This window comes from Desulfosporosinus shakirovi (assembly GCF_020595055.1).
Lineage (GTDB): Bacteria > Bacillota > Desulfitobacteriia > Desulfitobacteriales > Desulfitobacteriaceae > Desulfosporosinus > Desulfosporosinus shakirovi.
On the sequence record NZ_JAJDOO010000016.1, the window covers coordinates 1 to 57671 of the forward strand.

Consider the following 57671-nt stretch of genomic DNA (forward strand, 5'->3'; position numbering starts at 1 on the left):
ACTCTTTCGAGTTTCTCTCATTGGCTGTCCTTGTTGTTTAGTTTTCAAAGACCATGGTGTATTTCACGTCCCTTTAGGACCGGATTAAATTCTAGCATTTCTAGCTTACATTGTCAATACCAATTTATTCCAAACTCCGATTCTTAAAGGCGTACTTGTTTACTCCGCTCTTGGCAGGTATTTTGTCGAGCGAACAAATAATACTATACCATAACTATATAACCCGCCTCAAATATGATTTGAATCCATAATATTATTATTATATCCCAAAACTGTCCATATTCTTACTTATGCTCCGTTTATCTGGATAATAATACTTTTGTTTAAAATATTTCTTAGCAGGTTTCAACATAGTCCCTATTGACAAAAGCTACCCAATTCTTAAATCGGGTAGCTTTAAACACTAATAGGTTATTCAACATCTTCGTCTTGAATATTTTCATCTCTTGGCCGCATCGTTGGGAATAGGATGACGTCACGAATTGAAGCAGAATCCGTTAATAACATTACCAAACGATCTATTCCAATTCCCAGTCCACCAGTAGGCGGGAGCCCGTACTCTAGAGCTTGGACAAAGTCTTCATCCATGATATGAGCCTCATCATCCCCTTTAGCCCGCTCAGCAGCCTGCGCTTCAAAACGTTGTCGCTGATCAATAGGATCATTTAATTCGGAAAAAGCATTGGCAAGTTCACGTCCATATATGAAGGCTTCAAACCGATCCGTATATTCGGGGTGCTCAGCATTACGTTTAGCGAGCGGGGATATTTCTACGGGATGTCCGATTATAAATGTTGGTTGTATCAATTTTGGTTCCACGAACTCTTCGAAAAACTCATTAATAATTTTCCCGCGAGATGAATCCGACTCGACATGCAAACCTTTTTCTTGAGCTGCAAGACGAGCTTGTTCATCCGTTATGATTTCCCTGAAATTTACTCCAGAGTACTCCAAAATACCATCAAGCATTGAAAGTCGCCGCCATGGAGTCTTGAATTGGAGGGGTTGTCCTTGATAAGTAATTTCCAACGTACCATGTATCTTTTGCACAATATGGGCAATCATCTCTTCCGTCAATTCCATTATATCTTCGTAGTTAGCGAACGCTTGATAGAGCTCCATCATAGTAAACTCTGGATTGTGCTTGATTGAAATTCCTTCATTCCTGAAAGTACGGCCAATCTCGAATACTTTTTCAAACCCGCCAACAATTAAACGTTTCATTGGGAGTTCAAGAGCAATCCTCAAATAAAGATCTATGTCAAGCGCATTGTGATGCGTGCTAAATGGACGTGCTGCCGCTCCACCAGGAATTGTATGTAACGTGGGCGTCTCAACTTCAAGGAATTCCCGTTTCTCTAGAAACTCTCTCATAAACCGAATGATTTTACTTCGTGTTATAAATACTCGGCGAACATCAGGATTCATAACTAAGTCTAAATAACGCTTGCGATAACGTGTTTCTACATTGGTTAGACCGTGGAACTTCTCTGGGAGCGGGCGCATTGCCTTGGATAGCAGTAAAACCTCACGTGCATGAATAGATATTTCCCCTCGCTTAGTCCGGAAAACCTTCCCTTTTACCCCAACAATATCTCCAACGTCGAATTTGGTAATTAAATCAAACATAGTCTGACCCAATTCGTCCATTCGGATATAACTCTGAATACGGCCATTAAGGTCTTGAACATGTGCAAAGATAACTTTCCCCTGATCACGCTTGCTCATAATTCGACCAGCAATACTTACTTCTTGGCCTTCTAATTCTTCAAAACGCTCTAAAATGTCAGCAGTTTTATGGGTTCGAATATAGCGATCAGCATAGGGTTCAATATCTGCTTGGCGAAGCATCTCAAGTTTTTCTAAGCGAATTCGCCAGAGGTCGTTGGTATTCTCCATCTTTATTCCTCCATAAATTATTATCTAATTATCAATTTTAACAAACTTAGACTTCAATTAAACAAGGAAAATCAATTTTAACAAATAAAGTGCAGCATCTGTACGTGGCCAAACCAGTCACAGAAACACTGCACTTACAAATACTTAGTTCTAATGTTTTGTAAAATTTTAGTGTACACTCTTACTTGATCTTACTTAATATCTAGAATTTGATAGTGTAAAATACCTGCTGGTACATTTACTTCAACTATAGACCCTTTAGTTTGTCCTAAAACCGCTTTTCCGACAGGGGATTCATTGGAGATTTTGTTGGTACCTGGATCGGCCTCAGCTGATCCAACAATAAAGTACTCTTCTTCCTCAGCAAAGTCCAAGTCTTTCAGGAGCACCTTTGTGCCTACTGCCACGACATCTGTTCCTTCGAGTTCATCAATAATTCGCGCATTCCTAAGCATTTTCTCGAGAGTAATAATCCGACCTTCGATAAAGGCCTGATCATTCTTAGCATCATCATACTCTGAGTTCTCACTAATATCTCCAAAGTCAATGGCCTGCTTAATGCGCCCGGCGACTTCCCGCCGCTTCACAGTTTTAGATAGCTCCAACTCTTCCTCAAGTTTTTTGAGGCCTTCTAATGTTAGAATAACTTCTTTTTCAGCCATATTTTCCTCGCTCCCTTTTCTCATCCTACGCATTGTGCTTCTATAACTTGTCGTAACGCCCACTTTTAAAAAGTTATATGCCTAATTCCTTTTAAGTCTAGGAACTCCTTGAAAGATTCCTCATTTACATTACTCGTTATTATAAGGACCTTGCAAAATATTGTCAAGGATGGGGCTGTTATCTATAACGAGATATGTCATCATATTATTCTTTTTTTCAGCAAAAAATAACACTTCATCCTGTTATTCGGGTTAAGACAGCTCTCATTTCTTCCGGTGATCTCGTTTGCATAATTTCATCCCGGACTTGGGCTGCCTTCCTTATGCCTTTAATATACCACACCGCATGTTTTCTCATTTCATTAAGACCAATTCTTTCACCCTTATAACGCAACACACGCTCGAAATGCTGTAATGCCACCTGTATCCGCTCTTCAATTGACGGTTCAGGCAATAAAATACCATCTTTTAAAAAAGATTGGGTACGCGGAATAAGCCATGGATTGCCCAAGGCACCACGTCCGATCATTACCCCGTCACATTCCGTTTGCTCGATTAATCTACCGGCGTCTTCAGGCTTAGAAACATCCCCATTACCGATAACCGAAATACTTACTGCTTGCTTTACCCTCCGAATCCATCCCCAGTCAGCATGACCCGAATAAAATTGCTCGCGGGTTCTTGCGTGAACTGTTAGCATCTGGACACCTACCGCTTCTAGACTTTTAGCCAGTTCAAGGGCCACAATTTCTTGATCGTTCCAACCAAGGCGGATTTTTACCGTTACTGGTACATTAACAGCTTGTACGACAGCTGAGGCAATAGCTTGCGCACGGGGGAGATCCTTTAGCAGTGCCGACCCTTCACCATTCTTAACAATTTTCTGTGCTGGGCATCCCATGTTAATATCAATAACATTGGCGCTGGATTTCACGGCCAACAGAGCTGCTCGGGCCATTGTCTCAGGATCCGTACCAAACAACTGTACGATTCTCGGTTCCCCTTCTCCGCTCAAATCCAGCATCTTCAAGGTTCTCGAGTTTTGATAAGTTAATGCTTTATCACTTATCATTTCCGTCCAAACATACTCTCCGCCCACTGCACAGACTGTTTCTCGAAATGCTTTATCTGTCACACCAGCTAAAGGTGCCAGAAATACCGGGACTCCAAGTTCATAATGTCCTAACTTCATATTCTTATTCCTCTTAATAACTATTTCCTGTTACGTTCGTAGATTAATAAAAGTCCCTCAAGGGTTAAGAAGGGATCGACAGTTTCAATCATTTCCGATTCTTGAGAGATCATTTTGGCTAATCCACCTGTGGCAATTACTTTGGTCTCTGGTCCTAATTCCCCTTTCATACGTTTAACTATTCCATCCACCTGGCCAGTGAATCCATAATATATCCCGGATTGCATTCCAGCTACCGTATTTTTTGCGATAACTGAAGTGGGCTTAACCATTTCTATGCGAGGTAATTTTGAGGCCCTTTGAAAGAGGGCTTCTGTCGAGATCCCTATTCCTGGAGCAATCGCCCCACCTAAGTATTCTCCGTGTTTTGATACTACGCAAAATGTCGTTGCAGTTCCAAAATCGACAATGACAAGTGGTCCTCCATATTTAGTATATGCAGCTACTGCATTCACAATGCGATCAGCCCCAACCTCTCTGGGATTATCATAAATAATTGGCATCCCTGTTTTAACACCAGGCCCCACAACAAGAGGTTCCACTCCAAAATACTTTCGAGCGAGAGATTCTAACGTAGGCATCACCGGTGGGACTACCGAGGAAATTACAACCGCACTAATTTCTTGAAAGGTCAAGCCGCTTAAATCGAATAAATTTTTAATAACCACCGCATACTCGTCCATAGTACGTGATTTATCTGTTGACACCCTCCAATGATGAGTTAATGTTCTCTCATCGTAGACCCCCAACACAATATTTGTATTACCCACATCAAATAATAGAATCATAATAATGCTCCTTTTGGCCCATTTAAAGTCCTCTTTCCCAGTTTGCTCTCGTCGTGGCTTTAATCTCGCCCAGGTCAAGACTAAAGTCCAAGGCCTTAACCGAATGGGTCAAAGCACCAATTGAAATCAAATCAACCCCAGTCTCAGCCACTTGACGAAGTTGATCTTCCTGAATCCCCCCTGAAGCTTCAACGATTGCCCGGTGGTCAATATAAAGAACTGCTTCCCGCATTTCCTCGATTCCCATATTATCCAGCATAATCACATCAACACCACAAGCTACGGCGTCTTCCACCTGTTCGATCGTTTCACACTCAACTTCTATCTTAACCATGTGCCCGATCTCGGCCCTTACCCTTTGAACAGCTTCTGTTAATCCACCCACTGCAGCAAGATGATTATCTTTTAACATCACTGCATCATAGAGTCCAAATCGGTGGTTATGCCCGCCTCCGACTCTTACCGCATATTTCTGCAAAGCTCGCCATCCTGGGAGAGTTTTTCGTGTATCCACAATACAGGTCGAAAGTCCAGTGACCTGATCAACGGCACGCTTTGTTGCCGTAGCGATTCCTGAGAGGTGTTGTAAAAAATTTAAAGCTGTTCGCTCTCCCTGCAAAATAGTGCTTAAAGGGCCGTCTAGCTCGATTACAACCTCGCCAACCTTGACTTCATCTCCATCTCTCACTAATTTATGGACCTGTATCCGTTGGTCTACACGCTGAAAGACCTGCTCAACAAGTGCCAGACCAGCGACTATCCCATTCTCTTTAGCATACAGTTTTGCCAAACTGGTTAAATCCTCCGGAAAAATCCTTGTGCTCAGATCCCCCGTCCCGATATCTTCCATCAATGCCTGATCAATCAGCTCTTGAAACTGGAACGTAGCGTACATCATTATCCTCCTTATGTTGCAGAGAGTGCTTTTGCCAGGATTCATCAAGCCGCACGGGATAATCTGAACGGAAATGCCCGCCTCGACTTTCTTTACGATCTAAAGCGGCTTTGGCAATAGCTACTCCGACCGTCAACATGTTTACTGTTTCAAGTTCATGCACAGAACCTGTTGACAAGACTTCTCGCTCCCAACCCAGCAATAACCCAACGGCCTCTCTAAGCCCCGTTTCATTTCTCAAAATACCCACTTTGTCCCACATTAAGTCTTGAATATGTGTCCTCAAGCTTTGACCATTTATGGCTTTCTGTGATCGATATATTCCTGTTCCATTAAAACTTCCCTCAGGACTAAGTACGTCCTCCCATGAAGGACGTTTACAAGGACCCTTATCCCCTATCTTTTCTACGATACGCGCTCCAAAAACCAGTCCATCCAACAATGAGTTACTTGCTAACCGATTAGCGCCGTGGACCCCATTACACGCGCATTCTCCAGCCGCATAAAGATGAGGCAGGCTTGATTCCCCATAGGAGTTTGTTGCGATTCCGCCCATCATATAATGAGCTGCCGGTGCAACTGGTAAAGGCATAGTTAATACATCCATCCCATACTTCAAACACGTTTGGTATATGGTAGGGAATCTCTCAAGGATCCTCTTTTCTCCGATAGGTCGAAAATCCAAATAAACTGAACCACGATTCATTTCTTCCCAAATTGCTCGAGCGACAACATCCCGTGCTGCAAGTTCTTTCCCAATAATGTTTTCCATAAAGCGTATCCCAGGCGTATTAATTAAATGTGCACCTTCACCACGCACTGCCTCCGAGATGAGGAAGCGGGGCGCATTAGGGATCAACAAAGCCGTAGGATGAAATTGAACAAATTCCATGTCCATCAAATCTGCGCCTGCACGCAAGGCTACGGCCATTCCATCACCTGTAGCAACACTGGGATTTGTTGTAAAGCTATAGACCTGCCCCAACCCTCCGGTTGCCAGAACTACTGCATTTGCTAAGTGACTTTCCAGCTCCCCTGTTTCTCCATTAAGAACTAAGGCCCCAACAATATGCCCTCTATCATTTTCTAAAAGATCAATCACAAAACGTTCTTCATAGGTGCTGACATTAGGGCTTGACTTTACCTTGGCAACTAAAGCCCGTTCTATTTCCCACCCCGTAGCGTCTCCCAGCGCGTGCAGTATTCTCCTCTGACTATGTGCGCCTTCACGGGTAAGAGCAAGCTCCCCATCATGGTAGTCGAACTGAGCACCCATACCCATTAATTCCTCAACACAGATAAGCCCTTCTTCCACCAGAATCCTTACTGTCAAAGGGTCACAGAGCCCTGCTCCAGCTTTAAGAGTGTCATTTAAGTGCAACGTTGGAGAGTCAGCTTCATCAATGGCTACCGCGATCCCACCTTGGGCATGCTCTGTATTGCTTTCTTCAATTGTTTTCTTAGTAAGAACAGTGACCTTAAATTGTTCACTTGCTTTGATTGCCGTGTATAAACCAGCGATTCCGCTTCCCAATACAAGTACGTCCGAATCAAAGACCTTTACCCCTGTTTTAGACCAAGGGTATAAATATCGTCTCAACACGCCCATCCCCTGCTCTTCTGCTGCTTATAAAGCCAGCATTCGCTCTAGTGCCGCTTTGGCTTTAACTCGTATTTCCTCTTTCACTGTAACACGTGGAGAGAGATTTTTAAGTGCATCTCTTACCTTTTCTATGCTTGTCAATTTCATATTTGGACAAACTAAACGTTCTGAAGCGAGATAGAATTTTTTCTCAGGACAAACTTGGTGGAGTCGATGTAAGATTCCTGACTCCGTCCCCACAATAAATTCTTGGTTTTCAGAGTTTTGAGCGTACTTTATCAATCCTGCTGTAGAGCCAACATAATCCGCTGCTTCGCAAATGTCTTCTCGGCATTCTGGGTGAACTATGACTTTGGCTGAGGGATGCTCATTCTTCGCTTGTTGAATGTCTTCCTTCGACAATCGGTCATGAGTTTTGCAGTAACCAGGCCAGAACTGAAGGGAACGCCCAAGGATTTTGGCAGCGTAACGGCCAAGATTTTCGTCCGGAATAAATAGGATGTTATCTCCTTGCAAGGACTGCACTACTTTCACCGCATTAGAGGAAGTACAGCAGATATCGCTCTCCGCTTTGACTTCTGCAGAGGAATTAACATAACATACCACCTGAACTTCGGGAACCCTCTTTTTATAAGCTCGCAAGCCTTCAGCATCAACCATGTCTGCCATTGGGCAACCCGCCTTTTGATCGGGCAATATTACAACTTTGTTCGGGGACAGAATAGCTGCACTTTCTGCCATAAAGTGGACACCGCAAAAGACAATGACCTCCGCGTCTGTATTTGCAGCTTGTTGACTCAGTTGCAAAGAATCTCCAACGAAATCTGCGACATCCTGAACCTCGGGTCTTTGATAATAGTGGGCTAAAATAACTGCTTTGCGTTCTTTCTTAAGCACTTCAATCTCCGCAGCTAAAGTCTCAAATAAGTCTTGGCTAATGGTATAATTCATAAATTATTATGCCCTCCCTTGAGTAACAAAATCTTTTTTAAAGATTAGGTCTTTCGACTAAATTTGTCAATATTCCCGTCCATGAACTTCTTCTGAAGCAATCTTAGTTTCATGGTTTTTTTCATCGACAAAAACGACTTTAGGGGTATACTGATGAGCCTCTTCATCAGTCAACACAGCATAAGAAATAATAATTACTTGATCGCCAACTTGCACCTGACGAGCTGCCGCGCCATTTAAGCATATCACTCCAGAATTTCTCTCTCCGGGAATAACGTAGGTTTCAAGCCTTGCTCCGTTATTATTGTTAACGACCTGAACCTTTTCATTAATCAATAAATCCGCTGCCTCCATCAATGCGACATCAATGGTAATACTGCCTACATATTGAAGATTCGCTTCTGTTACGACTGCCTTATGAATTTTTGATTTCATCATCGTTCTATACATTCTGCTTAACCTCCACTACTTTATTATCAATTAAACGGGTTGTCCCAAATTTAACTGCTAAAGCTAATAGCACCGGCCGCTTTATTTCTGTTACTTCAGACAAGTCACTGGCATCTCTTACCTCTGCATAGTCAATAATACCCTGACTCTCAAAAGTAATCCTTTCTCGCAGTTGCCTTTCAATTTCCCGAGCTGATCGCTGCCCCGTTTGTATGCTTAACTCTGCGGCAGCAAGACTCTTGGACAAGATTTGGGCTTTTTGCCGTTGTTCTGAGGTTAAAAAAATATTGCGGGAACTCATAGCTAACCCATCTTCTTCCCGAACAATAGAGACAGGGCAAATTTGAATTGGCAGATTAAGATCTCTCACCATACGTTCAATAATCAGATACTGCTGATAATCTTTCTGCCCAAAAAATGCCTTGTCAGGTTGGACAATATTGAACAACTTGTTTACAATAGTAGTGACTCCACGAAAATGTCCAGGACGAGTTGCCCCACAAAGCATCGCATCTAATTGGCCTACCTCAACAAATGTAACCATCGGATGGGGATACATTTCTTCAACCGTCGGATGAAAAAGGGCATCAACCCCGGCCTCTTCCAAGAGCCGGACATCACGTTCTAAGTCTCTGGGGTAACGTGATAAATCTTCATTGGGGCCAAATTGCAATGGATTAACAAAAATGCTCACTATCAGGAAAGCATCCTTTTGTTGGGCTTGCGCAATTAATGATAAATGTCCACGATGTAAGAAACCCATCGTAGGCACAAAATTAATTTTTCGTCCCCGTTCTTTTTCCTCAGCTATCATCTTACGCAGTTCATGGATATGTGAAGTTCTTTTCACATCTCACTCCACCTTTCTTATCGAAATTCAACGTCTGAATTTTGTCCACCAAGCAACAATTTCAAAGTCTTTAGCTCCTCTGAAGGGTAGCTTAAGCCTTGAATTGCCCTCTTGTTTTCCCCTAACTCTAAAGCCTTTACTCCCAAGCTTTTATAAATCTCCGTGAGTTTAGACGGCAACTGATCTAAATGCCCTTTAATAACTTGTACATCTCCACGAGCAATTGGTCCGGTTAATGCTTGGGGCAACCCTACTTGCTCTAAATTAGAAAGTGTCCCTTTCATCAACGGTAATAAAGAAGCCAAAGCTTCCTCTCCTTGAATTCCTGCTGCTGCAAAAAGCTCTACAGCTAATGAAGCAAGTACTGCCAAATAATTCGAGGCTACAACAGCGCCAGCATGATAAAGTGTCTTCTCATCAGCTAAAATTCTATGCGGAATTCCACCGAGATCTTTCACTATCTTCTCTCCCAGTACCTCTTCCTCTCCTTCTACTCCAAAGTGAGTTCCAGAAAGAATTGTCAGTGCATTATCCACACTTGCAAAGGACTGTAGAGGGTGTAACGACAAGCAACGCACAGGTAAGTCTTCCTGAACACGCAGAATGGTCGAAGGAAGCGAACCTGAACAGTGAATCCATATTTGCTCGGGAATAATTAGATCTTTTTCAACTAGATTCTCTGCAATCGATCGAATCATGTCATCCTGTGTCGTAATAAGTAAAAAATCAACTACAGGCACAAGCTCCTCTAAAAGAAGATGATCAATATTGAGATAACTGCGAAACCGTTCATATGAGAGTCGACTTCGGGTATGAACCCCTAAACATTCATGACCTGCCTCTGTTAATTGCACTGCTAATGCGGTACCTACTATTCCGGCTCCAATTATTCCAAATTTCATTTCGTGCCTCCTTTCAAACGCAGTTTGATCATGCCATGGTGTTCACAGTAAGAAAATTGATTATCCATTCTCAGTGTGCCGCATTTCGGCATGAAGTCAGATCGGTATAAAAAAAACCTTCACGAGCGTGAAGGATATTTTCTCTCTCCTCCGTCTCAGTCATCAAGATCTAAGCGGTTTATTATTTAAATTTTATGAAAATAAACATTTATCCGTCTATTCAGATATATTTTACAAAAAATAATTAATCTAAATCAGTACAATTCAAGAATGATATTGTCTGATATTAGATTTCCGTTAAACAGGTAAGGGGATAAACCTTACCATCTCCCACTGCTTGATTTATGGATCTGCCCGAGGGCAGGATGAGTTTTGGTGCAATTTCCCTTAATGGAGCAATCACAAAAGCACGTTCTTCCAAGTATGGATGAGGTAACCTTAATTCTTCTGTCTCACTTACTCTATTATCGTAAATTAAAAGGTCTATGTCAATGGTTCTTGAACCCCAATGTACCTTGCGCTCTCTCCCCAGGCTCAGTTCAATTTCTTGGCAAACATGAAGCAGGTCCAAAGGCTCCAGGGTTGTCTCAATCTCTATAACCAGATTCCAAAATAAAGGTTGATCTATCCCCCCCCAGGGTTCTGTTTCATATATGCAGGACATCGCCATTATTCTAATTGATCGGCCTTTCAAAGCCGAAATCGCCTCTCTAAGGTAAAAAGCTCGGTCCCCCATATTACTTCCCAACCCTAGATACACTTTCATCGCTTTCACCTGCCTCGCCAAATCTCCGCCGAAACATCTCTAATAATTCCTGGGATTGGTGCCTGTGGCTTGTGTACCTCTACTCGCACTGATTCACAGGCAAACTGCCCCAGTACCCTTTGGGCAATTTCTTCAGCCAGGCGTTCTATTAATAAATACCTGCCCTCAGTCACGCACGCTTTTATAACTTGGTATACCTCTCCATAATGAATCGTATCCTCAACTCGATCAGAAAAACCTGCCTGTCTCAAGTTGTGGAAAAGATCCATATCTATTAAAAATCTCTGTCCTAAAATATTTTCTTCGGGTAATACCCCATGGTACGAATAGAATTCCAGTCCACGAAGGTGAATCACATCAAGCTCCGACATAATGGACTCCTCTCTGCCCCCTTACAATGGCATCTGCCATATGTATCGCCCTGCTATTTGCCTTAACATCGTGAACACGGATAATATCTGCCCCAGAAACAACCCCCAGAACGCTGGTTGCCAATGTCCCCTCTAAGCGCTCATTCACCGCTAGGTTTAAAGTATTTCCAATCATTGATTTGCGAGAAGCCCCTAATAATACAGGGTGTCCCAGCGTCTTGAATTCTGCCAAACGGGCCATTACCTCAAGATTCTGCTCTGTTGTTTTCCCAAACCCGATTCCTGGATCCAGAATAATCTGGTCTCCTGACAATCCCTGAGTTTCAGCCAATTCGATGCTCTTTTGCAAAAAAGCAAAAATGTCCCCCATAAGATGATGGTAGACAGTTCCATCCTGATTATGCATTACAACGACGGGCACTCGGTAATCCCCAACCACTCTAGCCATATCCGGATCTCTTTGCAATCCCCATACATCATTAATCATATGAGCACCTGCTTCAAGCGCTTTGGCCGCGACGCTCGCCTTATAGGTATCTATTGAGACAGGGACGGCTACTCGCTCTATAAGCGCCTTCAGTATGGGCTCTAAGCGCTTCCATTCTTCTTCAGCACTTACACCCGCATAATTCGGCCGAGTAGACTCTCCGCCAATATCTAAAATATCTGCGCCTTCATCTATCAAACGTTGCGCTTGGGAAATAGCGTCTTCAATACTAGCGTATCTGCCCCCATCAGAGAATGAATCTGGGGTTACATTTAGAATCCCCATGACAAGGGTGCGCTCGCCCAATATGAGTTCTTTTCCTCGACAATTTAGACTGCGGGTCATCGATGGCTCCAAGTTAATAAGTAACTGCTTGAGGGCCTGTCCGATCTTCTTAAGTCCAAATGGTTGGGCTAACACCTTTTTCGCAAGGTGGTCTAGTTGCCGAACTGTACCGAGTAACATAACGTCTGTTGCATCTATGCTATTTGTGATTACATCCCGATGAACTGCAGCATCTCCACCAACAGAGAGCATCTCTTGCTTAAGAATATGGGCTGCACGTAACGGAACTTGCTCTAATTTTATCGCACGGCCAATTCCTTTACCTGCCATGTTTGCGACTCCTGCCGGTTCAGATCCAATCTGGGTCAACGCCATCTTAGCTTCTGACAAGTTATCAATCGCAACCCAACGCATTCCATATATTTGCATTGCGGTCCCTCCTTAATACACAATTTGTTTCATTGCGGGCTTGAACTTGTGACATAAAGTTTGAGCGGAACAATATCGACAATCTCTAGACCAATCATCCGCATTAGCTAATACCTCGCCAAGTAAAGTCAGATTGTCATCATGATGCCGACGATGTTCACGGATTCCTCCCAGGATTATCCCTATATCCTCCGAGCAAAAATTACACGATTTGAGCAAGGGGAGGGCCAAGCGGGCACTTGCCTCAGCGTGATCTTCACCCGTTTGATATTCTACCCATCGTCCGATATCATGCAACAATGCAGCAGCATAAATTGCTTCTTTAGACAGACTTACATCCCCTTTTTCCAGCAGATAAGCATAGGAGATGCGTGCAACACTTAACCCATGTTCAAAGCCATGTTTACAAAATCGTCGTTCCTTTTCAAATTTATCAATTTTCTCTATATAGCAAATATAATCTTCAAGGTCCAATAGCTGGTTGACGCGAGCCATTGAATGTAACATATAGCCACACTCCCAAGATTTCATCTCATTTCTCCCAAAACTTAAGCCCCTGACTCAGCTAAGGGTTTCGCTTCCTTAAACGAATATGACCCTTTGTAGGATGGGATACGCAGAGTTTTCCTTACTATACTTACAGTCATACCTTTATCTTTAAGAGTTTTTCCATCTAGTTGGGAAACATAGTCGAGAAGCGTTTCCTGATCCCCGATGGCACTAAATTCATAAGGGTTTCCCTCTGTACGATTTATAGGCACTTTGTTTACTAGGATGGTCGAACTTCCGCTCAACACAATATCTGTAGAACCAACAATCCGTTGGCCATTGATGCTGATTGCTTCAGCACCAGCCAGTTTTAAGGTATTGATCATTCTTAAAATTTCGTCCGTATAAAGCGGAAACGTTACCTTTTTATTACGGTCGTCGATGCTTACCAAAATTCCTGGTCCTTCTACTTCTTGTGTACCATCAAGCATTTTCAATTGTTTAAGATGTACAAGCAGTTGAGGATCCGTCCCGACTTGGTTACGTGCTAAGTCCAGCTTTTCAGACAGGTCCTTATGCCTTTCCTGAAGCAGAGCATTTTGCTCCTGAGAATTTACCAGCACTGCTTTCATTTGAGACATCCGTTGCTCACTAATTTGTTCGGCAGCCGATACATTCTTTTGAGTTTGAGCCTGAAGGGCAATTAAAAAACCTAGGGCAATCGCTACCATAGTGACCGGTAAAGCTAAGGTTCTTTTCCAACGTTGCATTACGTTCCCTCCTTAATGGGTTCCGCATAATGATAATCTCTCAATCTGCCAGCCGGAGTCTTTACTTCGTCTAAAACCTCAAGTTTGCGAGTTATTCCATACTGTTCTTGATACTCCCCGAGTCTATCCCATCCATAAAAATTAAGGGCAGCAGATAAATTATATGAATCACCGATAGCCCCAATCACATAAGGGGGCATTTGACGAGTGCCATTGATCTGGATAAACGATCCACCACAAAACACTTCTGTATATGTCATCACGCGCTGACCATTGACCGCAATAGCTTCCGCTCCACCATTCCATAGAGCATTCAAAATTTCTTGAATGTATTGTTCATGAATTACAAAATTATTTAAGTTTTCTTCTCCAGTGGCTACGCGAGTGGAGTCATCCAAAGTGATTTGCACACCTGGACCCGTGAGCTCAATTAAGCCCGCATTCATCATGGCTTCTTTTACTTGCTCATTTAGCAATGAGGACGCGCTTTGACCCTGGGCATATTTAATTAATTCTTGCTCTATTTTATCATTTTCAACGGAAAGCTGTTGATTCTCCTGTTCCGTTTTAATCAAACTAGGGATAGCAGTTTCCTGTTGTGTCGCCTGACTGCCCGCAACACCCTGCGCTTTAATCAGCAGGACAAAGAGAAATCCTAGCAAAATTGCAGAAAACCCCAGCAGAGACCGTTCTTTTCTATCCAGATGCATTTGATACACCTCCATAATACCAACTTTAGAAAACTTGACAGGCCATAGATAGACTATAAGTTATACTATCTGACTGGTATTTGAAAAAAGGACACCCCTGCGGGCGTCCCTTATTAAATTTCTTATTTATTCACTCAGCCATTCATCGCCAGCTTTTCGATAGTCAACAAGTTCTTCGGGTTTAAAGTAAAGGGCAATTTCGCGGTCAGCACTGACAACGGAGTCTGAGCCGTGGATAACATTTCTGCTAATATCCATCCCATACATCCCTCGAATAGATCCCGGGTTTGAATTTGCAGGATTTGTTGCGCCCATTAACTCACGAGCCAAAGCAACTACGTTTTTACCTTCCCAGACCATTGCTACAACCGGAGAGGACATAATGTAACCAACCGTCGGCTCAAAGAACCCTTTGCCCCTGTGTTCAGCATAATGTTCTTCCGCCAAGGCACGATCTACTTGAATTAACTTCATACCCGCAAGTTTGAAGCCCTTTTTCTCAAAACGATTAATTACCTCTCCGACTAATCCCCTCTGAACTGCATCCGGCTTGAGCATAATAAATGTACGTTCCATTCGTCCTTCTCTCCTCTACAAATCGAAACTCTTTCTAAACTATTGAATTTTATCCAACTCTTTTTCCATTATTTGGCCAGTCAACTCAGTATCTTGCTTAGTTTTAGTTTCTGTACTATCTAATGGACCTTCAACAGCCTTTTCCAAAGTTACCGTGCCTTCGGCTTGTTTGCCTGCCTCAGGATTAGGATCAAATTTAGCCATCAGTGCTGCGAAATCTTTGACATCAAGGGTTTCTTTCTCCATTAATGCTTCAGCAATGGCATGCAGTTTTTCGATATTTTGCTCAATCAGATCTTGAGCCTTCTGATAGCAACCATCGATAATGCGCCGAGCCTCTTTATCAATCGAATATGCTACAGCATCACTGTAACTGCGATCTCGCGAAATATCTCTGCCCAGGAAGACTTGCTCTTCTTTGTGCCCAAAGGTTAGTGGACCTAACTCTTCGGACATGCCCAGTTCAGTAATCATTTTCCGAATAATTCCCGTGGCCCGCTCTAAGTCATTAGATGCACCTGTACTAATTTCATGAAGTACCACCGCTTCAGAGACGCGTCCACCAAGTAACATAACTACTTGGTCCAGCAGTTGGGATTTAGTCATATAATTACGGTCTTCTTTCGGAAGAAGAAGGGTATAGCCTCCTGCCCGTCCACGCGGGATAATGGAAACCTTGTGTAAGGGATCCGTATGAGTGAGGAGCTCTCCTAACAAAGCGTGACCTGCTTCATGATAGGAAACCAATTTCCTCTCAAATGGACTTATTACGCGACTCTTCTTCTCAGGCCCTGCAATAACTCGCTCTATAGAATCTTCCACCGATTGCTGTTTAATTTGGGTTTCGCTACGGCGAGCAGAAAGAAGTGCAGCTTCATTTAACAGATTTGCTAAGTCCGCCCCAGTAAAGCCTGAGGTTTGACGAGCAATAACCTGAAGGTCAACATCCTCCTTCATCGGCTTACCTTTAGCATGGACTTTAAGGATCTCTTCACGTCCTCTGACATCCGGAACATCGACAATTACTTGCCGGTCAAAACGGCCCGGACGCAAGAGTGCTGGATCAAGTACATCCGCTCTATTTGTAGCCGCAATGATGATAACTCCATCATTGCCATTAAATCCATCCATTTCTACAAGAAGCTGGTTAAGAGTCTGTTCCCGCTCATCATGTCCACCGCCTAAGCCTGCTCCCCGTTGCCGTCCAACAGCATCAATCTCGTCAATAAATACAATGCAAGGAGCATTTTTCTTGGCCTGTTCAAACAAATCCCGAACTCGAGAAGCCCCAACCCCTACGAACATTTCCACAAAGTCTGAGCCACTGATGCTAAAGAATGGCACGCCTGCTTCTCCAGAGACAGCGCGTGCAAGCAAAGTCTTGCCTGTTCCAGGAGGTCCGAACAGCAGTACACCCGTAGGGATCTTGGCCCCTAATTCATGAAACTTCTTCGGCATCTTCAAAAATTCAACTACTTCTTGAAGTTCCTCTTTAACCTCATCAGCACCTGCGACATCTGCAAATGTCACTTTTTTCTTATCTTCCCCAACCAAGCGTGCTTTGCTTTTTCCGAATTGCATGACTCGGTTTCCACCACCCTGGCTTTGTTGCATCATAAAGAAGAACAAACCAACGATGACAATAATAGGCAACATTGTGGTTAGCAGTCCTACCCACCACGGTGTCTTTGGAGGCTGTTCTATGACAAAAGACGGAACGTGTGCAGATAAATCTGTGGTAAGTTGTGGGTCTGAGGCAAGTCCAATCACCTCGTGTTTTTCATCATCCTTCATTGTGACGGAATATTTAGTCGAATTGTTTTCAACAACAGCAACAACACTTTTAACCTGATCCGCTACTACTGCCTTTTTAAAAGCGTTATAATCTAAACCAATCTCTTTACTAACGGGAGGGGTCGACCACTTTATCAGCATTATCGCCATGAGAATTATTAGTATATAAATTGCCGCATTCTTAAAGACCTTCAAATATGGTCCTCCTCTCTAGTTAGGAAGTTGCTTCACCAAGAAGCAATTCTTCATATTATACCATGGGGTATTGCGTTTTACAATGAATTCAAATTAGAACACCCTCTCAGTGGTATGAGAATACAATACATTTTTTCGTCATCATAATCGCCATTATACAGTCCACTTTGGCGAACCCCGGGAATCCATAGAACCTCTGTCCCTATGGCGATCAAAGGCACGCTGTTTCTCTCTTTATCGGCTACTTTTGCTTCCTGAAAAATCTTTTTAAGAGGCTTATGTCCTACACCCTTAAACCACATTTTATCCCCTTCTCGCCTTACACGGCATACCAAGGATTGCTCAGAAGTGCGAGTCAATAGGCCGCGGCTGAAAACCGCTATCTTGTTCTCACATCTATCACTGTAATTTGGCGTAGAACGATTCCATTCTTTAAATAGGCCAATTGCCATTTTTAAGTTGGAAACTTTAGTCCATTGCCCCATGACTAAAGGTATCTCTGAGTTTAATCCCTGCTGTTCGCTTAAAGCATCCATTAACCCGTCGTTTTGTCTGCTATTGATATGCGAAGGGCTAAACCTCAACCCCACTTCTGAGATCCTAACCCTCAAACCTGGCAAATCCTGAACCCAACCGAGCTTACCCTGAGAGGACATAATCTTTGCAACATAGGCAAAACCCAGTCCACGGGGTTCTTGGGTGACCTGCATAGCCGCCTTACGCAACAGACGAGAAAGAATTGCAGCGGGCTCCTTGAAAACGTCAAGGCTTAAGCAGATCGTTCCCTCAAAATCTTTATAGCGATACCGTTTCCAGGCGGCCTCCACCTGCTGGTCAAAATATTCTTCATCCCAACGCAAAAGTTCTCCTGTTCGTCCCAAGGCTTCCTGAATTCGAGAATTGTAGCTCCTCTCCAATTCTGGTAACAACTCTAAGCGAATTCGGTTGCGTACATAAACTGGTTCTTCATTTGAGCGATCAAGAGCATATGGAACTGATTCACTCTCACAATAATGTAATATATCTGCTTTTGTAAAGGTTAACAAAGGGCGAATAATTGAGCCTTTGCTAGGATACATTCCCGCTAAACCCGCTGTCCCGCTTCCTCTAAGCAACCTGAAAAGAATGGTCTCTGCTTGGTCTCCTAGGTGATGAGCCGTGGCTAGAAGCGAGCACCCTTCCTTTGCCATATCTTCTTTCCAGCGAGAGTAGCGCCATTCCCTCGCAGCTTCTTGGAAGGATTGGCCCGTACTTTTAGCGTATTGCTTAGCATCAAAACAATGTATTATACAAGGCACATTCCACTTCTTAGCCATCTGGCGAACTAAGTCTGCTTCTTCATCCGACTCTTTTCGAACCCCGTGATGGACATGGGTTAATACTAGCGAAATTCCTCTCCAACTCTCCTCTTGTACATACCTCCAAAAAATATGACTTAATGCCATTGAGTCGGGTCCTCCGGATACTGCAACCATAACTCTAGATTCAGAAGGAATTAATTGAGGCAATATGAATTTGCGCAATTTCTCGTACATCTTGCGCCCCCTTTCAGATGGGTTGCAGGCGGTCTCCTTAGTTACACTGATGGCTGGCTATGACTCAAACAAAGATATTCTAAATTAGAGCATGCTAATGCATACATTTATGCGTCAATAGTTATATCTTCAACTGAAATAACTCGTTTCAAACCTGCTAACTCAACTAGTTTATCACTTTATCCAAAAACAAACACTCCTTTTTGCTGGTTTAGATTTGGAAGAATTGAAAAGACCCTGATTGCTCAGGGCCTAAACCTTATATTCCGTAATCAAGTTTCAATTCATTTTAGAACAATCCGCTCACTTTACCCGTCTTGGTATCAACGTCAATTCTTCTGTAAGCGGGGTCTGAACTTGTTCCAGGCATCAAACTGATTGTTCCGGCCATTGGGCAAAGGAATTTCGCTCCGCCATATACTAAGATATCACGGATCGGCAATCTCCAGCCTGTTGGCACACCTTTCAGAGTGGGATCATGGGACAAACTCAAATGGGTTTTAACCATCATGGTAGAGAAATCAGCATAATATGGATCTGATTCAAATCTCTTAGCCTTAGCTTCTGCCTCAGGTGACCAATCTACGCCATCTGCCCCGTAAACTTCTTTAGCGATAAGCTCAACGCGTTCACGCAACGGCATTTCCAATGGATATAGGCATTTGAATTGAGATTCTTCTGTGCAAGCATCCATAACAGTATCTGCTAATTCTAAAGCACCATCTCCACCGCTGAGCCAGTGATCAGAATGAGCACAACGGGCTCCTGCAGCCCTGACAATTTTCTTAATCAAGTCAATTTCTGCTTGAGTATCTGTGTAGAAACCGTTAATGCAGACAACTGGAACAATTCCTGACTTTTTAATAATTCCAAGATGGTGAAGCAGGTTAGCGCAACCCTTTTCAACCAGTTCAAGATTTTCTTGGGTGTACTCTTCAGGTAATGGACGCCCAGGTACGACTGCAGGTCCGCCGCCATGCATTTTTAGAGCACGGATAGTTGCTACGAGAACGGAAACATCCGGTTTTAAACCGCCCAAACGAGCTTTAACATTCCAGAACTTTTCAAATCCGATATCTGCTGCGAATCCGCTTTCCGTAACATGATAATCAAACATTTTGAGACCAACCCGATCCGCAATAATCGATGATTGCCCAATAGCAATATTAGCAAATGGACCAGCATGAACCATGACAGGTTGACCTTCAGCTGTGTAACAAATTGTTGGATTAATCGTGTTACGCATCCAAGCAGTCATTGCACCATCGACTTCTAAGTCCTTAGAGGTAACAGGTTGACCGGTTTTACTATAAGCAACGATAATTTTGCCAATCCGTTCCCTGAGATCCGGAAGATCTTTAGCGACAGCCAAAATTGCCATTAACTCTGATCCAACGGCAATCCCGAATTTAGATGTCATTTGGAATCCATCTTTTTTTCCGCCAATACCAATGATAATATTTCTCAGACCTTGAGCTGCATAATCTATTACCCAGCCCATTTCAACATTCTTAGGATCGATGTCCAAGCGTTTCAAGCCACGCTTAGCAAGCTCTTCATCCGTATAATTTGCTTCATGCTGCATCCTAGCATTAAGGGCGACCATGCAAAGATTATGGGCATTCATGATATCATTTATATCCCCGGTGAGTCCTAGGGAAAACTCAGTCATAGGAATCAAGAGAGCATTTCCGCCACCGGCAGCGGTACCCTTAATATTCATCGTTGGGCCACCGGACGGTTGCCGAACTGCGCCACCAACGTTCTTGCCTCTCTTAGCAAGTCCTTCGATGAGACCCAGAGTCGTCGTAGTTTTTCCTTCACCGAGCGGCGTTGGAGTAATAGCGGTTACTTCAATATATTTACCATCGGGTTTATTTCCAAGGCGCTCCATCATTTTCAGGAAGTCTACTTTCGGTGTTTTTCCATATGGGATTATTTCTTCTTTTCTGAGTGACAACGTTTCGATTAATTGTTCCACAGTAGGCATGTTTTTTTCGGCCTCTTCGGCGATTTGCCAGTCCTTAAGTTTGGTTGCATCCCAAGCCATTTTAAATCCGCTCCCTTAATTAAATTTCTACTTTCCCTTAAACTTAGAAATGGAAAGCTTACCCGCACCATTAGTTAAACTATTATTAAAGCGTAGGTCTTATACCTCAACATTACTAATCAAACGTGATTAGTATATCCACAAACGTATTTGTAATATAAAAAATACGCCCGAGGTTAGTATTTCCCAAACTTAACTTTTTGGAATTTTCGGTTTAACAAACTCCCGGTGCTGGGCTTTTTCAGATTTGATTACAATAGTTTGATTCGACACGCATTTCTGATATCCTTCTTCAAACCTAATCTTTTCTGGCAAGTTTCCCCACACCATAAAATTTTTCCGCAATTATTGATTCCAAAAGTTTTTTCGAATGACCAAAACTATTCCATCATCATCTAAAGTCCTTCCACCTAAACGACGGGCTTCCTGTCCAATTAGATCTGCAATTTTTTGAGATTTATCTAAGGGCGTTTTCTCTAAATAGTCTTTGATCCAATCCGTTCCTTCCTTCAAAACATCTTGAACCCCATCCGTTAATAAAACTAAGGCTTCCCCGCTCTGCATTTCCAATTCAATGACAGGAATGTCAATCTGGTTCAAAATTCCGGCAGGAAGGCTTGAAGATTCAATAACTTTCACTCCATCCTGACCAATTAAATAGGAGGGAGAAGCCCCCACTTTAATTAACTTTAAGTTAGTGGACTCTAAATCAAGAATTGCCATATCAATTGTAACGAAACTTTCTTCGGGAGAACGCAATACCAAAATCGAATTCAGGGCTTGGATTGCACCTTCAGGTTTAAACCCTGTTGTCAGGAGTTGCTCAAGGAGGGTTAATGCCGTCGCGCTCATTTTGGCTGCATTTTCCCCAACACCCATACCATCACTTAAAACAAAGGCATGTTCCTTAGTGGAATAAGCAATAGAAGCATAATTATCTCCGCTCATTCCATTTCCGGTTTTCGTAAATGTCGTTATCCCCACATCAAGAAAAAAACGACGACGACGGGCTAAATTTGATGGTTTCACTACTTCCCAGTTATGCTGTGTATGAAGTTCTTTGGCTAGGTTTCCTATGACTTGCGAAACATTTAGAAATTGGCGAGACAATGCTTCTTGATTCAGAAGCAAGCGGCGACGCCATGTTTCTTGGTTCTTCTCTTGCTCAATAATAAACTGCACTCCCAATAGCATCTCTTTTAATCTCCCGCAATGACGTTTCCATTCAATGGGTAAGGCCTGTAACTTTACGTCTGTTTGCTTTTCGACCAATCCAAAAAGTTCGAAGAAAATATGGTATGTTTTATAAAACTCTCGGTTCCAACATACATCCATTGTTGGGCAAGAATGGCATACACGCTCAACCAGAACATTCATTAATTCCGGAACTTCTGGACGCATCTCAAATGATTCTACCTCTGCAGCTTGATAACTTAAGGCTATTTGATCAAAAATCTCTGACAATGCTTTGACTTTGGAAACCGTGGTCTCAACCTCTGGAATTACCTTAGGTTTTAAGAAATCTTTTTCCGGGGTTGCTCCTGGCCATATTAAAAAGAGGAAAAGACCCACTGTAGAGGAAATGAGCTGCGAATATATTGCCTCCTGCCGTAAAAAGACGGTAAGTATCAGCATCACCGAAATAAAAGCGGTCCCGATTCCCAATTTACCTAACCGCCGAAAAGCCCCCGTGCAAAAACCGGCTAATCCGTATATTCCAGCATCTATGAGATTCTGAGTATTTACCGATAATTGAGGCATAAAACCAAGTAATGCTCCTACACCCGCAGCCGTCCCTGCTCCGTAACGTTCTGATACAAATAACGTAAAGAAACTCAATAGGACGATTGGGAAATTGATGCCCATAACCTGAACCCCTTGAAGACCGCTAATTACACCAATAAGGATGAACAGCCAAGCAATCCCTTGTTCATTCTGGAACTCCCCACTCCAAATGGGCTCCTGATGACATAAAGCAAACCAAAAAATAATTGAGCATCCTCCAGAAATTATCCCCTGAAGTACAACTATAAGAAAGGCATATAGATCAGGATTTGCGAAGCTAATAGAAAGAGAAGGAACTAGGACTGTCATCAAAGTCGTTAAGGAAACTAAATAAATCCCCTGATGCTTCTTTTTACGCAAAGAAGGCACAATCACCATTAAAGTGGCTAACATAACCACACCCTGTAAAGTGAAAGATATGTCGTTCAATGAAATCATACCCATTAGAATACCCAGCAAACCAAAAGGAAACCCTTTTTCTCCTCTCAGTATCAAGGCTGCTCCGAACGCCACCCCAAAGGGATGTAACCCAAATATGCTTCCTCTCGCCAACACTCCCCCCAGTATCAACGGAAGAAACGCACTTTCAATTGAAATTCTGCTTCGCAGACCTTGATCCAGTTTTAATGTTGCCCATTCTGCCATAACGTCACCTCTTAACCATTTATTGGAAACATTATAGCGCAAATTATTGGCAAAGCTTGTCTAGTAAAGTCAATAAAGCACAGCAACTTTCGACGTTGTTCACAGTAAATCTCACTAAAATCTTGCTATAACACTATGTGCCTGATAAATATACCAGCATTTTTATTTTTTAAAATAAAAAAACCGCCTTTCCGGCGGTTATGTTCTAGTATCTGCTTGATCCTCTGCCTCCACGTTTAGAGTCTGTGGCCCGACGGAATTCAGTCTGACGTTCATCACTGTCTTTTATAAACTTAGCCAATTTATCCTCAAAGGACACTGTTGGCGGAAGACGGCGTTCACGACTCACATTGCGAACAGGGGGATTTGCTTGTTTAATTGAGAGTCCAATTTTTCCCTTTTCATCAACGTGAATGACCTTAACTTTTACATGATCTTGTTCCTTTAAGTAATCTCGAACGTCCTTGACATAGGCATCAGCGACTTCCGAGATATGTACAAGTCCGGTGATTCTATCCGGTAATTCAATAAATGCCCCAAAGTTCGTGATCCCTGTTACGACACCCTCAACAATACTGCCAACGTCAATGGCCATACGAAGCAAACTCCTCCTTGTGATGATCTATCTATACTTACTCTATATTATATGCAGTACATTTCATGCCTGTCAAGGTTAATAAGACTAATGTGGCGTACTAATTCTTGGGAGAAATGAGAATTTCGCCTTGTTTAACAAGACCTAGCTGTTCTCGGGCTAACTGTTCGATGTAACTTGGTGTATTCAACCGAGTAATCTCATCATTAAGAATCTTTTCCTGTTGAAGTAATTTGGTCTTTTCTTGATTCAATTGAGCTAGTTGATCCTCAACCCGAGTTCGGAGTTTCCATATCTGCCAAGCTGAGCTCCCAACTATCGCCATGAGCACCGCCAAAACAAGAATAGAACTGCGACGAATTCGGACCCTTTGGCGATTTTTTGGGTTACTCTTCAGACGAGCCCTCTTCATCCAATTCCTCTCCTCCTATACCAAGTTCCCCGCCCGGAATGATACAGACAATTTCATATCCTTTACTTCTTGCGCGGGTTAATAGCGTCGCGACCGAACTCTGACTGAGATGAAGCCGTTTTGCGATGTCTTCCAGCGACTTTCCACTTTCTTTGAGAATCACTGCTTGGCGTTCCCGAAAACTAAGTTTTTCCAAGCCTCGAATTTCTAGTTGCACTGTGGCACGCCCTTGCTTAAAAGTTATCCACAAATTGTGGATAGATTGTGGACAGATCACCTACAATCTGTTTACAAACCGTTTACAAACCAACGGGTAATTCCATTATAGCACTCAGTATTAAGGAATCAAGACCTCTGGGAAATTTTAACCATTCGTTCTTGGTGGTAGAAGCCCCTTCCACCAATCTGTGAGCCTTCTTTTAATACGTCTGGCTCGCTTAAGAAGAATAACTTCTCCAATTCTATAAAGAAGCAAACTCAACCAGTGCAATATTGCATAAGGGGGTCTCATTATAATTACCAAACCCCTAATTGGAATCTTGATGCTTCTGTGAATAAGTTTTGCAAGAAAGGATATCAGTCTGTAGAATCCGAAACAAGCACGTAACGTAAAATTACTAAATATTTTCAGATACAGCCCTAAGCCCAGCAGACTTCCCCAAATAATGTAAAAGCGGAAGTCTAGCGCGTTAGCTCTTTCAAAAAAGCAAAAAAGAATTACTATGGAAATTAAAGAGAAAATCACATCCCCTATAAAGGTTAAAATTTGTCCAAAGTCTTGCCAGCGACGAAAAGAGCGGTATAAGTCAAAAACCAAACCGACGGTTGCTCCAGCGAGGATTACCCAAAAGAAAGTCTCGAATTCTGAGATTGTTCTTCCTCCTCTCTTTCTCCATTCTTCAAGCTATGGAGGAATCGTTCGCTTTTCAACGAAACACACGGTTCAAAAATCCTCGACGCGCAACATTGCTAGAACTTCGGTGATAAATCAAAGCACCAACTGACCCTTGAAGATCCACTAAACCTTCCTCAAGATTGAGCAATTTAATGCCTAACTGATCTCCTTTGACACTCAATATCCCAAGTTCTGTTTCCAGAACAATTTCCTTGGGGTCAAAGGACTGAACTTTTAGTATCCCTGTCAATTCAACAAGTTCCCGATTCTGCATGACAAGGCGATGTCCCTTGGCAACTTTATCGACCATGCCCCATCCCCCTAACTCTTTTTCTTCATATAACCCTATTCAGCTGGCCTATACTTTAGACATCTTGGGAGTCAGTTTCTTAGAGCGTACTCAGAGTACGTACCGATTTCAGTTGAAACCCGCTCTCTAAGCTTAGTTCCTCCCTCTGGACAGGGTAATCTTAACAGTTCGTGAGTCAAGGTCACTGAGGCATTGTTTGCGCCTCACGCAATGATACTGGGCTGCAGTGTACATCTAGAGAAAAGCAATTCAGAAAATGTGCACGATCCTCAACTTAATTTTGGTGAAACCCAGGTATATAAAAAAGACAGAGTCTTTCATTTAAGACTCTGTCTTTCGTTCATCTCGAATCAATTCGTAGAGTGTCTGCGCTTCGTTAGCTTTTATACTGTTCGGAGTCGATAGCACTTGGACTTCAATCACACGATTGGCAAACTCCAGAGTGATACGGTCCCCTGGCTTGACATCTGCTGAGGGTTTAGCGACTTTTCCGTTAATTGAAATTTTTTCTCCCACACAAACATCTTTAGCAACCGTTCGACGCTTAATGAGTCGAGATACTTTTAAATATTTATCAATTCGCATACCAACCCCGCCTTAAAATCTCAAATAGTTAAACTTTCACGGATATATAAAGTCAGGTTCCAGAAATGGAACCTGACTTTATCACCAGTCCGAAGACTCATTTTTGTACCGCGTCCTTGAGAGCTTTACCTGCCTTAAAGCCGGGTACCTTAGCCGCAGGAATTTGGATTTCTTCCTTCGTTTGTGGGTTTCTTCCAGTCCGTGCTGCACGATCTTTAACTTCGAATGTCCCAAAACCAACTAGTTGGACTTTTTCACTTTGTGCCAACGATTCCTCGATCACTTCAAAAACAGCTTTTACTGCTTTTTCAGCATCCTTCTTGGACATGTCGGCCTTCTCCGCAACTGCGCTAACTAATTCAGCCTTATTCAAAATGAGTCCCTCCTAAATAACTGATCTACTACGTAAATTATATTTCGCGATAAATAACCAATCTCCTGCTTTTTTTAGATTATATTACACCTTATTGCCACTTTTTTCTTGGGATTTTGCTTTTTCCCAAAAAATATCCATTTCATCAAGGGATAGTTGCCCAAAATCCACATCATTCTTCTCGCTCAATTCAACCATTTTTAGGAAACGTTTCTGAAACTTATGTACAGTGTCCCTCAAAACCCCTTCAGTATCAAGCTTTAAAAATCTAGAGAGATTAACGATGGAGAACAATAAATCACCTAATTCTTCCTGAATCCCAATCCCATCAGTTAAAGCACTCTCCAGCTCTTGTAATTCCTCTTTAACCTTACCCCAAGGACCCTCGATATCGGACCAGTCAAACCCTGCCTTGGCAACTCTGCGTTGAGTTGACGCGGCCCACATGAGTGACGGCAACCCCTTGGGATCATTAAAGAAGTCTCTTCTCTTATCGCTCTCCTTCTCTTTCAGCTTAATTCTATCCCAAGTAAGGATGACATCATCTGCTGTTTCAGCCTGCTCTTCTCCGAAAACATGAGGATGCCTGCGAATCATTTTTTGAATAACCCCGCGCAATACATCTTGGAGTTCAAAAATACTGGCCTCAGTGGCGATCTGAGCATGAAAAACTACTTGCAATAATAAGTCTCCCAACTCTTCACACAAATTATACATATCTTTTTTTTCTATTGCTTCAAGAACTTCATAGCTTTCTTCAATCAGATATTGCTTTAACGTATCATGTGTTTGTTCTCTATCCCATGCACACCCTCCTTCTGCACGCAAGGTCCTCATAACTTTGACCAACTTATAAAAAGAAACAACCTCTGAGTTGGGAGGCAAAACAATCGTTGTTAAATGATCGAAGTCTCCATGGTCCATCTCGTAAAGCGGAAGCTTGTCCACGTGTTCTAATTTAGTGCCTAAAGCCTGGACTACATATACCCATGCATCATCTGGATAGGCATTCATAAGATCTAATTTGACCTCTGAGGCGATTAACTTATTATAAACTTGAGGAATAACAAGCCATCCCCGCCCTGTTAGTTCAACATCTTTGAGGTCATCATAGTTTCGTATTGACACTCCATCGATAGGGTCGAACTTCAAGACTCTGAAAATCTCATCCACAAAGCTCATCGCTGGATGAATCACAACGTTATATTCTGGAGCAAGTCTTTCCGCAATAAGTTGTACAGTCCTTTCTGCAACCATGGGATGACCCGGTACTGTATAGATGACCTCAGCCCTCTTTTTTAATTCTTTACGCAATTGCTCTGTGATCTTTTCATATACCGCCTCAAAGGAAGCTTCTGTAGCATAGATTTCATCAAATGATTCGACACTTACACCCTCAGCCATTAATTCTTGAACGCAAGGATGCTGGGCTGTGCGCGCAAAGATTCTCTTTGCACTGCATATACGTCGATAATTTCCAAGGGTTAGCTGGTCTATGCCGGCAGGACCTAACCCAATTACATGAAGACACGCAGACATTTAGGTATCACCTCCTAAAATAGTTTACCACAAACTGCCTAACGGGTATAGAAAGGAAGAGTGGCTGAGACATGCGGGTCTGATCGGTACAAAGAAAACTCGACAAGCGCCAAGGTCTTAAGGGCAGGAGACGTCTTAAATGTACGTATGCGCTGGCCATGACTCAAACAGGACATTCGAGATTAGAGTACTGCCGTCGATGGCAAGGCGGCCCGACGATCGAGTATAAAAAATAAAGCGGCAGGACCGCTTTATTATGTATTGTTTTGCTAACATTTATTGTTCCATCTGCTTTGCTAAGAAACCTGCAGCAGTTTCAACTAACTTGACCTCCAATTCACCCATCTTCATATTTAAATCTTTGGACATTAGGATCACTGCACCTATTGGATCTCCTTGTGAAATAATCGGTGCAACAACTTCACTGGTAACCTTACAATCTTCATCCTCATTTTCAGGGCAACTTTTACAGGAGGTATGTTCTCCTGCAACGCCTATTTGAATAGTTTTTCTTTCTTCCATAGCTTGTTCAATAGCTGGTCCTATCGCTTTATTTAGATACTCTTTCTTTGACGCACCCGCGACTGCAATGATCGTATCTCTGTCTGCGATACAAGTAATATGCCCAGTAGCTTCGAATAAAGAATCAGCATATTCCTTAGCAAACTCTCCCAATTCACGGATAGGAGAATATTTCTTTAATATTACTTCCCCTTCCCGATCTACGAAAATCTCTAACGGATCTCCTTCTCGAATACGAAGAGTCCGACGAATTTCTTTTGGAATAACGACACGACCGAGGTCATCAATTCTTCTTACTATACCTGTTGCTTTCATAGACGTACATTCCTCCTTTTGTCGTTCCCGAAAACATATTTCGTCTTGTCCTTTTGTGAGCTAAATTCAATGATAGTATATATCTAGAGATTGCCAATTATTCATTATTTTCCAAGGTAAAATATAAGAGGGCATTTTCTAAATACCCTCTTACGCTCGTTTTATTAACTTTCTGGCTTATATCCTTGAGAATACTCTATTTTTGCATTTTTACGAAGGTCATCAAAATATGTCTGAAACTTGGTGTCTTTTGCCTGATTTAATGCGTCTTGCCCCACTTGATCTTTCACCTTCGCGAAGTCTGGTGATGATGCCTGTGTGTGAGCTTCAACCTTGATAACATGATAACCAAATTCTGTTTTTACTGGAGCTGTCGAAAAGGTACCCACTTCTTGAGCAAAGGCTGCAGTTTCAAATTCAGGAACCATTTTCCCTTTAGTAAACGTTCCCAGATCTCCGCCAGACTCGTTTGCCCCGGGCTCAATGGACTTTTCTTTCGCAAGTTGTTCGAAATTAACTCCCGTGCTAAGTTGCGCAATAATTGCCTTAGCTTCATCTTCAGTTTTAACCAAAATATGCCGTGCTTTTACACTTTCGGGCTGACTGTAATACGAAATATTCTGTTCATAAAAATTCTTTATATCATCATCGCTCACCTTGTTGTCACTGGTGACCTTCTCGTATACTGCCAAAAAATTCCTTAATTCAGGTTCTGTCATACCCTGCTGTACCAGTGTATCTTGAAATGTTGTTTCATCACCCATATTCTTTTTAATAATATCTTCTTGCTCTTTTACTTTGGCATCCTCTGGATCAAGTCCAAGCTTCTTAACCTCTTGAGCAATCAGTTCCCCTTCTATCATACGATCTAATAATTGGTTTTTAATTTGAGGCAATGCTTGCTTTCCTTGATCAGTGTCAAATTTCATACCTTGTTTTTCATAAGTTTTTTGTGCTTCAGTAACGCGGGCATCATAATCTTTTACTAAGATTGAACTTTCGTTAACTTTAACAGCCCATTTACCGCCAACCAGCGAAGAGCACCCCGTGGTCACAAACATCAACGCCAGGACTCCGTAAATTAACCCCACGCGGGACTTTTTCAATATAGACACACCCTTTCAATTAGACATGGGAATAGTATATCAAGGAGTTGTTCTTGAAGCAATGTCGTAAAATGTCGAAAGCACCCTGTGGACAGCCTTAATAGCCACTTCTTGGTCAAGCGTACGGATACGAACCTTGCACTCTAGATTTCCATTTTGCATAGATCTAAACGACAATGGATAGGGGGAAGCTGAAGCTGCAGACATCAAATGTTCTCCTGTTAGAAAATTGATATTTGCCAAGAAACGAAGGCTGACATTTTGTTTGACTTGTTGGATTTGTTCGATTTTCAACGAACTTGCCAGTAATTTTATTCGAATAATTTCAATCAGATGCTCAACTTCACGTGGAGGGGTTCCAAAACGATCCAACAGTTCATCCACCATCTCAGTGAGTTGATCCTCATTTCGCACCATAGCCAGCCTTTGGTATAATGATGCCTTGGTTTGATTATCCGCAACGTAGGCATCCGGCAAGAAGGCATCAACTTGAAGCTCAATGCTCGGTTCGACAATCTCTTCGAGCTTTTCTCCACGGAGTTCTTGGACCGCTTCCTTGAGCATCTGGCTATACATTTCAAATCCTACTGCAGATAAATGCCCATGCTGCTGAGCGCCAATTAAGTTCCCTGCACCGCGAATCTCTAAATCACGCATGGCGATTTTGAATCCCGCTCCAAACTCTGTAAATTCTCGTATTGCCGCCAGACGTTTTTCTGCAATTTCCGTGAGAACCTTTTGAGGTTTATACAAAAGATACGTATACGCTTTACGATTGGAACGCCCGACGCGCCCTCGCAGTTGATAGAGTTGGGACAACCCGAAACGATCAGCTTCATCGATTATCAGAGTATTGGCGTTGGGCATATCAAGGCCTGTTTCAATAATAGTGGTGGAGACTAAAACATCCATCTCGTGTTCTAAAAAATCAAGCATAACCCGTTCCAATTCCCTCTCACGCATTTGTCCGTGGGCAACCCCGAACCTCGCTTCAGGAACTAATTGACTCAAGAAATTAGTAACCTTGTCCATGTCCTCAACTCGATTATGAACATAGAACACTTGGCCCCCGCGTTGGATCTCACGCCGTATTGCCTCACGTACCACATCCGCTCTAAATTCAGTAACGTACGTCTGCACAGGATAACGACCTTCGGGCGGGGTCTCAATGACACTCATATCCCTAACTCCCACGAGCGACATATGTAAAGTTCTCGGGATCGGAGTAGCAGACAATGTCAATACATCCACATTCCCCTTTAACGTTTTTAACTTTTCCTTGTGCGCAACCCCAAAACGTTGCTCCTCGTCGATTACCAATAAGCCTAAATCACTAAATTTAACTACTTCTGAGAGAATGCGATGCGTCCCAACAATAACATCAATTCGCCCTTCCTTCAGGCCCTGAATTATTTCCTTTTGCTCTTTCTGAGAACGGAAACGACTCAGCATTTCGATGGTAATCGGATACCCGATAAAACGTTCTTTGAAGGTATTAAAATGTTGCTGAGCCAAAATAGTTGTAGGAACAAGTACCGCGACTTGCTTGCTGTCCATCACAGCTTTAAAGGCTGCCCGAAGGGCAACTTCGGTTTTACCGTACCCCACATCTCCACAGAGTAACCGATCCATGGGACGTGAGCGCATCATATCTTTCTTCACATCTGCAATACTCTGAATTTGATCCGGGGTTTCAACATAAGGAAACTTTTCCTCAAATTCAGTTTGCCATACATTATCTTGGGAAAAAGCAAAACCTTGGACAGCCTCCCTTTGAGCATATAACTTTACCAAATCAATAGCCATTTCCTTGACAGCACTTCGCGTTTTCCTCTTTACTTTATACCACTCAGATCCCCCAAGTTTATAAAGCTTAGGCAGTGTTTCCCCAGCACTCCCTAAATACTTCTGCAGGAGATGCAACTGATCTAAAGGAACATAGAGTCGGTCTTCCCCGGCATAGCGAATTCCAAAATAGTCTTTAGCTATACCGCCCACTTCCAGCCGCTCTATGCCAGTAAATTGACCTATTCCATGGTGGACATGCACTACAAAGTCCCCGGGTTTAAGGTCCGCAATAAATATATTCTTTTGGGCAGGAGCACTAGGCTTCTTGCTAATCGCCTTACTCTCTCGTTTATAGATTTCTGTCTCGGTGAGAATAACTAGTTTGCCGAGAGGCAACTCAAATCCTTGATCAAGCGAAAATGGATAGATATAAACATTTCCTTCCTCAATCGGATCCAGAAGTTCCTTACGAGATGCTGTCACTCCACGATCCTTTAAGCCCTGAATTAATCGTTCAACATGATCTTCATCCCCGACAAATAATGCTACCACATTGCCGGCATCCTTACGATGTACAATCTCATCAACCAATTTATTTGTTTTTCCCATGAAACCCGTTAACGGTCGAGCGTTAAGGTTAAATATCCTCTTCGGAGAAAGCCCAGGAGCCTGCCTCAACAGAGTTGAGAGTCCAATCAAGGGGTGATGTTCACCATGCTTTAATAACTCCTCGTAGACAATAAATTGCGACTCGGGATGAACAACTCCTTCACCGTTTTCCAATTGCTGCGTAAATTCAAGTAAGCGTTCATTGGCCTGAAACTCTAATTGTTCCTTTAAACGAAGCGGCTCATCTAAAACCACAAAATGGTCGTCAGTAAGATATGAGAAAAATGGAACGAGCGGAGTATTTACTAAGCTTAAGAAGGGATAAACATTTTCGTCTAAAATACCCTGCTCAAGTCGTTCCACTAGTAAATCAACTTTATTTTGTAATCGTTCAGCAGCTTCTTTTCTCCCTGAACGCTGAAGACGGCCCGTTGTTTTACGAGCTTCCGCCCGAATTGCAAAGCGCAGTTCTCCAAGTTCTTCCTTAGTTACGATATATTCCATAGCCGGAGATACCAAGACCTTATTCTTGGAACCGGTTGATTTCTGCGTTCCCAAATCAAAGGTTCGAATGGAATCAACTTCATCATCGAAAAACTCAATCCGCACCGCTTCCCCATCCAAGGGGGCAATGTCCAAAATCCCTCCTCTTAAGGCAAACTGACCATGCCCTTCAACCGTCTCGATCCGTTCGTACCCTCCAGTAGTTAATAAAGACAGCACTTCGGACAAGTTATATTTTTGCCCTATTTCAAAGGAAAGCGTAAATTTTTTCCATCTATCGATTGAAAATAACCGTCGTTCTACAGCAAGAACAGAGGCAACCACAGTACACTTCCGATCGTGAGCCAGCTGATTTAAAACACGAATTCTTTCTGCGGTTGTTTCTCTGCTTTTGCCCAATATTTCAAATGGGAGCCATTCCGTTGTCGGCAGATGCAGAATGGTTTGGCCATTACACCAAGTACGCAAATCATTGGCCCACTTTTGAGCCTGCTCCTCCGAATAAGTTAAAATCAACCCTGGTTTAGACTTTTGGAAAAGCTGAGCGACAAAGGCTGCCTTTTGGCTTCCCGTTAAATCATAAATCATTTGGGGCCACTCTCCATGGCTTAAGGACTGATTAATCTCCTTAATATCGAGCCCCCGACGAAGATAACTGTGAATAGTATTCAAAATGTCCATCCTTTCGGGTAATTAAAAAGATGAACGTCCGTATGGACCCCCATTCGCCTGCCCCTAAAGCCAAATAAGGGTTACGGCGGCGTTCATCGATATTGATCCCGTCTAGTCATTGCTTGCCATTTTAAAGACCAATGCCAAGCCTTCCATTAATGATATACGTTACAAGGCTCTGTTTTCATGTCATTAAGACAATCTGTACAAAGCGCATATGCCACATTTCCAATGATATCCATTATAGGATCCGAGTTATTGCTGGTCAAGTCATCTAACTCAATCTCTCCAATAATTCGATCACAAGTATGGCAGACTTTAAATATTTTCATCCTGTAATCACCTCCCTTTGCTAGTAGAATTACCCCTAGCACAGGAGGTTATACTCAACCTAACGATGATATAAGTTCATAGCCCGCTCAGGTTCCCCATTAATCCATAGATAGCTCACCTTTTCCGCACGCCCTAATACATCATCTAACAAAGCATATTCATCTTCCACGAAGGGAGCGAGCACGTAGCGGGCCGGGTCCCACTCTTTTGGCGGACGACCTATCCCCAACTTCAGCCGCCATAATTTTTCCGATCCTAATTCCGCTTGAATGGATTTGATCCCGTTATGTCCACCTGCACTTCCCTGATCACGCAGACGGATTTTGCCAAGCGGCAAATCCATATCATCTTGAACTATTAATACATCCTCTTGAGCAATTTTGTAAAAATGAATAAGCTCACTCACCGAACGGCCGCTCAAATTCATAAATGTTTGAGGCTTTAAAAGAAATAGCCGCTCTCCCTCAATATTCGCCTCTGCCAATAATCCCTGAAACTTTGCACGAAATTGCAACTTATGAACTTCTGCCAGCAGATCAACCAGCAAGAAACCAATATTATGGCGGGTCTCTTCATATTGAGAGCCAGGGTTTCCAAGACCAACAATAACCTTCATTCTAATCACCTCCAAAGCATATTCATTCGATGCAATGAATACATTCTTTAAGAATAGAAAACGGATCAAGACTAAATAAAGGGGGGGTGAACTATGAAACCCAGCCGTAAATTCTTATCATTACCTATCATTTCCCTTCAGGAAGGGCAACAACTAGGGTATGTAAAAAGCCTAATTCTAAATGCTGGTACAAAGTCCCTTGCCGCAATCGTCGTAGACCCTAAAGGCTTTTTTAAGGATCAGCGCATTATCCCCTATTCTAAAGTTGTCAGCGTCGGCGATGACGCAATTACCATTAACAAGGAATCTCATGTTGAAAAGACCTCCAGCTTACCTGAATTGTTAGATTTAGTCAAAGAAAAACTGACCATCATCGGAACAAAAATGGTGACGGAAACAGGAAAAACCCTTGGAACTGCCGACGAATACTACGTCGATCCAAGTACGGGAAAAATAACTCAAATCGAAATCTCAGGTGGTAAACTCGAAGGATTTCTAAATGGTAAGGCATGGATTTCAGCAGAATACATTACGACGATCGGTCATGATGTTATTGTAATCCAAAAAGGAAGCGAAAATGCACTAACCGTGTCTGACAAAGGACTCAGTGATTCATTTAAAAATCTGATTCACACAACATCTAACCTAGCCTCAGAAAAAACTCACACCATCAGTAATTACTTTAAGAAAGAAAGAGTCAAACCTCAAACCGCTCCAGAGAAGGCTGCCATCATCTTTCCTGAAACCCAAGTTATCTCACCAACTGAACAGACTGTTTCAGAAATAACTACAACTAAAGACCCCCTGGGGTGACACCCCGGGGGCCTTTTTTACACTAATCAGAAACGTAACTCTCTGGAAGCATAAGTCCTTGGCTACAACGACACTCGGCCAGCAAATGGGCTTGGGGCCGGCAAGTTCTATTTAGCTGAAAAGTTTGCTCACCGAAAGATCCTCATGAATGCGAACAATAGCCTCTCCTAAGAGTGGAGCAACGGATAATACTTTAATCTGTGGAATTACTTTCTCTTGGGTTAAGGGAATCGTATTCGTCACAACGAGCTCCCGAATAACAGAATTAGCTAAACGTTCGACAGCAGGTCCGGATAATACCGGGTGAGTACAACAAGCATATACTTCCTTCGCGCCTCGATCAACAAGAGCTTGGGCCCCTTGGGTAATAGTTCCTGCTGTATCGATTATGTCGTCAATCATAATCACGGTTTTGCCCTTCAGCTCGCCAATGACATGCATTATTTCGGAAACATTGGCTTCCGGTCTCCGCTTATCAATAATAGCAAGCGTAGCGCCAATTCGTTCAGCCAGGTCTCTGGCTCGTGTAACTCCACCTAAATCAGGAGAAACAACACAAATGTTTTCCAGGCCTTTTTCTCTAAAATATTCTGCCAGAATTGGGACACCAGGCAAATGATCAAGCGGAATATCAAAAAATCCTTGGATTGCTGGAGCATGTAAGTCCATAGTTACCACACGATCCGCTCCCGCGGTTGTAATTAGATTTGCCATTAGTTTTGCCGTGATGGGATCACGAGCTCTGGTCTTGCGCTCTTGACGAGCATAACCGTAATAGGGCATCACTGCCGTAATACGACGCGCTGAAGCCCTGCGAATAGCATCAATCATAATTAATAATTCCATGATGTTATCATTCGTTGGATGGCAGGTAGGTTGAACAACATAAATATCCGCCCCCCGAACGCTTTCATCTATGGCAAGACAAGTCTCTCCGTCTTGGAAACGTTTAATCTTTGCTTCACCTAGCGGTACTCCTAAATAGTCTACAATTTCTTGTGCCAATGGACGATTAGCATTCCCACAAAAAATTTTAAATTCTTTTGCTGCCATGCCTCTTTCTGCCCCCTATTTTATCTTTTCGCAATGCCAATTTTCCTTGACCACTTGTTGGCTCCGTTCAACGACCAAGGCCTTTGCTGGAACATTCTTTGTAATAGTAGATCCAGCACCCGTAACGGCATATTCCCCCACTTCAAGTGGAGCAACTAAATTTGTATTACTGCCGATGAAAGCGTGATCTCCAATTTTAGTGTGATGTTTGTTAACCCCGTCATAGTTACAGGTAATTGTGCCCGCTCCAATATTCGCGGATTTCCCAACATGTGTGTCTCCAATATAACTCAAATGGGGAATTTTTGCCCCCATTTCAACCCAACTGTTTTTGATTTCAACAAAGTCCCCTACTTTTACTCTTGCATCCAGTTTTGTGCCTGGTCTTAAATAGCTAAAAGGACCAATATGACAACACTCTCCGATCACCGCATCTCTGGCAACAGAGCAGGTTACTTCAGAACCGCGTCCAACCGTACAATTCTCAAGGTTTGTCTGGGGACCGATCACTGAATCCTCTTCGATCTTTGTTTTCCCCACTAACCTTGTAAATGGCAGAATCGTAACGTCTTGAGCCAATATTACTTCTGCATCGATAAAGGTTGACGCGGGATCTACAATCGTAACTCCTTCAGACATCCAATGCTCTAGAATGTTTTTCCGTACAATTCCTTCAGCTTCAGCTAATTGACCTCGACTATTAATTCCTAATGCTTCTTGGGGGTTCACAGTACGATACGTCAATACTTTTTTTTCATGCTTTAGTAAAACATCAAAAATTTCCGTTAAATAGTATTCCCCTTGTGCGTTCTGAGTAGTAATTTTTGTGAGAGCATCTCTAAGTGCAGACCCCTTGAAACAATATGTTCCAGTGTTAATCTCCTTAATTTCCCGTTCATCTGGAGCAGCATCCTTTTCCTCGACAATTCTAACGAGGTTCTCACCCTTTTTAATAATCCTGCCGTAACCAAAGGGTTGTTCCATATAGGATGTTAAGACTGTTGCGCTAGCCCCTTGCGCTTGATGCAATTTAACAAGTTCATTTAGAGTCTCGGATTTGAGCAACGGTTGATCCCCGCTTAAGACAAGAACGGTCTGTTCACCCTCTAAATAAGGCATAGCTTGCAGAACAGCATGCCCAGTACCAAGCTGTTCTGTCTGAACGATAATCTCCGCTCGATTCTCTATAAGGGCTTCAACACCCTCTCGACCATGTCCTACGATAACCAGGGAGCGGTCAACTCCAGCTCGGCCCACTATATCTAAGACATGCTCAATGAGAGTTTTTCCAGCCAATGAATGCATGACTTTCGGCAATTTGGATTTCATTCTTGTGCCTTTTCCTGCCGCCATGATCACCGCTACCAAATTAGACATAATCTAATTCGCCTCCAGCTCTAGTTTAACCTCTACTTATTTTATATACCCGTAAAGTATAACTTTCGGATGGCATAAGCGCAACTAAGATTTCATTAGCCGTTTTTATGCCTAAAAATTGTTTATTCGCCAAATTAGGAAAGAATCCTTTTTTATTAGGCAGAAAGTATTAAAAGATGCTTTATCAAAAATTCCCTTTAACCTAAGTTTTTAGGCGTGCTAAAGGAGACCTAACTGCAAGGTCCCCTTTAGCACGCCTAAAATATCTAAATAAGCTCTTCAAATGGCTTCTTGATAAGCTTTCAAAACAGCAGTTTGAATTACTTCTCGTGCAACAGCTGAAATGGGATGGGCGATATCACGAAATTCTCCTTCAGGAGTTTTACGGCTAGGCATCGCTACGAAAATACCATTCATACCCTCAACGACTTTGACATCATGGACGACAAAAGCATTATCAAAGGTTACCGAGACCACCGCTTTCATCTTTCCTTCTGTATTAATCTTCCGGACCCGCACATCGGTAATATTCATTATGAATCACCACCCTTCCACTTTCCGGGCCTATTCATAATAATATTCTCTGTATGGTAAAAAAATCCTGCTTCAATTTTAGAAAATTTCTATTAATAATAAAAATATCTTATTTCATTTGTATAAACTAAAAAACAGATACAACCGTTGTCTTTCCTGAATATGGATTTAGTTCCTTGAGTTGCAACAAAGACAAATACCCTTCAACGAGCTTAGGCTCTGCAGTTATTTGAGCTTCTACCAAAATCCCAATTCCGACAACGTCTGCTTCAAATTCTTCCATCAAGTTTTTAATTCCCAACGCCGTCCCGCCAGCTTTCATGAAATCGTCAATAATCAGAACACGTTGCTGAGGTTCTAAGGCCCTTCGAGAAAGCGACATCGTTTGAATACGCCGAGATGATCCAGAAACATAATTAATACTGACTGAAGAACCTTCCGTAACTTTGTTGCCACTGCGAATGACTACCATAGGAAGTCCTAATGCCTCTGCTGTAACAAGGGCCAAAGGGATCCCTTTTGTTTCGATAGTAACTACTACATCAGGCTTCTTATCTCGAAAAGCACCAGCAAAAATTAAACCTAACGGCCGCAAAATTGAGGGATCGAACAATAAGTCGGTCATATACAGGAAGCCCCCGGCAAGAATTCGCTCCTTATCGTTCAGACGTTCAGCCAGTGAACTAAGGACTTGAGCTGCTTCTTTTCTAGAGATCTCTGGAATGTAACGCACTCCTCCGGCTGCCCCTGAAATGGTTTCGAGATGACCGTGCCCTGAAAGGAGTAAGCTCCCCTTGACAGCCATCAAATCCTCACTAATTGTAGACTTAGCCGTTCGAAACTGTTCTGCAAATAAAGTTAACGGAGTCAGGACATTCGGTTTTAACATCAGCACTTGAGTGATGGCTACCATCCGTTCCGCTCTTTTCATCTTTTCCACGTTTTTTAATCCACCTTGTCCGGATCATTCTTTATACTGAGTACATCGAACATAACATTCTCTGCAGTAACAATATGTGCCATCGCTAAAGATTGAGCTTCCTCGCTATTATGATTTCTTAAAGCCTCAACGATCATTCGATGCTCCTCAATAGCAAGTTTATTTCGTCCTGGAACAGCTAATGAAGTGGCGCGAAAACGTTGAATCTGTTCTCTTAAGTTAGCTAAAATTTGAATCAAACGTTCATTGCGACTCGCGCTATAGACTAAGGCATGAAAATCTGTGTCAGACTTTACAATCTGCTCTAAGTCCAGTTCTCCCTCGCCGGCTTTATAAAACAAGACCCTTTCCATTTGTTCCAATTCATCCTCCGTAATACGTTCGGCTGCGAGTCCTGCAGCCAACCCTTCAAGAGCAGATCGGATTTCAAAAACATCAGCAACATCTTTCGACGAAACGCCGGCTACGTAGGCACCCTTGCGGGGAATCATTACAACAAAATTCTCAAGTTCTAATTTTCGAATTGCTTCACGTACCGGGGTTCGGCTAACTCCCATTTCTTCAGCCAGCTGAATCTCCATCAACCGCTCTCCCGGTTGGAGAACGCCGCTCAAAATAGCCTCCCGCATAGATTCAAAAACAATCTCCCGCAACGGTTTATAACCATCGAGTATTACCGGTAACAATCGTTTCTCCACCAAACTATCCCCTTTCAAGCAATTACTGTCAAATAGTATTCGTCACCCAAACATATTTAAAACCCTTTTTTCTCAACTTCTCCGCTATTTGCATGGCGTGTTGCTCTCCTTGAGCTATCCCAAATACACTCGAACCGCTGCCAGACATTAAGGCTCCATAACACCCTGAGTCGAGTAAACTCTGCTTATATTCGAGGATATTAGGAACTAGTTGAATCGAGGCCGGCTCAAGATCGTTATATAGCAATTCGGCGATTTGCTGAACCGAATTCCCGCTTAGAGCCTTTTCCCAATCCATTTTCCTCAACAATCCTCTCTGTCCTCCCAAGTCAAACTGACGGTAAGCTTCCCTGGTATTCACCCCATCAATTGGTTTAATTAAAACAAGATTCAACTTGGGAACTGATGGCAATTGTTCAAGTCGCTCGCCCCGTCCAGTAGCCCACATCGTTCCACCCTGTAAACAGAATGCGACGTCTGCCCCACACCTGCTCGCCAGTGCAAGAAGCTCCTTCTTACTCAAAGGTTCTTCATAGAGCTGATTTAATAATCTCAGTGTTGCCGCCGCATCCGTACTCCCTCCAGCTAATCCGGCTTGAATCGGAATATGTTTCTCGATCTCAATTTCAATTCCTTCGGATTGTCCACATAGTTCTAAAAACTCAACCGCAGCCATATAAGCCAAATTCCTAGGGCCGCTTAATGCTCCACAACGACATACAACCGTTTCTCCATGACGACGAACCCGAACAATATCGTGCAATACAATGGATTGCATGACACTTTGAAGCTCATGATACCCATCTTCTCGAATTCCTTGAATGGCTAGAGCCAGATTAATCTTCGCGTTTGCGAACGTTGTAAGAAAAGATCCTTCCATTTGCATTACCTCTTCCGAACATTGCCAGAGTATTTCCTTTTATTATACATATTTTTAGGTTGGAGTTCCAGCACTTCTCTGGGTAAAATCTTTTAGAAAACTTAGCTGGCCGCCAAAGTTGCACTTATGCCTGGAAAGTATATAACGACAAGTTTTATACTTTCTGACTGTACAAACAAATAGGGGCGAAGATAATCCTCACCCCTCCTAACTCTTAATACCTAAATAGGCTTTCCCTTGTCTGTCTCTAGCCCTAGAATTCTCCACCAACAACCCAATCATTCTGAGTTGGTATATAGGACAAGGCCTTTTGCAATTCCATTCTCTTGCGAATCTCTTCTTCAAGCGGCTCTAAGTGCTCATAAAACATCACAAATGTGTCTCCTGGCACACAACTGTCAAGTCCCTGAGAGAAAGCTTCTATTTCTGGCAGTACTACCTTTATCTTTTTGGGATCCATTCCACTTAGTATCGCCTCATCATAAAGCAATTGAGCAATCTCCCCAGGTTTTCGCCCTCTCATATCAGAATCCTCACGAATAATCAACCGCTGGAACCCCTTTGCTGCAATCCGCCCTACTTCACGAACTGTTTCATCTGGCCGATCCCCTGGCACAGTGATACATCCTACAAGAGATTTCTTTTTAAATTGTCTAAGAGTCCTGGCAATCTCCTGAATGCCTGCTGCATTATGACCATAGTCAATGAACACATGGACCCCGTCAAGTTCATATAGATTAAGTCGTCCGCGATTATGCTCTGCATCCGATGAGAATTCTTGAAGAGAATCTCTAATGGTCGCCGTACCTATTCCAAGTGCCCAGCCTGACGCGATTGCAGCTAAGGTGTTTTGGATATTATGTTTTGCCTTGCCATCCCAGGTCACAGGAATCTGTTTTACGGAGCAAATCCGAAAAATTTCTGAACCTTGACAAAGCAAAATCGTACCTCTCCTTACAAAAACAGCCGTTCCGCCTTTCCCCAAGTGTTTGCGAATATGAATGTTATCTTTTTCCGTACTGAAGAAGATTACTCTTCCTTGCGTGCGCTTTGCCATCTGAACAACATAAGGATCATCTGCATTCAGGACCACATAACTATGAGGCATAACCACCTCTGCAATCAGACTTTTAACATGAGCGATATCTTCAAGCGTCTCTATTCCATATTGACCTAGATGATCATTTGAAACATTGGTAATTACTGCTACATCTGCATAGTCATATCCTAAACCTGATCTTAAAATCCCACCCCTTGCTGTTTCTAAAACAGCGACCTGAACTTGGGGATGTCTTAAGACAGCTTTAGCACTCTCGGGGCCAGTAGTATCTCCTTTAACCCACATCTTTTTATTAATATATATCCCATCTGTAGAAGCCATTCCTACTAAAAGTTGCTGATCTGTAAGTAGCTTGCCAATCATACGAGTCGTTGTCGTTTTACCATTTGTGCCACTGATCGCAACAATTGGGATGCGTCCATTTCCGGCGGGCAGTATTTGCTCTACGATTGCTTTACCCACATTTCTCGCTTTTCCCTTACTCGGAAAATGGTGCATACGAATTCCTGGAGCTGCATTTACTTCAATAATATGACCGCTTCTCTCACGATAGGATGCCTCAATATCCTCGATGACTAAATCTATGCCCGCAACATCCAACCCGATCAACTTCGAGGCATAGACTGCCAAATCCACATTATCAGGATGTACGAGATCGGTTACATCTTCGGCAATCCCCCCCGTGCTTAGATTGGCACTGTCCCGCAGATATACCACTTCTCCCTTTTCAGGAACAGAAGACAAGGTCAAGTTTTTGAGAGTTAAGTTCAAAAGCACCACCGAATCGATTTTAATTTTCGTTAAAACCTTCTCATGATCATCTCCACGCAGTGGGTCAGCATTGGTCTGAACAACTAATTCCTCAATTGTCGATTTCCCATCCCCTGTTACATGAGCCGGAACTCTCTTGGCAGCGGCAATTAGACGTTCTCCAACCACAACCAAACGATAATGTTGTCCCTCAATATATTCTTCAATGATAACCCATTCTCCATAAGTTTGCGCAACTTTAAACGCTGCTCTAACTTCAGCCGCATTTGTAAGCTGAAGAGTTACGCCTTTCCCTTGATTTCCATGCAACGGCTTGATCACTACCGTGGTTCCCATATCAAGGAAAGCCTCCACAGCTTCTGCTTCCGTTCTGACAATATGTCCGCAAGGGACAGGTACCCCACCCTCACTAAGTATCTTTTTAGTCATTTCTTTATCACAAGCAATATCTACCCCTATGCTAGATGTTGCATCCGTAATCGTCGCTTGGATACGTCGTTGGTTCCGACCATACCCCAACTGCAACAGGCTCCCCTCATTAAGGCGATGGACTGGAATTCCGCGTTCCTTACAGGCATCAACAATTACCTGCGTAGAAACCCCCAATTCACATTTGTCCATGACCGCCTTAATTTGGTCTACTGCTCTTGACACATCAAAAGAGTTTTGATTCAGAAGAGTTTGCACAAGCAAAAATCCCTGTTTAAATCCCTCAATTGCGCCAGCTTTAGCTTCATAATTGAAGATGATCTCGTACCAACCAGGTTGATCTGGTACAGCCATAGTTTTGCCATATTTAATACTTTGCCCTGCTTGGGTTAAAAGCTCTATAGTCACATGTTCAATGACATGTCCTATAAGGGTTCCCTCTTGCAACCGCTCCAGAAATCCGCCATGTTTACCCCGTGAACAATAGTGCTCATCTAATGTGGGCAAATGTTCCACGAGTTGTTTCCTGAAATCTTCCAGTTCATTAGTAAACCGTTCTGTCCATTCTTGGAGATCCACAATCGCTCGAATAATTGGGCGATGGCTGTAAACATTAGCCCCTTCGATTGTTTGGATTTCTCTAATCTCCATTTTGTTTTTGTTCCTCCTTAAAAGCAATGGGTCAAATATCCTTCACTAGTTTTAACCTTTTTCCCTCTTGGTATTCCTCATTAATTTCATTTGCTTAAAGCAGGGAAACTCTCTGTTTTAGATCAAAACCATAACCCTCGGATAGAACATGCATTAAAATTGGACTTAGTACAAGGGATTGTCCTGGAGTTGTTTCTGAGACGTTCGTAGTTGTCGAAGTGGATGCATCAACCACTGTTACTGTATTGCTTCCGATGACCGAAAAGCTTGCATCAGACTGTACTAAAATTGCGGTATCCTCGTCAATTCCCACGCCAAGAACATACGGATTTTGTGAAATTGCAGATAAAAGTCTGCCGATTCGCCCACGCTGAGCAAAATGTTGATCAACCACCACAGAACGAAGCAGTCCAAGTCCCGGGGCCATCGACAAAGTATTTTTCTTCGCCGTTCCTGCTTCCCCACCGACAATCATTGTATCCGACATGACTGAGGCTCCTGCGCTGGTTCCTGCAATAATGATTCCGTTTTGGTACAACTGTTGCAATTTCCGACCGAGCAAGGTACCTCCCAGCAATCCCGTAATCCGAAGTTGATCACCACCTGTAAAAAAAATTCCTGTTGACTTCTCAAATTCATTTTCAATGCCTTGCCTATTTGCTTGGATTCGATCTGAAACATCGAGAACTTGAACTTCCTTGGCCCCTAATTCTAGAAACAAGGCATGGTACTCTGTCCCTACTTGAAGCGGGTATCCCGTCGCAGCAGTCAGTACCGTAATACGACTTTCTCTGCCGCCTGATTCCTCGACAAAACGCTTAAGGATTTTGCACTCGTTCTTTTTATCTTCTGCTCCACCAATAATAAGTAGTTTTCCTTCCACATGTTCTGTCAAACTGATCCCTCCAGTCCAAAATCGTGGTTCGAAGTTAATGATTCGTGGTTCGAACACAGAACATCGAATATCCCTTGCGTCCCTGAATAAGCTCAACTAACTTCCAAATGGAAAAAACTCTATCGGAACTAAGCTCCCTATAGTCTCCACCTAGAATAGGTCTAATTATGCAACGAACATTCAGAAATCATGAACATAGCATGAGTATAGAAACAAATTATTAAGAAAGGGGCTTCTGCTCTATGCCCAACCGCCAAATTGTTATTTATACGGCCAGTCGATTGCTTGAGCTCTATGAAGGGACTCAACGAATTTGTTCTTATCCTGTCGCAGTAGGCAAAGGATCAACCCCCACTCCACCGGGCCATTACACAATTGCCACAAAAATAGAGTACCCCGGTGGAGCCTTTGGCAGTCGTTGGCTGGGACTCTCTATCCCTCATTATGGAATTCATGGTACTAACAACCCTTCAAGCATTGGGCAAGCTATTTCGAAAGGCTGTATCCGCATGCATAACCATGATGTCGAATACCTATACCAAATTGTCGAAATTGGGACCCTGGTAACCATTCAAAAATAGCCTTCTAAGCAAACTGACGCGGGAAACGGTTCTCTTGTCTTAAAGACAACAAAACCGTTCCCGCGTCTGCCCTGTGTCTAACTTCACCCTAAGCATCTAAAAGCTAACTGTCGTCTGCCTGATTTTCACCTTAATATGGGCTTCGAGGATACCCTCGTCTCATCTGCCCCCTCGTCTCAACTCCGCCAACCCCATCCGTGCCTGTAATCGTGTGTGTCAAGATATCTTTTACCGAAACAATTTGGTCAGTGGGGGTAAAAGCAATTCTCTCAACGATAAAAACAGGGTCAAAGGCATGGATTAGCATGCGTTTCGGGGAGGAAGCAAAATTTGCTCCTGCGGAAAGAATTGCTTCATAATTGGATTGACATGCACCTGCAAAAATCACCAATGCATCTAGATTATGCTGAAAACGTCGAGCTTCTAAGACAGATTCCACAAAATAGCGAGAACTGCGATAGCTATCCATATTATGAAAATCCTTTTTTCCCGAAATCAATCCGTCGTGACCTGTCAACACCAAGATATCCGCGGGGTTTTCCTGCAGAATTTTCCGTATAACTCTTGGTTGTTCTATTTCCGACTTACAAATGCCTTTAGCCTCAATTCCCATTTGTCGATACGTCTTGATACACTGGTGTAAATAATCTTGGTCCCCATCAAGCTGTAATACCCGACCCGGTATCTCAAAAAATTCTCTTTGATCGTCTTGGGCTGTCTTCCTTTGATTAGTTAATTTGTGTAATTTCTGATAAATCATTTTATGATCTTCGCGCTCGTAGTTAGCAACTTCAACGGGACTCTTTAGTACAAGGTCGGAGATAGGAGCATCCGCTAAGAGTCTTAAATTCAGACCTTTAAGAATCACTAAACCCGAACCTTTGCTTTTTAAACTCCCCTGTATCTTATCAACATGGAAAAAGATATCTTGTTGATGAGAGAGGCGCGCAACAATATCTCCAACCTGAACCATAGATTGACCTCCTTCTCCTTTTTATTGCTATATACTATGTCGAACATAATTAAACGGCATATAGTATAGCAAGTTAAGTTAAAGGGGGCCCTCCACGATGTTCGCAACCATTATTCCTGCTAAAAATGAAGAAAAGAGCATCTTGGCAACTCTGACCACCATTCTCCGCCTTCCTATCAGTCACATCATTTTAGTTCTCAACGGTTGCACAGACCGGACATTTGAACTTATCCGTTCAATCCCTGATACTCGAATTCATATTCTCTATTTCTCTGACCCTCTGGGAATTGATATACCGAGAGCCATTGGAGCACTCTATGCGCGACATCTAGGAGTTAAAGGAGTACTATTTGTTGATGGAGATATGTCGGGAGATATCTATGAGAATCTGGTTAAGCTCCTTGCTTCCATAGAGTCAGGAATTGATGTTGCTCTTACAAATTGTTATCCTTACATTCCACATCGTCAAAAGCTTGCTAATCTCGTCCTTAAATTCAGAGCCAAACTCAACCGTGAACTAGACTTGTTTAAAAGTCTTGGCCTCGCAACCCCCACACACGGACCTCATGCGCTTTCAGAACGAGCCTTGCAGAGTCTTCCTCTCGAAGCAGTTGCAATTCCCCCGCTCACTTTGTATTGGGCTAAGAAAAGCAACTTAACCATTAAGGTAGTTGCATCCATTCCCCACCAAGCGCTCCATTCTCCTAGAAAACATCGGCGTCATGCCCGTCTGATTGCCGAAACCATCATTGGAGATTGCCTAATGGGCTTATCTCTGGTTCAAAATGAACCCTCGTCTCGATCACTGGGTAAACACAATTTATTGGGATATCACCCGGAACGACGTTTTGATCTCCTGGAGTATTGGGAACAATCCCTTAAGTCTCAAGGAATGTTTTATGAGCAACATATCATTATTCAAGAATCCTCTCTTACTATTTCGAACTCCTCCGAGAGTCGATAAGGAGTTCATTGAGTTCTAAATTTTGGATCAATGCTATGCTTTTGAAAGTAATCTACTATTTCATCCTTTTCCTCTGCTTGCACATGGACGGTCGGTTGCATTTTTCCTTCTCGCACTCCACTCCACTTCATGTAAATCGTTTGATTATATGATTTATTCAAGATGGGATCTGTGTACAGTAAGTCAACAACCACGTAATGCTCGTTAATATTAAGTTGTTTAGGATAAAGCTCGTCACTAGGTACATTCATAACCAAGCTTGAGGCAGCATCCTTAGGTATTTCATTGACAATTGATGACTCATCATAGTAAATCGGCTCTGCCGATAACTGCTCATCAAAGACAACAGTCGTACTTGAGAGAGTAATGGCCGGGTGTATACCCACGTTATTAAATTTTAATTCTAAACTAAGTTCATCGCCTAACTCTACTTTTGGAGACTCCTTTAACACAAAATAAGGACGTGTTGTCTCTTGCTGAACCTTCCAGGCGGCAACCGTTAAGTAGACAGTGATTAGCGCCGTAATGGCAAGCACAGACGTTGCTCCCGTACTAATAACGCTCGACCATTTTATTGAGCTATGCTTAATACCTTTTCCCAAACTTCAGTTCACCCTCCATTAATCTTACCAAACCTCTTCAGTCTGCTTCGTACTATGACTTAGGCTATACGTTAATGAACCCCATTTATAGTTTTGGATATTTCTCTTATTTTATGCCCTTTAGACGAAATATTGTCCGTTAAATATAAAAGCCCTCCACATGGAGAGCTTTAGGCGACATTAAATTAATCCCAGTTTAAAGGAAGGCTTTTGTTAATACTTGAAATTCCTCAATACTCAGTGACTCTGCTCGCCGGCCATCCGAGATTCCGGCAACTTGCATACGTTCAATGACTTCTTCTTTTTTTAGCCCCAGCCCGCCGGCCAACGAATTACCTAAGGTCTTTCGCCGTTGGCTAAAGGCAGCTTTAACCACTTGAAAGAAGTCTCTCTTATTCACATTAAACCCTGGGTAAGGGCGAAGGTCTAACCTAATTACCGCTGATGTTACCTTTGGAACCGGCCAGAATGAACTTGGCGAAACATCCCTAACTTTAGTAACTTTGGCAGAAATCTGAACAGCAATGGATAAAATTCCATAAGTCTTACTTCCTGGACCCGCAGCGATCCGATCGGCCACTTCTTTTTGAACCATAATTGTCATCCCTCTTAGTTGATTTGCCTGATCTAGAAAGTGCATAATCAGCGGGCTGGTAATATAGTAAGGTAAATTTCCTACCAAATAGCCCATTCTGTCTCCCCATAAATCTTTCAAATCAAGCTTTAACGCATCTTGATGAACAATTTCTATGGGGTGTTCCTTTAGCTCCTTTTTCAGAATGCTAATCTTATGATTATCCAATTCGACTGCCCACATCTTCGGTACCTTTGGAGCAAGAGCACGAGTTAACACTCCAAGACCTGGTCCGATTTCTACTAGAGGAACATCTGGTTCCAATGTACTGGCAGAAACAATGCTTTCAATTACTTCATCACTTATCAAGAAAACCTGACCCATTGATTTATGCGCACGTGCCCCATATTTTACGAGACGTTGAGTATATTCAGCTGAAGTCTCCACGTTGCACCTCCTCTACTGCTTGAAAAAACTGCTCACGGGAAATTCCAAACCGATTCAATCGATGGAGAAATTGTTTTGCGTTAGAATCCCCGATTCCCAACTTGCGCCCAAGAGCTAACCTATTTTCGCTGGCTCGTGCAAACCCCACAAGCCCTGTAAGCACTAAATCCTCTATAGTGAACTTCTGGTCTGGAGTTCCCTGATCTTGTTTAATATCAGAAAAGGCGCGACGGATTTCCTCTAAGGCTGCATTTTCGACCCCGATATCTCCTTTTATTGTTGCAACTTTTCTCGTCAAATAAACATGCTTGGCCTGCGGAACATGCCCTCGAATGCGATTTCGGATCTGCTCCCCAACTGTATCCGGATCAGTAAAAACAATTACCCCTTGTCGGTTAGCCATTTCTGCAATGTACTCTAACTTCTTTTTAGTCAGCCCAAAACCATCGGTCCAAATTATATCAACTTCCCCAAGGGCAAGGCGCACCGCATGCGCATCATTTTTCCCTTCTACAACTATGAGTTCCTTTATCATCCTTGATTCCTCCGTTTTCAACTCCTATATCTTAACCGAGAATGACGAAATACTCAAATAAACGGATTATAAACTTGACTGGCGCTGTTATAGATTAAAAAGGAGGCTGTAGCGAAAACTGATAAATTAACAGTTTTTTCGCTACAGCCCCTTTTAAATACCTTTTATAAAAATTAAGAAGTTTATTTCTTTTCTTGAGTATCTTTATTTGTTCCATACGTCTTAATTAGCTGATCCCAGATTTGAGGATCTTCCATACCTAAACGCCAAATAGCAACACCATGTAACTTGTATTTAAGCGCATCGTCCATCTTAGCTCTTAAGCTGGCGATGTTCTCAAAGTAGACTTCGTGCCGTATCCCATTTGCGGTATAGGTAAACTGTGGGACTTTTGCGTTAGGGTCAGTATGAATTTCCACACCATGCTTTTTAGCTCTCTCAACCGTTTGAGCATAGGACAGATAATCTGGCATTGTGGGCTTGTTTGTTCCCCAGTCAAATGAATATACTGGGAGACCCATCACAATCTTTTCTTTAGGGATTTTTCCCACTGCGAATTTAATTACTCGATCAACCCATCCCTCAGAAGCTACCGGCCCTTGGGTTGTACCCAGTCCATGTTCATCATAGGTCATTAGAATAATTTGGTCTGCGGATTTACCAATGGCAGCATAATCATACGCACCCGACCATAGATCTGACGGATAATCTGCAAATTTTGCAGGGATAGAAATATTTAAGACTTTATCTTTTGCTTGGAGCGCTTTCTTAAGCTCAGCGACAAAAGCAGAAAAATTATCCCGGTCTCCAGGAGGGGTTTTCTCAATATCAATAGAAATTCCATCCCAATTATCTTTAGTTGTCAGATTAACCAAGTTTGTTACTAAGTTTGACCTTTTCCCCGGGTTTGATAACACACTATGCGCTAGATTCTCATCAAAGCCAACCGTCCCTTTTAATTTCATGTTATGCACCAAAGCATAGGCCTTGGCTCCATTTTTTTGAACCTGATCTTTGATCTTCAGATCAATTTCTCCTGTCGGAATAACTTTGCCGTTTGCGTCAAAAGAGTACCAGAAAAACGCAACTTCATTTAGTAGCTTTCCATTTTTCAAAGTAGTTTCTTTTGAACTAGGTACAGGTCCCTCTTGGTCTGTATAAAATCCCATGACAACTCGCTTTTCAGGCCCCAATACGGATTCACGTGTTGCCCCTGCCTCGGCTTCTGGCAGTTGTGCCGTTTGCTCCGGTGGTGTTTCGGGACCAGCCGGTGGTTGTACATTCGTACATCCTGTCAAGCTAAGGCATAAAACCAAGGCACTAGTCGCCAAAAAAGTCAGAAACCGTTTCATGCGCACTTCAACTCCTTAATCTAGATTCGGTAACTGACTTTATCTTCCCCGCTTCAAAAAGAGGTTATGTATCTAAGAATAGAGCGTTAATATCCTATTTAAGCTAATTATGGAAGTTCAAAATAATTAGAAATTCCTTTGGCAATTGCTCTGGATAGTTGTTCTTGGTACCAAGTTTGTAGTAATTTCTTCTGTTCCTTGGCACTGGATAGATATCCGACCTCAACAATAACAGCAGGCATGCTAGTGTTCTTAATGATATAAAAGTCTCCGGGTTTTGCAATCCTGCGATTCATTCCATTTATTTTTATCATTTCTTGTTGAATTAATTCTGCTAACCTTTTTCCAGATTCAGATTTATAGTGATAAAACGTTTCTGCGCCAGAATTTTGACCCGTTAAAGTCGCATTAACATGCAAGCTAACAAAAATATCCGCTTTTTCTTCTTTAGCCATTTCAATACGATGGTTCAAGTCAATTTGTTTCTTTGTTGTTTTTCCCTTAACCCCATTTGGAACATAATCCAGATCTTCCTCGCGAGTAAGAAATACTTCTATTCCACTTGGCATCAACATCTCTTTAACCTTTTGTGCAATTTTAAGATTTATCGATTTTTCATAAATCCCCTGAGAGGAAACCGCTCCAGGATCGTATCCACCATGCCCCGGATCGAGCATTACCACATAACGGTTCTCAAATTGACTGACTACTGCAGTTGAACCTTGCCAAAATACAGAGAGTACCAGTGTACACATCACACCAATGACAAGCAAAATTGCAAACTTAGTTCCTATTATTACTTTCGGCCATCGCATTCAGCACTCCCCCGTTTCGCGATTCTTTTAAAGAGTATGTGCTGATAAATAAAGATATACTTTCTAGTATAAAAAGAGGCCCTCGCTTTAAACGCGAAGGCCTCTTGCAGATACAAGTTACTGAACATAAACCGTAACGGTGCGCACTCCCCATGACAGTGCCTCTTGTTTGGAATCCATGTAAAGGTCGATACGATTACCTTTAATTGAACCTCCGGTATCTAAAGCTTGAGCAAAACCATAACCCTCTACATATACTGATTTTCCTAAAGGAATGACTCTAGGATCGACTGCAATAATTCCTTTACTAACGGTTGCCCCTGTGGCTGTTTTTCCTCCAGGCATACAATAAGCAGATGCTTTCATGACATAAGCACGCTTAAATCTGAAGGTACTGCCGCCCCTTGAAATTGTAGTTTGAGCACCACGAGAAACGATTTGGTTAGTAGGAGGTTTAACCACTCGTTGACCGAGTATCTCACGGTCAACCTCTTTTCCATCCTCAAGTGTTAGTCTGATCGTCTGCTCTTGAAGGCCGTTAGATCCACGACTGACAAGTCTATCTGGTAACCCAACTGGGTAATCTGCCGGCTCAGCAACCGTTTGAAAGGGAATTTCGCTTTTTACCGTTTCAATATGGTTTGAAACCCGCACCACGTTCAACTGGTCGTTAGGCTCTAACATATGGTCAAGAGCTAAGGAAACTTTATCCTTAGTCCCTAAGGTAATACCCAGCTTCTTAAGCGTATCAGCAACAGTCCGCGGAGCTAGATAAGTATCATACTTCTTGCCGTCTGCACTTACTTGAATAGGGATCGCCCTAGACACCTTAATATCCATGTCATTAGTTACTGATTCTGAACGGTATGCATTGACTTCATCTACCTCTTTAATGTCCAGTACATAACGTTCCGATAATTCGCTTAGAGCCTCTCCTACAGTTTCTTTAGCTGTTCGTGTATTGTATATTTGCCCATCAACTGAGAGCTGAACCGGAACGCTGCTTGTTACATCTACTGTCAACCCATCTGTAACCTTAGTATCTCTTGAAGGACTTACAATATCTTCTGGATAAAACTCAATTTTCGATGAATGCTCAAGAGCCTGCCCCACCGTTCCAAAGATTGTGCTTATACGAACTTGTTCTCCATCAATGTTAGCATTGATAGTTTTTACATTGTATAGCACTGTTACGCTTGCAATCAAGCAAATAGTGAATGAGGTAACGACAATTTGAGCAATACGAGATGTCCGAACTAAGGTCAATACCTGAGTTGGATTCTTCTGAAACATTAAACCCCTCCAAAATGCTGATAACAACTTCATTTTAAGGCATAAGTAGTCAGTTGTCAAAATATTTTTCCATTATGTGGAACTTAGGATATGAATTTTGACAGGCTTTCGTCCCCAGTCAATACATTGACGGAAGGTAGAGAAAAACACGTCAATCCTATTCCCGCGAATACTTCCACCTGTATCGGCGGCTATGGCATATCCATATCCCTCCACATAGACCTGGCTACCCATAGCGATCACTTTGGGATCAACAGCTATTAAGCCCTCTCTCGGCTTGACACCTGTAGCCGTATTATTACCGGTATACGTATAAGCCGTAGCTTCAACACTCAAGGTTTTACTGATGTTCAATTTCGTTAAATCGACATCAACCTTAGCAGATCCCGGACTGGAATTTTGAATTAACACTTTCTTCTTTGGAATAGGTTGGGTGTTTCGAATAATTACCTCCTTCTTTGGTGCTTTGAGCTCAAAGAAAGACTGCACTTGCTGATCGACGGGTTGTCCACCAACCTTAAACGTCTTTACAACCTCACGTCTGGTGCCCTTTTCCCCTTTTACCTGTATTTGACTCTTACCTGGAGGAAGTTTATCCGACTCTACATATTGTGTGTCAAAAGGCAGCTCTTTATCAATTATTTCGATCTTACTTGTTGCCCTTGTTTCGGCTTCAATGCTTAGTGCCTCTTGATAATTCTGATTCGAACTTCCAAAACCTCGACTAATTTGTCCTTCGTTAGTTAAACCTTGAACCGTTAGACCTTCGTTGCTCACTTTTCTTACAGGCACCCCTTCTATCAGTTCATCCTTTCTTAAACTGTCTATACTTGAGAAATAAACTAATTGCAGTGACGGCTTAATTGTTCTCCCGACATTCGGATCATTTAATGACGAATACCTCGTACCAGCGACTAAAACTGCCAAGCTTCCAAAGTACGCGCTCCATAGCTTAGTTTTTCGCCAATAATCGGAATAAGTAGTAATCGGCAAAGAATACATTTTACCCCTCCTTATCAAAACCTATGAAATTCCCTAAAAAAAAGAACCTTCCGCAACGAAGGTCCCTTAAACAAGCTTAAAAACGCTTTCCGCATTGTGCATAGTGTGAAATGCTGTATCCTCAAAGCTTAGGTTTTTAATTTCTGCAAGTTTCATTACAACTTCTCGAACATAGGTTGGTTCATTGCGCTTTCCACGTCGCGGCTCTGGCGTCAAATATGGAGAATCTGTCTCCACGAGAATCCGATCTATTGGTGCTTTCTTTGCTACTTCGACTGTATGTCGAGCATTTTTATACGTCACTGGTCCGGCAAAAGAGAGATAAAATCCTAGCTTTAAGAGAATCTCTGCCATTTCCCAGGATCCGGAATAACAATGGAATATCCCTCCAAATAAAGGAGGATAGGCCTTAACAATCTCCAAGATATCATGATGGGCATCACGATCATGGATAACAATTGGTAAGCCGACTTCATTTGCTAGTTTTATCTGTTGAATAAAGACCTCTTTTTGAACAGGGCGTGGAGACAGGTCTCGATAATAATCCAGCCCAATTTCACCCCAAGCCACAACTTTGGCTTGCTTAGCTAACTCTAGGAGCTTTTCCCAGGTTTCCGCTGTCACCCCTTCAGCATTATGTGGATGAAGCCCTATCGCCGCATAGATAAAATTATAGTCTAATGCTAACTTCACAGATCGTCCGGAGGAAGGGAGGTCATATCCTACATTCGTCACCCGAGAAATCCCCGCCGATTTCATACGAGTTACGACTTCTTGGAAATCGTCGGCATATCTGGGGTCATCTATATGTGCATGCGTATCCCAAATCATTTGACCCGCGCCCCTCCGGGAATCTTTTTATTGATGGTGACAACTTCCAACACTTCCCCTTGTGAGGCCGCTAATATCATGCCCTGTGATGTAATCCCCCTCAGTTTTGTAGGTTTTAGATTAGCCACTAGGACAATGTATTGATTTACGAGGTCATCCGAGGAATAATGTTTGGCAATACCAGAGACAATCGTGCGTACTTCTCCTGCTACTTCAACTTCCAACTTCATCAGTTTATCTGTCTTTTCTACTTTTTCTGCGCTTAGAACTTTCCCTACACGCAAATCTATTTTAGCAAACTCATCAATGGTGATTTCTTCTTTAATTGGCTCAAATTCAAATTCCGGTGCCTGTAAACTTTCTGGGCTCTCATTTAGATTTTTGTCCACCGTTGCCGTCTCCTCTACTGTCAAATACTGAGCTAAATCAATTCTTGGAAAAAGAGGTTCACCCTTTTGGACCTTTATACCCGCTTCTGCTATGCCCCATTGATCCGCCTCTTCCCATCTGATCAGCCTTTTATCTTTGCCAAGAAGCTCACAAATTTTAGAGGGCAACCCTGGCATGAACGGAGCAGTCAAAATTGCCATAATTCGAATGCATTCTGCAAAGGTATAGAGAACGGTATCTAAGCGCTCTTTTTGTTCCTCATGTTTAGTCAATGCCCACGGAGATGTCTCATCGACATATTTATTGCATCGTGCCACAAAACGCCAAATTTCTTCAAGAGCACTTGCAGGATCGCACCTTCTTAAACTTTCATCAACTGTATTTTTAACCTCAGAACTCAGGGCTTTCAATTCCAGCTCCAGCGCCCCATCTTGACCTGGACGAGGAATTATCCCATCTCGATACTTGACAATCATCGCTAAGCTTCGGGATACAAAATTACCAAAATCATTAGCCAAATCACTATTTATACGTTCAACCACATTATCCTCTGAATAGGTACCATCAGTTCCTGCTTGCATCTCACGCAATAAAAAGTAACGTATGGCATCAGAACCATATTTCTGGATCAAGGCAAAAGAGTCCTGTACATTTCCACGGGATTTAGATATTTTTCCACCATCTTTAGTCAAGTACCAGCCATGACCATAGATAAGCTTAGGGAGAGGAATATCGATAGCCATAAGAATAATCGGCCAAATGACCGCATGAAAACGAACAATATCTTTCCCCATAATATGCACATCGGCCGGCCAAAAACGTTTATAGTTCTCTCCATCAGGGTAACCCAGCGCAGAAATATAATTAATCAAAGCATCGAGCCATACATATACAACATGTTTCGGGTCAAACGGCACTTTAATCCCCCACTGAAATGTGGTGCGTGAAACACAGAGATCCTCTAGCCCGCCTTCAATAAAACGCAGCATTTCATTACGTCGAGAAACCGGTTGGATAAATGCTGGATGCTCTTCAATATACTTTAGCAAGGCACCTTGGTACTTTGAAAGACGGAAGAAGTAACTTTCCTCCTTAAGTAATTCCACTTCTCGACCGCAATCAGCGTTAGGACATTTTCCATCAATTAATTTATTCTCCATCCAGAAGGTTTCACAAGGAGTACAATACCATCCTGAATACTCAGACTTATAGATGTCCCCCTGTTCGAACAGTTTAGTAAAAATTCGTTGTACAACTACTTGATGACGTTCCTCTGTTGTTCTAATAAAGTCATCATTAGAAATATCTAAAGCTTGCCACAACTCTTTAAAGCGTTCTACTACCCCATCAACATAAATCTTAGGGTCGGTATTATTGGCTTCCGCGGTGCGGACGATTTTCTGTGCATTTTCATCCGTCCCTGTTAAGAAGTGTACTTGATCGCCCTGCAATCTATGATAACGAGCTAAGGTATCTGCTGCAACTGTTGTATACGCTGTTCCGATATGGGGGCTGGAATTTGGATAAAAAATTGGAGTCGTTATGTAATATTTCACGTTTAAGTCTCCCTCTCAACTATCTTTGTAAATAAAAATTTATATTCATCAAGTCTGCCCATGATTAAAAAATAATATGTGAACAAGAGTAGATTTCTGTAATAGGTTAATAATACCATGAAAATGTTTTGAAAAATGGGTTGACTTTATATGGAACGATTGGTATCATAAGTCTGTAGTTTTGTGTCGAATGTTGTTGTAAGGGAGTGGGGGAATAATGATGAAATCAACTGGAATCGTCAGAAAAGTAGATGAACTTGGTCGTATTGTTTTACCGATAGAGCTTCGCCGCACTTTAGGTATTGACGAGAAAGACGCCTTGGAAATCTATGTAGATCAAGAAAAAATCATTCTCAAGAAGTATGAGCCTGCTTGTGTATTTTGTGGTAATGCCAGTGATATCCAACTTTTCCACGGCAAAAACGTCTGCAGAGAATGCGCTGTTGCCATGGGAGAAAATGTGTCTGCCAGTACAGAATCAAGTTCAAAAGCCGTATAAATTCATACTAAGTACATAGATGACTGAACTATTATTAATTCAGAATCTACTGAAGGCCTAAAGGCCTTCTTTTTTATTCTGGTCAGATCTCCATTTTCTAAAGTTGCATACCCTCAATGTAAGAAAAAACAGCAGCAATACTCGTGATTCCTATTCATCTTACATTTCCCCGTCCAGCAGTGCTTGGTAAACCTCTGATTTTCTTACCCCATAACGTTTTGCCACTTCTTTCATGGCCTCTTTCTTACTTAATCCTTGATTAACTCTTTCATTAACCTCTGAGCGCCATTCTTCGGGGCCTCCTACGGGTTTAATTGAGATATATGGCGCAATGACGATACAACACTCTCCACGGGGCTCAGACTTCTCGAATTCTTGTTTCAACTCTAAAGCAGTCCCTCTATGCACTTGCTGATGCAACTTCGTCAACTCACGCACCACAGCTGCAGGGCGATCACCAAAGTACTCTGATATTCCTTGAAGTGTTGCTACCAATCGATGAGGTGCTTCATAGAATATTTGAGTCTGTGTATGATTTGCCAACTGCTCTAGACTTCGTTTCTTTGCCCCCCTTGACGACGGAAGAAATCCGTGAAAAGCAAAATGCTCAGGGGGCATTCCTGACAAAACTAAAGCTGTAAGAGCGGCATTAGGTCCAGGTAAGACATCAACAGGAATATTTTCAGTAAGACAAAGACGTATAACCTCTGTTCCTGGATCAGAAATTCCCGGTAAGCCCGCATCAGAGATTAGTGCAATCGTTTGACCACCTTTAAGCTTTTCAACCAGTTCCAGGGATTTTTTCTTTTCATTGTGTTCGTGATAACTAATCATGCGAGTACTAATCTGGTAATGTTGCAATAGTTTCCGAGAATGACGTGTGTCCTCCGCCGCAATTAGGTC

Annotated in this window: 56 protein-coding genes (1 of these 56 running past the window's edge); 4 read left to right on the forward strand and 52 right to left on the reverse strand. The window is 42.5% G+C overall.

Annotated elements, in window-relative coordinates; all coding sequences use genetic code 11:
- Nucleotides 1-411: 411 nt before the first annotated feature.
- From lysS to pth, 33 genes are all read right to left on the reverse strand, one after another.
- Complete coding sequence (gene lysS / locus LJE72_RS14450; RefSeq protein ID WP_229248387.1) at nucleotides 412-1899, reverse strand: lysine--tRNA ligase; 1488 nt, start codon at nucleotides 1897-1899, stop codon at nucleotides 412-414.
- A 191-nt stretch (nucleotides 1900-2090) separates the two neighbouring features.
- Entirely contained in the window at nucleotides 2091-2561 is a 471-nt protein-coding gene (gene greA / locus LJE72_RS14455; protein WP_229248388.1) for a transcription elongation factor GreA, read from the reverse strand.
- A 235-nt stretch (nucleotides 2562-2796) separates the two neighbouring features.
- A complete protein-coding gene (dusB, locus tag LJE72_RS14460) occupies nucleotides 2797-3753 on the reverse strand; it encodes a tRNA dihydrouridine synthase DusB (protein WP_229248390.1) in 957 nt (318 codons plus the stop codon).
- Between the two features lie 20 nt (nucleotides 3754-3773).
- Nucleotides 3774-4541 carry a type III pantothenate kinase gene (locus tag LJE72_RS14465; RefSeq protein ID WP_229248392.1) on the reverse strand — a complete coding sequence of 256 codons (768 nt, stop codon included), beginning with the start codon at nucleotides 4539-4541 and terminating at the stop codon, nucleotides 3774-3776.
- Between the two features lie 22 nt (nucleotides 4542-4563).
- Nucleotides 4564-5436 carry a carboxylating nicotinate-nucleotide diphosphorylase gene (nadC, locus tag LJE72_RS14470; protein ID WP_229248394.1) on the reverse strand — a complete coding sequence of 291 codons (873 nt, stop codon included), beginning with the start codon at nucleotides 5434-5436 and terminating at the stop codon, nucleotides 4564-4566.
- Complete coding sequence (nadB, locus tag LJE72_RS14475) at nucleotides 5402-7045, reverse strand: L-aspartate oxidase (protein WP_229248396.1); 1644 nt, start codon at nucleotides 7043-7045, stop codon at nucleotides 5402-5404. Before nadB ends, nadC begins: the two co-directional genes overlap by 35 nt.
- Nucleotides 7046-7063: 18 nt before the next feature.
- Complete coding sequence (gene nadA, locus LJE72_RS14480; RefSeq protein ID WP_229248397.1) at nucleotides 7064-7990, reverse strand: quinolinate synthase NadA; 927 nt, start codon at nucleotides 7988-7990, stop codon at nucleotides 7064-7066.
- 66 nt (nucleotides 7991-8056) lie between these two features.
- Nucleotides 8057-8440 carry an aspartate 1-decarboxylase gene (panD, locus tag LJE72_RS14485; RefSeq protein WP_073026858.1) on the reverse strand — a complete coding sequence of 128 codons (384 nt, stop codon included), beginning with the start codon at nucleotides 8438-8440 and terminating at the stop codon, nucleotides 8057-8059.
- Entirely contained in the window at nucleotides 8433-9290 is an 858-nt protein-coding gene (panC, locus tag LJE72_RS14490; RefSeq protein ID WP_229248398.1) for a pantoate--beta-alanine ligase, read from the reverse strand. The genes panD and panC overlap by 8 nt, the downstream gene beginning before the upstream one ends.
- Before the next feature lie 17 nt (nucleotides 9291-9307).
- Nucleotides 9308-10192 carry a Rossmann-like and DUF2520 domain-containing protein gene (locus LJE72_RS14495; RefSeq protein ID WP_229248399.1) on the reverse strand — a complete coding sequence of 295 codons (885 nt, stop codon included), beginning with the start codon at nucleotides 10190-10192 and terminating at the stop codon, nucleotides 9308-9310.
- 286 nt (nucleotides 10193-10478) lie between these two features.
- Entirely contained in the window at nucleotides 10479-10958 is a 480-nt protein-coding gene (gene folK, locus LJE72_RS14500) for a 2-amino-4-hydroxy-6-hydroxymethyldihydropteridine diphosphokinase (protein ID WP_229248400.1), read from the reverse strand.
- A 5-nt stretch (nucleotides 10959-10963) separates the two neighbouring features.
- Entirely contained in the window at nucleotides 10964-11329 is a 366-nt protein-coding gene (gene folB, locus LJE72_RS14505) for a dihydroneopterin aldolase (protein ID WP_229248401.1), read from the reverse strand.
- Complete coding sequence (folP, locus tag LJE72_RS14510) at nucleotides 11316-12530, reverse strand: dihydropteroate synthase (RefSeq protein ID WP_229248402.1); 1215 nt, start codon at nucleotides 12528-12530, stop codon at nucleotides 11316-11318. The genes folB and folP overlap by 14 nt, the downstream gene beginning before the upstream one ends.
- 12 nt (nucleotides 12531-12542) lie before the next feature.
- Nucleotides 12543-13037, reverse strand: coding sequence for an HD domain-containing protein (locus LJE72_RS14515; protein ID WP_229248404.1), 495 nt, complete (start codon nucleotides 13035-13037; stop codon nucleotides 12543-12545).
- Nucleotides 13038-13078: 41 nt separating this feature from the next.
- On the reverse strand, nucleotides 13079-13789 hold the full coding sequence (locus LJE72_RS14520) for a DUF881 domain-containing protein (RefSeq protein WP_229248406.1): 711 nt from the start codon (nucleotides 13787-13789) through the stop codon (nucleotides 13079-13081).
- Nucleotides 13789-14499: a DUF881 domain-containing protein gene (locus LJE72_RS14525; protein ID WP_229248408.1), complete on the reverse strand. Its 711-nt coding sequence runs from the start codon at nucleotides 14497-14499 to the stop codon at nucleotides 13789-13791. The genes LJE72_RS14520 and LJE72_RS14525 overlap by 1 nt, the downstream gene beginning before the upstream one ends.
- A 126-nt stretch (nucleotides 14500-14625) precedes the next feature.
- Nucleotides 14626-15075, reverse strand: a complete 450-nt coding sequence (ndk, locus tag LJE72_RS14530; RefSeq protein WP_229248410.1) for a nucleoside-diphosphate kinase — start codon at nucleotides 15073-15075, stop codon at nucleotides 14626-14628.
- A 39-nt stretch (nucleotides 15076-15114) separates the two neighbouring features.
- Nucleotides 15115-17064, reverse strand: coding sequence for an ATP-dependent zinc metalloprotease FtsH (gene ftsH, locus LJE72_RS14535; protein ID WP_282437911.1), 1950 nt, complete (start codon nucleotides 17062-17064; stop codon nucleotides 15115-15117).
- A 77-nt stretch (nucleotides 17065-17141) separates the two neighbouring features.
- The gene (gene tilS, locus LJE72_RS14540; RefSeq protein WP_229248412.1) at nucleotides 17142-18599 is read right to left on the reverse strand and encodes a tRNA lysidine(34) synthetase TilS; all 1458 of its coding nucleotides are present in this window, start codon (nucleotides 18597-18599) and stop codon (nucleotides 17142-17144) included.
- A 289-nt stretch (nucleotides 18600-18888) separates the two neighbouring features.
- Entirely contained in the window at nucleotides 18889-20649 is a 1761-nt protein-coding gene (locus LJE72_RS14545; RefSeq protein WP_229248414.1) for a formate--tetrahydrofolate ligase, read from the reverse strand.
- A gap of 345 nt (nucleotides 20650-20994) precedes the next feature.
- Nucleotides 20995-23079, reverse strand: a complete 2085-nt coding sequence (locus LJE72_RS14550; RefSeq protein ID WP_229248416.1) for a SpoIIE family protein phosphatase — start codon at nucleotides 23077-23079, stop codon at nucleotides 20995-20997.
- 205 nt (nucleotides 23080-23284) lie between these two features.
- The gene (locus tag LJE72_RS14555; protein WP_073026884.1) at nucleotides 23285-23674 is read right to left on the reverse strand and encodes a S1 RNA-binding domain-containing protein; all 390 of its coding nucleotides are present in this window, start codon (nucleotides 23672-23674) and stop codon (nucleotides 23285-23287) included.
- 100 nt (nucleotides 23675-23774) lie between these two features.
- Nucleotides 23775-24086: an FtsB family cell division protein gene (locus LJE72_RS14560; RefSeq protein WP_229248418.1), complete on the reverse strand. Its 312-nt coding sequence runs from the start codon at nucleotides 24084-24086 to the stop codon at nucleotides 23775-23777.
- Nucleotides 24061-24303, reverse strand: a complete 243-nt coding sequence (locus LJE72_RS14565; protein WP_073026887.1) for a sigma factor-like helix-turn-helix DNA-binding protein — start codon at nucleotides 24301-24303, stop codon at nucleotides 24061-24063. The genes LJE72_RS14560 and LJE72_RS14565 overlap by 26 nt, the downstream gene beginning before the upstream one ends.
- A 147-nt stretch (nucleotides 24304-24450) precedes the next feature.
- Entirely contained in the window at nucleotides 24451-24957 is a 507-nt protein-coding gene (gene yabQ, locus LJE72_RS26770; RefSeq protein ID WP_396391165.1) for a spore cortex biosynthesis protein YabQ, read from the reverse strand.
- Nucleotides 24958-25012: 55 nt separating this feature from the next.
- Nucleotides 25013-25291, reverse strand: a complete 279-nt coding sequence (gene yabP / locus LJE72_RS14575; RefSeq protein ID WP_229248421.1) for a sporulation protein YabP — start codon at nucleotides 25289-25291, stop codon at nucleotides 25013-25015.
- 321 nt (nucleotides 25292-25612) lie between these two features.
- Complete coding sequence (locus LJE72_RS14580; protein WP_229248422.1) at nucleotides 25613-25876, reverse strand: RNA-binding S4 domain-containing protein; 264 nt, start codon at nucleotides 25874-25876, stop codon at nucleotides 25613-25615.
- A 97-nt stretch (nucleotides 25877-25973) separates the two neighbouring features.
- The gene (locus tag LJE72_RS14585; protein ID WP_045574054.1) at nucleotides 25974-26249 is read right to left on the reverse strand and encodes an HU family DNA-binding protein; all 276 of its coding nucleotides are present in this window, start codon (nucleotides 26247-26249) and stop codon (nucleotides 25974-25976) included.
- 84 nt (nucleotides 26250-26333) lie between these two features.
- Nucleotides 26334-27788: a bifunctional methyltransferase/pyrophosphohydrolase YabN gene (locus LJE72_RS14590; protein WP_229248423.1), complete on the reverse strand. Its 1455-nt coding sequence runs from the start codon at nucleotides 27786-27788 to the stop codon at nucleotides 26334-26336.
- 276 nt (nucleotides 27789-28064) lie between these two features.
- Nucleotides 28065-28625, reverse strand: a complete 561-nt coding sequence (gene spoVT / locus LJE72_RS14595; RefSeq protein ID WP_073026892.1) for a stage V sporulation protein T — start codon at nucleotides 28623-28625, stop codon at nucleotides 28065-28067.
- A gap of 164 nt (nucleotides 28626-28789) precedes the next feature.
- Nucleotides 28790-29731 (reverse strand): peptidylprolyl isomerase, encoded by a 942-nt coding sequence (locus LJE72_RS14600; protein ID WP_396391167.1) that lies wholly within the window; start codon nucleotides 29729-29731, stop codon nucleotides 28790-28792.
- Between the two features lie 39 nt (nucleotides 29732-29770).
- A complete protein-coding gene (gene mfd, locus LJE72_RS14605) occupies nucleotides 29771-33313 on the reverse strand; it encodes a transcription-repair coupling factor (protein WP_229248424.1) in 3543 nt (1180 codons plus the stop codon).
- 382 nt (nucleotides 33314-33695) lie between these two features.
- Nucleotides 33696-34253 (reverse strand): aminoacyl-tRNA hydrolase, encoded by a 558-nt coding sequence (pth, locus tag LJE72_RS14610; protein WP_229248425.1) that lies wholly within the window; start codon nucleotides 34251-34253, stop codon nucleotides 33696-33698.
- A 93-nt stretch (nucleotides 34254-34346) separates the two neighbouring features.
- On the opposite strand from pth, the gene LJE72_RS14615 reads away from it, so the two are divergent.
- Nucleotides 34347-35066: a PRC-barrel domain-containing protein gene (locus LJE72_RS14615; RefSeq protein ID WP_229248426.1), complete on the forward strand. Its 720-nt coding sequence runs from the start codon at nucleotides 34347-34349 to the stop codon at nucleotides 35064-35066.
- A gap of 111 nt (nucleotides 35067-35177) precedes the next feature.
- Here the strand turns inward: LJE72_RS14615 and LJE72_RS14620 are convergent, their stop codons facing one another.
- From LJE72_RS14620 to LJE72_RS14655, 8 genes are all read right to left on the reverse strand, one after another.
- Nucleotides 35178-36119: a ribose-phosphate diphosphokinase gene (locus LJE72_RS14620; RefSeq protein WP_073026897.1), complete on the reverse strand. Its 942-nt coding sequence runs from the start codon at nucleotides 36117-36119 to the stop codon at nucleotides 35178-35180.
- A gap of 15 nt (nucleotides 36120-36134) precedes the next feature.
- On the reverse strand, nucleotides 36135-37496 hold the full coding sequence (gene glmU, locus LJE72_RS14625; protein ID WP_229248427.1) for a bifunctional UDP-N-acetylglucosamine diphosphorylase/glucosamine-1-phosphate N-acetyltransferase GlmU: 1362 nt from the start codon (nucleotides 37494-37496) through the stop codon (nucleotides 36135-36137).
- Nucleotides 37497-37775: 279 nt separating this feature from the next.
- A complete protein-coding gene (spoVG, locus tag LJE72_RS14630; RefSeq protein ID WP_007777981.1) occupies nucleotides 37776-38030 on the reverse strand; it encodes a septation regulator SpoVG in 255 nt (84 codons plus the stop codon).
- Nucleotides 38031-38157: 127 nt separating this feature from the next.
- Nucleotides 38158-38970, reverse strand: a complete 813-nt coding sequence (gene purR, locus LJE72_RS14635; protein WP_229248428.1) for a pur operon repressor — start codon at nucleotides 38968-38970, stop codon at nucleotides 38158-38160.
- A 5-nt stretch (nucleotides 38971-38975) separates the two neighbouring features.
- The gene (locus tag LJE72_RS14640) at nucleotides 38976-39668 is read right to left on the reverse strand and encodes a GntR family transcriptional regulator (RefSeq protein ID WP_073026901.1); all 693 of its coding nucleotides are present in this window, start codon (nucleotides 39666-39668) and stop codon (nucleotides 38976-38978) included.
- Between the two features lie 28 nt (nucleotides 39669-39696).
- Nucleotides 39697-40548, reverse strand: a complete 852-nt coding sequence (ispE, locus tag LJE72_RS14645) for a 4-(cytidine 5'-diphospho)-2-C-methyl-D-erythritol kinase (RefSeq protein ID WP_229248429.1) — start codon at nucleotides 40546-40548, stop codon at nucleotides 39697-39699.
- A gap of 253 nt (nucleotides 40549-40801) precedes the next feature.
- Entirely contained in the window at nucleotides 40802-43459 is a 2658-nt protein-coding gene (gene cphA, locus LJE72_RS14650) for a cyanophycin synthetase (RefSeq protein WP_229248431.1), read from the reverse strand.
- Nucleotides 43460-43553: 94 nt separating this feature from the next.
- Complete coding sequence (locus LJE72_RS14655; protein ID WP_229248432.1) at nucleotides 43554-44354, reverse strand: cyanophycinase; 801 nt, start codon at nucleotides 44352-44354, stop codon at nucleotides 43554-43556.
- A gap of 242 nt (nucleotides 44355-44596) precedes the next feature.
- Here LJE72_RS14655 and LJE72_RS14660 point away from each other — a divergent pair, with 242 nt between their 5' ends.
- Nucleotides 44597-44935, forward strand: a complete 339-nt coding sequence (locus LJE72_RS14660) for a L,D-transpeptidase (protein ID WP_229248433.1) — start codon at nucleotides 44597-44599, stop codon at nucleotides 44933-44935.
- Between the two features lie 130 nt (nucleotides 44936-45065).
- Here LJE72_RS14660 and yabG read toward each other — a convergent pair whose 3' ends face one another.
- Nucleotides 45066-45908, reverse strand: coding sequence for a sporulation peptidase YabG (yabG, locus tag LJE72_RS14665; RefSeq protein WP_229248434.1), 843 nt, complete (start codon nucleotides 45906-45908; stop codon nucleotides 45066-45068).
- A gap of 97 nt (nucleotides 45909-46005) precedes the next feature.
- On the opposite strand from yabG, the gene LJE72_RS14670 reads away from it, so the two are divergent.
- Nucleotides 46006-46872 carry a glycosyltransferase family 2 protein gene (locus LJE72_RS14670; protein WP_229248435.1) on the forward strand — a complete coding sequence of 289 codons (867 nt, stop codon included), beginning with the start codon at nucleotides 46006-46008 and terminating at the stop codon, nucleotides 46870-46872.
- 5 nt (nucleotides 46873-46877) lie between these two features.
- Here LJE72_RS14670 and LJE72_RS14675 read toward each other — a convergent pair whose 3' ends face one another.
- The 9 genes from LJE72_RS14675 to metG all read right to left on the reverse strand — a co-directional run bounded on the left by LJE72_RS14675 (nucleotide 46878) and on the right by metG (nucleotide 56269).
- Nucleotides 46878-47474 carry a hypothetical protein gene (locus LJE72_RS14675; RefSeq protein ID WP_229248436.1) on the reverse strand — a complete coding sequence of 199 codons (597 nt, stop codon included), beginning with the start codon at nucleotides 47472-47474 and terminating at the stop codon, nucleotides 46878-46880.
- A gap of 196 nt (nucleotides 47475-47670) precedes the next feature.
- A complete protein-coding gene (gene rsmA / locus LJE72_RS14680; protein ID WP_229248437.1) occupies nucleotides 47671-48495 on the reverse strand; it encodes a 16S rRNA (adenine(1518)-N(6)/adenine(1519)-N(6))-dimethyltransferase RsmA in 825 nt (274 codons plus the stop codon).
- Complete coding sequence (gene rnmV, locus LJE72_RS14685; protein ID WP_229248438.1) at nucleotides 48479-49030, reverse strand: ribonuclease M5; 552 nt, start codon at nucleotides 49028-49030, stop codon at nucleotides 48479-48481. The genes rsmA and rnmV overlap by 17 nt, the downstream gene beginning before the upstream one ends.
- A 182-nt stretch (nucleotides 49031-49212) precedes the next feature.
- Entirely contained in the window at nucleotides 49213-50382 is a 1170-nt protein-coding gene (locus LJE72_RS14690) for a glycosyl hydrolase family 18 protein (protein WP_229248440.1), read from the reverse strand.
- Nucleotides 50383-50489: 107 nt separating this feature from the next.
- Nucleotides 50490-51197: an N-acetylmuramoyl-L-alanine amidase family protein gene (locus tag LJE72_RS14695; RefSeq protein WP_229248441.1), complete on the reverse strand. Its 708-nt coding sequence runs from the start codon at nucleotides 51195-51197 to the stop codon at nucleotides 50490-50492.
- Between the two features lie 117 nt (nucleotides 51198-51314).
- Entirely contained in the window at nucleotides 51315-52490 is a 1176-nt protein-coding gene (locus LJE72_RS14700) for a 3D domain-containing protein (RefSeq protein WP_229248442.1), read from the reverse strand.
- Between the two features lie 72 nt (nucleotides 52491-52562).
- The gene (locus LJE72_RS14705; protein ID WP_229248443.1) at nucleotides 52563-53492 is read right to left on the reverse strand and encodes a 3D domain-containing protein; all 930 of its coding nucleotides are present in this window, start codon (nucleotides 53490-53492) and stop codon (nucleotides 52563-52565) included.
- 66 nt (nucleotides 53493-53558) lie between these two features.
- The gene (locus tag LJE72_RS14710; RefSeq protein ID WP_229248444.1) at nucleotides 53559-54323 is read right to left on the reverse strand and encodes a TatD family hydrolase; all 765 of its coding nucleotides are present in this window, start codon (nucleotides 54321-54323) and stop codon (nucleotides 53559-53561) included.
- The gene (gene metG, locus LJE72_RS14715; RefSeq protein WP_229248445.1) at nucleotides 54320-56269 is read right to left on the reverse strand and encodes a methionine--tRNA ligase; all 1950 of its coding nucleotides are present in this window, start codon (nucleotides 56267-56269) and stop codon (nucleotides 54320-54322) included. Before metG ends, LJE72_RS14710 begins: the two co-directional genes overlap by 4 nt.
- 220 nt (nucleotides 56270-56489) lie before the next feature.
- Between metG and LJE72_RS14720 the strand changes: the two genes are divergently transcribed.
- A complete protein-coding gene (locus tag LJE72_RS14720; RefSeq protein ID WP_229248513.1) occupies nucleotides 56490-56768 on the forward strand; it encodes an AbrB/MazE/SpoVT family DNA-binding domain-containing protein in 279 nt (92 codons plus the stop codon).
- Nucleotides 56769-56927: 159 nt separating this feature from the next.
- Here LJE72_RS14720 and rsmI read toward each other — a convergent pair whose 3' ends face one another.
- Nucleotides 56928-57671, reverse strand: partial view of a 16S rRNA (cytidine(1402)-2'-O)-methyltransferase gene (rsmI, locus tag LJE72_RS14725; RefSeq protein ID WP_229248446.1) — the 3' portion only. It continues 93 nt past the right edge of the window; 744 of the gene's 837 nt are visible here — the last part of the coding sequence; the start codon falls outside the window, past its right edge; the stop codon is at nucleotides 56928-56930.

Coding starts and splice junctions, on each gene's coding strand:
- lysS (WP_229248387.1), bottom strand. CDS start 1,899: ATGGAGAATACCAACGACCTCTGGCGAATTCGCTTAGAAAAACTTGAG.
- greA (WP_229248388.1), bottom strand. CDS start 2,561: ATGGCTGAAAAAGAAGTTATTCTAACATTAGAAGGCCTCAAAAAACTT.
- dusB (WP_229248390.1), bottom strand. CDS start 3,753: ATGAAGTTAGGACATTATGAACTTGGAGTCCCGGTATTTCTGGCACCT.
- LJE72_RS14465 (WP_229248392.1), bottom strand. CDS start 4,541: ATGATTCTATTATTTGATGTGGGTAATACAAATATTGTGTTGGGGGTC.
- nadC (WP_229248394.1), bottom strand. CDS start 5,436: ATGTACGCTACGTTCCAGTTTCAAGAGCTGATTGATCAGGCATTGATG.
- nadB (WP_229248396.1), bottom strand. CDS start 7,045: ATGGGCGTGTTGAGACGATATTTATACCCTTGGTCTAAAACAGGGGTA.
- nadA (WP_229248397.1), bottom strand. CDS start 7,990: ATGAATTATACCATTAGCCAAGACTTATTTGAGACTTTAGCTGCGGAG.
- panD (WP_073026858.1), bottom strand. CDS start 8,440: ATGTATAGAACGATGATGAAATCAAAAATTCATAAGGCAGTCGTAACA.
- LJE72_RS14495 (WP_229248399.1), bottom strand. CDS start 10,192: ATGAAATTTGGAATAATTGGAGCCGGAATAGTAGGTACCGCATTAGCA.
- folK (WP_229248400.1), bottom strand. CDS start 10,958: ATGAAAGTGTATCTAGGGTTGGGAAGTAATATGGGGGACCGAGCTTTT.
- folB (WP_229248401.1), bottom strand. CDS start 11,329: ATGTCGGAGCTTGATGTGATTCACCTTCGTGGACTGGAATTCTATTCG.
- folP (WP_229248402.1), bottom strand. CDS start 12,530: ATGCAAATATATGGAATGCGTTGGGTTGCGATTGATAACTTGTCAGAA.
- LJE72_RS14515 (WP_229248404.1), bottom strand. CDS start 13,037: ATGTTACATTCAATGGCTCGCGTCAACCAGCTATTGGACCTTGAAGAT.
- LJE72_RS14520 (WP_229248406.1), bottom strand. CDS start 13,789: ATGCAACGTTGGAAAAGAACCTTAGCTTTACCGGTCACTATGGTAGCG.
- LJE72_RS14525 (WP_229248408.1), bottom strand. CDS start 14,499: ATGCATCTGGATAGAAAAGAACGGTCTCTGCTGGGGTTTTCTGCAATT.
- ndk (WP_229248410.1), bottom strand. CDS start 15,075: ATGGAACGTACATTTATTATGCTCAAGCCGGATGCAGTTCAGAGGGGA.
- tilS (WP_229248412.1), bottom strand. CDS start 18,599: ATGTACGAGAAATTGCGCAAATTCATATTGCCTCAATTAATTCCTTCT.
- LJE72_RS14545 (WP_229248414.1), bottom strand. CDS start 20,649: ATGGCTTGGGATGCAACCAAACTTAAGGACTGGCAAATCGCCGAAGAG.
- LJE72_RS14550 (WP_229248416.1), bottom strand. CDS start 23,079: ATGGCAGAATGGGCAACATTAAAACTGGATCAAGGTCTGCGAAGCAGA.
- LJE72_RS14555 (WP_073026884.1), bottom strand. CDS start 23,674: ATGGCCATTGACGTTGGCAGTATTGTTGAGGGTGTCGTAACAGGGATC.
- LJE72_RS14560 (WP_229248418.1), bottom strand. CDS start 24,086: ATGAAGAGGGCTCGTCTGAAGAGTAACCCAAAAAATCGCCAAAGGGTC.
- yabP (WP_229248421.1), bottom strand. CDS start 25,291: ATGGTCGATAAAGTTGCCAAGGGACATCGCCTTGTCATGCAGAATCGG.
- LJE72_RS14580 (WP_229248422.1), bottom strand. CDS start 25,876: ATGCGAATTGATAAATATTTAAAAGTATCTCGACTCATTAAGCGTCGA.
- LJE72_RS14590 (WP_229248423.1), bottom strand. CDS start 27,788: ATGTCTGCGTGTCTTCATGTAATTGGGTTAGGTCCTGCCGGCATAGAC.
- spoVT (WP_073026892.1), bottom strand. CDS start 28,625: ATGAAAGCAACAGGTATAGTAAGAAGAATTGATGACCTCGGTCGTGTC.
- mfd (WP_229248424.1), bottom strand. CDS start 33,313: ATGGACATTTTGAATACTATTCACAGTTATCTTCGTCGGGGGCTCGAT.
- pth (WP_229248425.1), bottom strand. CDS start 34,253: ATGAAGGTTATTGTTGGTCTTGGAAACCCTGGCTCTCAATATGAAGAG.
- LJE72_RS14615 (WP_229248426.1), top strand. CDS start 34,347: ATGAAACCCAGCCGTAAATTCTTATCATTACCTATCATTTCCCTTCAG.
- LJE72_RS14620 (WP_073026897.1), bottom strand. CDS start 36,119: ATGGCAGCAAAAGAATTTAAAATTTTTTGTGGGAATGCTAATCGTCCA.
- glmU (WP_229248427.1), bottom strand. CDS start 37,496: ATGTCTAATTTGGTAGCGGTGATCATGGCGGCAGGAAAAGGCACAAGA.
- spoVG (WP_007777981.1), bottom strand. CDS start 38,030: ATGAATATTACCGATGTGCGGGTCCGGAAGATTAATACAGAAGGAAAG.
- ispE (WP_229248429.1), bottom strand. CDS start 40,548: ATGGAAGGATCTTTTCTTACAACGTTCGCAAACGCGAAGATTAATCTG.
- cphA (WP_229248431.1), bottom strand. CDS start 43,459: ATGGAGATTAGAGAAATCCAAACAATCGAAGGGGCTAATGTTTACAGC.
- LJE72_RS14660 (WP_229248433.1), top strand. CDS start 44,597: ATGCCCAACCGCCAAATTGTTATTTATACGGCCAGTCGATTGCTTGAG.
- yabG (WP_229248434.1), bottom strand. CDS start 45,908: ATGGTTCAGGTTGGAGATATTGTTGCGCGCCTCTCTCATCAACAAGAT.
- LJE72_RS14670 (WP_229248435.1), top strand. CDS start 46,006: ATGTTCGCAACCATTATTCCTGCTAAAAATGAAGAAAAGAGCATCTTG.
- rnmV (WP_229248438.1), bottom strand. CDS start 49,030: ATGATAAAGGAACTCATAGTTGTAGAAGGGAAAAATGATGCGCATGCG.
- LJE72_RS14690 (WP_229248440.1), bottom strand. CDS start 50,382: ATGAAACGGTTTCTGACTTTTTTGGCGACTAGTGCCTTGGTTTTATGC.
- LJE72_RS14695 (WP_229248441.1), bottom strand. CDS start 51,197: ATGCGATGGCCGAAAGTAATAATAGGAACTAAGTTTGCAATTTTGCTT.
- LJE72_RS14700 (WP_229248442.1), bottom strand. CDS start 52,490: ATGTTTCAGAAGAATCCAACTCAGGTATTGACCTTAGTTCGGACATCT.
- LJE72_RS14705 (WP_229248443.1), bottom strand. CDS start 53,492: ATGTATTCTTTGCCGATTACTACTTATTCCGATTATTGGCGAAAAACT.
- LJE72_RS14710 (WP_229248444.1), bottom strand. CDS start 54,323: ATGATTTGGGATACGCATGCACATATAGATGACCCCAGATATGCCGAC.
- LJE72_RS14720 (WP_229248513.1), top strand. CDS start 56,490: ATGAAATCAACTGGAATCGTCAGAAAAGTAGATGAACTTGGTCGTATT.